General features: G+C 67.2%; 60 protein-coding genes and 1 tRNA gene (2 of these 61 running past the window's edge). 42 read left to right on the top strand and 19 right to left on the bottom strand.

The window, feature by feature from the left end; translation table 11 throughout:
- The 3 genes from ABQE93_RS25555 to ABQE93_RS25545 form a co-directional block, all read left to right on the top strand.
- Positions 1-560, top strand: partial view of a TetR/AcrR family transcriptional regulator gene (locus ABQE93_RS25555; RefSeq protein ID WP_448411622.1) — the 3' portion only. Its footprint begins 151 nt before the window's first position; 560 of the gene's 711 nt are visible here — the last part of the coding sequence; the start codon falls outside the window, past its left edge; the stop codon is at positions 558-560.
- Between the two features lie 22 nt (positions 561-582).
- A complete protein-coding gene (locus ABQE93_RS25550) occupies positions 583-1,302 on the top strand; it encodes an NUDIX hydrolase (protein WP_448411621.1) in 720 nt (239 codons plus the stop codon).
- Positions 1,303-1,387: 85 nt separating this feature from the next.
- Complete coding sequence (locus ABQE93_RS25545) at positions 1,388-1,903, top strand: hypothetical protein (RefSeq protein WP_448411619.1); 516 nt, start codon at positions 1,388-1,390, stop codon at positions 1,901-1,903.
- A 17-nt stretch (positions 1,904-1,920) separates the two neighbouring features.
- Here ABQE93_RS25545 and ABQE93_RS25540 read toward each other — a convergent pair whose 3' ends face one another.
- Entirely contained in the window at positions 1,921-3,732 is a 1,812-nt protein-coding gene (locus ABQE93_RS25540; protein ID WP_448411617.1) for a fatty acyl-AMP ligase, read from the bottom strand.
- A gap of 99 nt (positions 3,733-3,831) precedes the next feature.
- Here ABQE93_RS25540 and ABQE93_RS25535 point away from each other — a divergent pair, with 99 nt between their 5' ends.
- A complete protein-coding gene (locus ABQE93_RS25535; RefSeq protein WP_448411615.1) occupies positions 3,832-4,305 on the top strand; it encodes a nuclear transport factor 2 family protein in 474 nt (157 codons plus the stop codon).
- A 30-nt stretch (positions 4,306-4,335) separates the two neighbouring features.
- Entirely contained in the window at positions 4,336-5,634 is a 1,299-nt protein-coding gene (gene glsA / locus ABQE93_RS25530) for a glutaminase A (RefSeq protein WP_448411613.1), read from the top strand.
- On the opposite strand, the gene ABQE93_RS25525 is transcribed toward glsA, so the two are convergent.
- A complete protein-coding gene (locus ABQE93_RS25525) occupies positions 5,623-7,230 on the bottom strand; it encodes an adenylate/guanylate cyclase domain-containing protein (RefSeq protein ID WP_448411611.1) in 1,608 nt (535 codons plus the stop codon). The two genes, glsA and ABQE93_RS25525, sit on opposite strands and share 12 nt — an antisense overlap.
- A 46-nt stretch (positions 7,231-7,276) precedes the next feature.
- Here ABQE93_RS25525 and nucS point away from each other — a divergent pair, with 46 nt between their 5' ends.
- Together nucS and ABQE93_RS25515 are read left to right on the top strand one after the other, a co-directional pair.
- Positions 7,277-7,948 carry an endonuclease NucS gene (nucS, locus tag ABQE93_RS25520; protein WP_448411609.1) on the top strand — a complete coding sequence of 224 codons (672 nt, stop codon included), beginning with the start codon at positions 7,277-7,279 and terminating at the stop codon, positions 7,946-7,948.
- Positions 7,948-8,247 carry an Rv1322 family protein gene (locus ABQE93_RS25515; protein ID WP_448411607.1) on the top strand — a complete coding sequence of 100 codons (300 nt, stop codon included), beginning with the start codon at positions 7,948-7,950 and terminating at the stop codon, positions 8,245-8,247. Before nucS ends, ABQE93_RS25515 begins: the two co-directional genes overlap by 1 nt.
- Here the strand turns inward: ABQE93_RS25515 and mce are convergent.
- Positions 8,244-8,723 (bottom strand): methylmalonyl-CoA epimerase, encoded by a 480-nt coding sequence (mce, locus tag ABQE93_RS25510; protein ID WP_448411605.1) that lies wholly within the window; start codon positions 8,721-8,723, stop codon positions 8,244-8,246. The genes ABQE93_RS25515 and mce overlap by 4 nt on opposite strands.
- Before the next feature lie 83 nt (positions 8,724-8,806).
- Here mce and ABQE93_RS25505 point away from each other — a divergent pair, with 83 nt between their 5' ends.
- From ABQE93_RS25505 to ABQE93_RS25495, 3 genes are read left to right on the top strand one after another with little or no spacing between them, the layout of a single operon-like run.
- Positions 8,807-9,988 carry an acetyl-CoA C-acetyltransferase gene (locus tag ABQE93_RS25505; protein ID WP_448411603.1) on the top strand — a complete coding sequence of 394 codons (1,182 nt, stop codon included), beginning with the start codon at positions 8,807-8,809 and terminating at the stop codon, positions 9,986-9,988.
- A 43-nt stretch (positions 9,989-10,031) separates the two neighbouring features.
- A complete protein-coding gene (locus ABQE93_RS25500) occupies positions 10,032-10,415 on the top strand; it encodes a DUF3817 domain-containing protein (RefSeq protein WP_448411601.1) in 384 nt (127 codons plus the stop codon).
- Between the two features lie 12 nt (positions 10,416-10,427).
- Positions 10,428-11,324 (top strand): tetratricopeptide repeat protein, encoded by an 897-nt coding sequence (locus tag ABQE93_RS25495; RefSeq protein ID WP_448411599.1) that lies wholly within the window; start codon positions 10,428-10,430, stop codon positions 11,322-11,324.
- A gap of 16 nt (positions 11,325-11,340) precedes the next feature.
- On the opposite strand, the gene glgB is transcribed toward ABQE93_RS25495, so the two are convergent.
- Both glgB and ABQE93_RS25485 read right to left on the bottom strand, forming a co-directional pair.
- Positions 11,341-13,557: a 1,4-alpha-glucan branching protein GlgB gene (gene glgB / locus ABQE93_RS25490; protein WP_448411597.1), complete on the bottom strand. Its 2,217-nt coding sequence runs from the start codon at positions 13,555-13,557 to the stop codon at positions 11,341-11,343.
- A 5-nt stretch (positions 13,558-13,562) separates the two neighbouring features.
- Entirely contained in the window at positions 13,563-15,650 is a 2,088-nt protein-coding gene (locus ABQE93_RS25485; protein ID WP_448411595.1) for an alpha-1,4-glucan--maltose-1-phosphate maltosyltransferase, read from the bottom strand.
- 158 nt (positions 15,651-15,808) lie between these two features.
- Between ABQE93_RS25485 and glgP the strand changes: the two genes are divergently transcribed.
- The 3 genes from glgP (at position 15,809) to ABQE93_RS25470 (ending at position 20,166) form a co-directional block, all read left to right on the top strand.
- Positions 15,809-18,448: an alpha-glucan family phosphorylase gene (gene glgP / locus ABQE93_RS25480; RefSeq protein WP_448411594.1), complete on the top strand. Its 2,640-nt coding sequence runs from the start codon at positions 15,809-15,811 to the stop codon at positions 18,446-18,448.
- A complete protein-coding gene (locus ABQE93_RS25475; RefSeq protein ID WP_448411592.1) occupies positions 18,445-19,293 on the top strand; it encodes a Vgb family protein in 849 nt (282 codons plus the stop codon). The genes glgP and ABQE93_RS25475 overlap by 4 nt, the downstream gene beginning before the upstream one ends.
- Before the next feature lie 108 nt (positions 19,294-19,401).
- A complete protein-coding gene (locus ABQE93_RS25470) occupies positions 19,402-20,166 on the top strand; it encodes an MspA family porin (RefSeq protein ID WP_448411591.1) in 765 nt (254 codons plus the stop codon).
- A gap of 86 nt (positions 20,167-20,252) precedes the next feature.
- Here ABQE93_RS25470 and ABQE93_RS25465 read toward each other — a convergent pair whose 3' ends face one another.
- The 3 genes from ABQE93_RS25465 to ABQE93_RS25455 all read right to left on the bottom strand — a co-directional run bounded on the left by ABQE93_RS25465 (position 20,253) and on the right by ABQE93_RS25455 (position 25,132).
- The gene (locus ABQE93_RS25465) at positions 20,253-21,692 is read right to left on the bottom strand and encodes a neutral zinc metallopeptidase (protein ID WP_448411589.1); all 1,440 of its coding nucleotides are present in this window, start codon (positions 21,690-21,692) and stop codon (positions 20,253-20,255) included.
- A 96-nt stretch (positions 21,693-21,788) separates the two neighbouring features.
- Positions 21,789-23,765: an ATP-dependent DNA helicase gene (locus ABQE93_RS25460; protein WP_448411639.1), complete on the bottom strand. Its 1,977-nt coding sequence runs from the start codon at positions 23,763-23,765 to the stop codon at positions 21,789-21,791.
- Positions 23,766-23,791: 26 nt separating this feature from the next.
- Positions 23,792-25,132 carry a nicotinate phosphoribosyltransferase gene (locus ABQE93_RS25455; protein ID WP_448411587.1) on the bottom strand — a complete coding sequence of 447 codons (1,341 nt, stop codon included), beginning with the start codon at positions 25,130-25,132 and terminating at the stop codon, positions 23,792-23,794.
- 54 nt (positions 25,133-25,186) lie between these two features.
- On the opposite strand from ABQE93_RS25455, the gene clpS reads away from it, so the two are divergent.
- The 12 genes from clpS to ABQE93_RS25395 all read left to right on the top strand — a co-directional run bounded on the left by clpS (position 25,187) and on the right by ABQE93_RS25395 (position 34,346).
- Positions 25,187-25,489 carry an ATP-dependent Clp protease adapter ClpS gene (gene clpS / locus ABQE93_RS25450; protein ID WP_448394903.1) on the top strand — a complete coding sequence of 101 codons (303 nt, stop codon included), beginning with the start codon at positions 25,187-25,189 and terminating at the stop codon, positions 25,487-25,489.
- 7 nt (positions 25,490-25,496) lie between these two features.
- Positions 25,497-26,081 (top strand): oxidative stress transcriptional regulator AosR, encoded by a 585-nt coding sequence (gene aosR / locus ABQE93_RS25445; RefSeq protein ID WP_448411585.1) that lies wholly within the window; start codon positions 25,497-25,499, stop codon positions 26,079-26,081.
- A 28-nt stretch (positions 26,082-26,109) separates the two neighbouring features.
- Complete coding sequence (locus ABQE93_RS25440) at positions 26,110-27,132, top strand: P1 family peptidase (RefSeq protein ID WP_448411583.1); 1,023 nt, start codon at positions 26,110-26,112, stop codon at positions 27,130-27,132.
- A 37-nt stretch (positions 27,133-27,169) separates the two neighbouring features.
- Complete coding sequence (locus tag ABQE93_RS25435) at positions 27,170-27,595, top strand: M67 family metallopeptidase (protein ID WP_448411581.1); 426 nt, start codon at positions 27,170-27,172, stop codon at positions 27,593-27,595.
- Entirely contained in the window at positions 27,592-27,888 is a 297-nt protein-coding gene (locus tag ABQE93_RS25430; protein WP_448411579.1) for a MoaD/ThiS family protein, read from the top strand. The genes ABQE93_RS25435 and ABQE93_RS25430 overlap by 4 nt, the downstream gene beginning before the upstream one ends.
- A complete protein-coding gene (locus ABQE93_RS25425) occupies positions 27,885-28,859 on the top strand; it encodes a cysteine synthase (RefSeq protein WP_448411578.1) in 975 nt (324 codons plus the stop codon). Before ABQE93_RS25430 ends, ABQE93_RS25425 begins: the two co-directional genes overlap by 4 nt.
- Complete coding sequence (locus ABQE93_RS25420; RefSeq protein WP_448411576.1) at positions 28,856-29,533, top strand: rhomboid family intramembrane serine protease; 678 nt, start codon at positions 28,856-28,858, stop codon at positions 29,531-29,533. Before ABQE93_RS25425 ends, ABQE93_RS25420 begins: the two co-directional genes overlap by 4 nt.
- The gene (murI, locus tag ABQE93_RS25415) at positions 29,530-30,378 is read left to right on the top strand and encodes a glutamate racemase (protein ID WP_448411574.1); all 849 of its coding nucleotides are present in this window, start codon (positions 29,530-29,532) and stop codon (positions 30,376-30,378) included. Before ABQE93_RS25420 ends, murI begins: the two co-directional genes overlap by 4 nt.
- A 73-nt stretch (positions 30,379-30,451) precedes the next feature.
- Positions 30,452-31,219 carry a cyclic nucleotide-degrading phosphodiesterase gene (locus ABQE93_RS25410; protein WP_448411572.1) on the top strand — a complete coding sequence of 256 codons (768 nt, stop codon included), beginning with the start codon at positions 30,452-30,454 and terminating at the stop codon, positions 31,217-31,219.
- Between the two features lie 104 nt (positions 31,220-31,323).
- The gene (gene rph / locus ABQE93_RS25405; protein WP_448411570.1) at positions 31,324-32,106 is read left to right on the top strand and encodes a ribonuclease PH; all 783 of its coding nucleotides are present in this window, start codon (positions 31,324-31,326) and stop codon (positions 32,104-32,106) included.
- Positions 32,103-32,717, top strand: coding sequence for an RdgB/HAM1 family non-canonical purine NTP pyrophosphatase (gene rdgB / locus ABQE93_RS25400; RefSeq protein WP_448411638.1), 615 nt, complete (start codon positions 32,103-32,105; stop codon positions 32,715-32,717). Before rph ends, rdgB begins: the two co-directional genes overlap by 4 nt.
- 159 nt (positions 32,718-32,876) lie before the next feature.
- Positions 32,877-34,346 carry an MFS transporter gene (locus ABQE93_RS25395; RefSeq protein WP_448411568.1) on the top strand — a complete coding sequence of 490 codons (1,470 nt, stop codon included), beginning with the start codon at positions 32,877-32,879 and terminating at the stop codon, positions 34,344-34,346.
- Here the strand turns inward: ABQE93_RS25395 and ABQE93_RS25390 are convergent.
- From ABQE93_RS25390 to ABQE93_RS25380, 3 genes are read right to left on the bottom strand one after another with little or no spacing between them, the layout of a single operon-like run.
- Entirely contained in the window at positions 34,324-34,662 is a 339-nt protein-coding gene (locus ABQE93_RS25390) for a DUF3817 domain-containing protein (protein ID WP_448394894.1), read from the bottom strand. The two genes, ABQE93_RS25395 and ABQE93_RS25390, sit on opposite strands and share 23 nt — an antisense overlap.
- A complete protein-coding gene (locus ABQE93_RS25385; protein WP_448411566.1) occupies positions 34,659-35,030 on the bottom strand; it encodes a hypothetical protein in 372 nt (123 codons plus the stop codon). Before ABQE93_RS25385 ends, ABQE93_RS25390 begins: the two co-directional genes overlap by 4 nt.
- Positions 35,011-35,175 carry a hypothetical protein gene (locus ABQE93_RS25380; RefSeq protein ID WP_448411564.1) on the bottom strand — a complete coding sequence of 55 codons (165 nt, stop codon included), beginning with the start codon at positions 35,173-35,175 and terminating at the stop codon, positions 35,011-35,013. Before ABQE93_RS25380 ends, ABQE93_RS25385 begins: the two co-directional genes overlap by 20 nt.
- A gap of 72 nt (positions 35,176-35,247) precedes the next feature.
- Between ABQE93_RS25380 and ABQE93_RS25375 the strand changes: the two genes are divergently transcribed.
- Positions 35,248-35,329, top strand: a tRNA-Leu gene (locus ABQE93_RS25375).
- Between the two features lie 108 nt (positions 35,330-35,437).
- On the opposite strand, the gene ABQE93_RS25370 is transcribed toward ABQE93_RS25375, so the two are convergent.
- Both ABQE93_RS25370 and ABQE93_RS25365 read right to left on the bottom strand, forming a co-directional pair.
- The gene (locus ABQE93_RS25370) at positions 35,438-35,704 is read right to left on the bottom strand and encodes a hypothetical protein (RefSeq protein WP_448411562.1); all 267 of its coding nucleotides are present in this window, start codon (positions 35,702-35,704) and stop codon (positions 35,438-35,440) included.
- A 63-nt stretch (positions 35,705-35,767) separates the two neighbouring features.
- The gene (locus ABQE93_RS25365; protein ID WP_448411561.1) at positions 35,768-36,127 is read right to left on the bottom strand and encodes a WhiB family transcriptional regulator; all 360 of its coding nucleotides are present in this window, start codon (positions 36,125-36,127) and stop codon (positions 35,768-35,770) included.
- Positions 36,128-36,222: 95 nt separating this feature from the next.
- On the opposite strand from ABQE93_RS25365, the gene ABQE93_RS25360 reads away from it, so the two are divergent.
- Complete coding sequence (locus ABQE93_RS25360) at positions 36,223-36,828, top strand: TetR/AcrR family transcriptional regulator (protein WP_448411559.1); 606 nt, start codon at positions 36,223-36,225, stop codon at positions 36,826-36,828.
- Here the strand turns inward: ABQE93_RS25360 and ABQE93_RS25355 are convergent.
- On the bottom strand, positions 36,825-37,676 hold the full coding sequence (locus ABQE93_RS25355; RefSeq protein ID WP_448411557.1) for an AraC family transcriptional regulator: 852 nt from the start codon (positions 37,674-37,676) through the stop codon (positions 36,825-36,827). The genes ABQE93_RS25360 and ABQE93_RS25355 overlap by 4 nt on opposite strands.
- A 36-nt stretch (positions 37,677-37,712) precedes the next feature.
- Between ABQE93_RS25355 and ABQE93_RS25350 the strand changes: the two genes are divergently transcribed.
- Entirely contained in the window at positions 37,713-38,975 is a 1,263-nt protein-coding gene (locus ABQE93_RS25350; RefSeq protein WP_448411555.1) for an amidohydrolase family protein, read from the top strand.
- Positions 38,976-38,979: 4 nt separating this feature from the next.
- Here the strand turns inward: ABQE93_RS25350 and ABQE93_RS25345 are convergent, their stop codons facing one another.
- The 3 genes from ABQE93_RS25345 to ABQE93_RS25335 are packed head-to-tail and all read right to left on the bottom strand — an operon-like array spanning position 38,980 to position 41,081.
- Positions 38,980-39,210, bottom strand: a complete 231-nt coding sequence (locus ABQE93_RS25345) for a hypothetical protein (RefSeq protein ID WP_448411553.1) — start codon at positions 39,208-39,210, stop codon at positions 38,980-38,982.
- Positions 39,207-40,280 (bottom strand): NAD(P)H-dependent amine dehydrogenase family protein, encoded by a 1,074-nt coding sequence (locus ABQE93_RS25340; protein ID WP_448411552.1) that lies wholly within the window; start codon positions 40,278-40,280, stop codon positions 39,207-39,209. Before ABQE93_RS25340 ends, ABQE93_RS25345 begins: the two co-directional genes overlap by 4 nt.
- 12 nt (positions 40,281-40,292) lie before the next feature.
- Entirely contained in the window at positions 40,293-41,081 is a 789-nt protein-coding gene (locus ABQE93_RS25335) for an SDR family NAD(P)-dependent oxidoreductase (RefSeq protein ID WP_448411551.1), read from the bottom strand.
- Between the two features lie 74 nt (positions 41,082-41,155).
- Between ABQE93_RS25335 and ABQE93_RS25330 the strand changes: the two genes are divergently transcribed.
- The 14 genes from ABQE93_RS25330 (at position 41,156) to ABQE93_RS25265 (ending at position 53,147) form a co-directional block, all read left to right on the top strand.
- Positions 41,156-41,755: a TetR family transcriptional regulator gene (locus ABQE93_RS25330; RefSeq protein WP_448411549.1), complete on the top strand. Its 600-nt coding sequence runs from the start codon at positions 41,156-41,158 to the stop codon at positions 41,753-41,755.
- A 78-nt stretch (positions 41,756-41,833) separates the two neighbouring features.
- A complete protein-coding gene (locus ABQE93_RS25325) occupies positions 41,834-42,514 on the top strand; it encodes a hypothetical protein (RefSeq protein WP_448411547.1) in 681 nt (226 codons plus the stop codon).
- 57 nt (positions 42,515-42,571) lie between these two features.
- Positions 42,572-43,174 carry a TetR family transcriptional regulator gene (locus ABQE93_RS25320; RefSeq protein WP_448411545.1) on the top strand — a complete coding sequence of 201 codons (603 nt, stop codon included), beginning with the start codon at positions 42,572-42,574 and terminating at the stop codon, positions 43,172-43,174.
- 157 nt (positions 43,175-43,331) lie between these two features.
- Positions 43,332-44,867 (top strand): nitric oxide reductase activation protein NorD, encoded by a 1,536-nt coding sequence (locus ABQE93_RS25315; protein WP_448411543.1) that lies wholly within the window; start codon positions 43,332-43,334, stop codon positions 44,865-44,867.
- A gap of 34 nt (positions 44,868-44,901) precedes the next feature.
- Positions 44,902-45,705 (top strand): CbbQ/NirQ/NorQ/GpvN family protein, encoded by an 804-nt coding sequence (locus ABQE93_RS25310; protein ID WP_448411541.1) that lies wholly within the window; start codon positions 44,902-44,904, stop codon positions 45,703-45,705.
- Positions 45,706-45,718: 13 nt separating this feature from the next.
- Complete coding sequence (locus tag ABQE93_RS25305) at positions 45,719-45,847, top strand: hypothetical protein (RefSeq protein WP_268875954.1); 129 nt, start codon at positions 45,719-45,721, stop codon at positions 45,845-45,847.
- Positions 45,844-46,527: a hypothetical protein gene (locus ABQE93_RS25300; protein WP_448412475.1), complete on the top strand. Its 684-nt coding sequence runs from the start codon at positions 45,844-45,846 to the stop codon at positions 46,525-46,527. Before ABQE93_RS25305 ends, ABQE93_RS25300 begins: the two co-directional genes overlap by 4 nt.
- Before the next feature lie 19 nt (positions 46,528-46,546).
- A complete protein-coding gene (locus ABQE93_RS25295; protein ID WP_448411537.1) occupies positions 46,547-46,987 on the top strand; it encodes a hypothetical protein in 441 nt (146 codons plus the stop codon).
- Positions 46,984-48,207, top strand: a complete 1,224-nt coding sequence (locus ABQE93_RS25290) for a cytochrome P450 (RefSeq protein WP_448411535.1) — start codon at positions 46,984-46,986, stop codon at positions 48,205-48,207. The genes ABQE93_RS25295 and ABQE93_RS25290 overlap by 4 nt, the downstream gene beginning before the upstream one ends.
- Positions 48,204-49,253, top strand: coding sequence for an NAD(P)H-dependent amine dehydrogenase family protein (locus ABQE93_RS25285; protein WP_448411533.1), 1,050 nt, complete (start codon positions 48,204-48,206; stop codon positions 49,251-49,253). The genes ABQE93_RS25290 and ABQE93_RS25285 overlap by 4 nt, the downstream gene beginning before the upstream one ends.
- On the top strand, positions 49,246-50,298 hold the full coding sequence (locus tag ABQE93_RS25280) for an NAD(P)H-dependent amine dehydrogenase family protein (RefSeq protein WP_448411531.1): 1,053 nt from the start codon (positions 49,246-49,248) through the stop codon (positions 50,296-50,298). The genes ABQE93_RS25285 and ABQE93_RS25280 overlap by 8 nt, the downstream gene beginning before the upstream one ends.
- A complete protein-coding gene (locus tag ABQE93_RS25275; RefSeq protein ID WP_448411529.1) occupies positions 50,298-50,717 on the top strand; it encodes a VOC family protein in 420 nt (139 codons plus the stop codon). The genes ABQE93_RS25280 and ABQE93_RS25275 overlap by 1 nt, the downstream gene beginning before the upstream one ends.
- The gene (locus ABQE93_RS25270) at positions 50,714-51,889 is read left to right on the top strand and encodes a cytochrome P450 (protein ID WP_448411527.1); all 1,176 of its coding nucleotides are present in this window, start codon (positions 50,714-50,716) and stop codon (positions 51,887-51,889) included. The genes ABQE93_RS25275 and ABQE93_RS25270 overlap by 4 nt, the downstream gene beginning before the upstream one ends.
- A 22-nt stretch (positions 51,890-51,911) precedes the next feature.
- Positions 51,912-53,147: a cytochrome P450 gene (locus ABQE93_RS25265; RefSeq protein WP_448411525.1), complete on the top strand. Its 1,236-nt coding sequence runs from the start codon at positions 51,912-51,914 to the stop codon at positions 53,145-53,147.
- Here the strand turns inward: ABQE93_RS25265 and ABQE93_RS25260 are convergent.
- The gene (locus ABQE93_RS25260; RefSeq protein ID WP_448411523.1) at positions 53,091-54,446 is read right to left on the bottom strand and encodes an MFS transporter; all 1,356 of its coding nucleotides are present in this window, start codon (positions 54,444-54,446) and stop codon (positions 53,091-53,093) included. The genes ABQE93_RS25265 and ABQE93_RS25260 overlap by 57 nt on opposite strands.
- Positions 54,433-55,877, bottom strand: the 3' portion of a protein-coding gene (locus tag ABQE93_RS25255) for an adenylate/guanylate cyclase domain-containing protein (RefSeq protein ID WP_448411521.1). The gene runs 31 nt beyond the window's last position; only the last 1,445 of its 1,476 coding nucleotides appear in the window; its start codon lies off the right edge, out of view — the gene reads right to left on this strand; it ends in the stop codon at positions 54,433-54,435. Before ABQE93_RS25255 ends, ABQE93_RS25260 begins: the two co-directional genes overlap by 14 nt.

Below are 55,877 nucleotides of genomic sequence, written 5' to 3'. Positions count from 1 at the left end.
TCGGCGATATGCGCCAACTGATCGACGATGCGGCCAGCCTCGGCATGGCCGAGTATCTCGCCGTCAAACGCCGTCAGCCGCGGACCGACGATCCGGTCGAAGACCTGCGCGGGGGCTGGGACCGCCACGTCGAGTTCGGGCTCGCCAACCCCACCACGTATGCCGTGCTCTACGGCGATCCGCGGCCAGACGCCGTGCCTCGAGCGGTCGCCGAGGGCGACACCATCCTCACGGGGATGATGCAGCGGATCGCGCAAGCCGGCCGGCTGCGGGTGGGCGTCGAACGCGCCGCAGACATGGTCCATTCGGCCTGCCGCGGCGTCACGCTCACGCTCATCTCGCAGTCGCCGGAGGCTCGCGACCCCGAACTGTCCAACACCACCCGAGAAGCCATGCTGGCGGCCATCACGACCGATCGTCCGGACGGTCGGCTCGAAGACACCCGCACGGCGGAGCGCGCCATCGCGCTGAAATCGGTACTGGCGACAGGCGATGCGGCCGTGCTGACCGAAGCCGAGACGGCGCTGCTCGTCGAGTGGCTCGACCGACTGTCGCGATGAGCGGTTGGCTTACAGTCGAACGGTGACGATCAGCTACGACGACGGCCTGCGCGAGCAGATCCGGCAGCGGTTGGCAGGCCACCGCCGCCGCACCGCGAGCGATCCCGCCAAGCGCCGCGCCGCGGTCGCGGTGGTTCTCGTCGACTCTGCGCTGGGCGAGGATCGCGTGGACCCGGCGCCCGTCGACGACTGGATCGACGGACGGCCGATGCCGGAGGCCGGGCTCGACGGGCGCATGGTCGACGTCTCCGGTGGTGCCGCGTTTCTGTTGTGCCGCAGGGCCACTCGGTTGTCGACGCACGCCGCACAATGGGCGTTGCCCGGCGGCCGGTTGGACCCGGGGGAGACCGTGGTCGACGCCGCGTTGCGCGAACTCGACGAAGAGGTGGGGGTCCGGCTGGCCGACTCTTCGGTGCTCGGCATCCTCGACGACTACCCGACGCGGTCGGGTTACATCATCACCCCGGTGGTGATCTGGGGCGGCGGACGACTCGACCTTCGCCCGGCCCCCGATGAGGTGGTGGCGGTCTATCGCGTGGGCCTGCACCAGCTTCAGCGCGACGATTCCCCCCGGTTCATCCGCATCCCGGAGAGTCCGCGCCCCGTCGTGCAGATACCGCTGGGCAACGACCTGATCCACGCCCCCACCGGCGCGGTGCTATTGCAACTGCGGTGGCTGGGCCTGGAAGGCCGCAGCGACCCCGTCGACACGCTCGAACAGCCCGTCTTCGCGTGGTCATAGCCGGGACATATCGAAGTCCTAACGATCTCGTCAATTCCGCGGGTGTGCCTCGCCCCGGAGCCTCGGCCGTGGTCTGGTGGAGGCGATGTCAATCAATAAGCCGTCCGCACTGACCTTGTTGGCCGCCGCGACGGCGGGAGCCGCGCTGCTCGCTATCGGATTACCTATCGCGGCGGCCGCGCCCACATCGGACAGTCGCGGCTACGTCGACTCCACCGCGCGCTGCGCCTCGCCGAGCACCGCGGTGGTCTTCGGCAGCACCGGCAGTTCGCGGGTGGCGATCTGTAAGTCCGCCGACGGGGATTACGAGTACCGCGGTGTGCGGGTGCGCGACGGCGCCAAGCTGATCGCGCCGGCTTCGCCTGCTGACGACGGCGGCTTCAGCGCCGACAACGACGGGATCACCTACACGGTGACCGCGGACGCCTTGACCATCACGTCGGGCTCGAAGGTGATCCGGAAGGAGTCCATGGTCGACTTCCACGGTTCAGCGCCAGCACGCAGCCCGGGCGCCTCGCCCGAGGCGCCGAAGGCCACCGCGACCCCGACGACGCCGCTGCCGCCGCCGTTGCCGGCCGAGGTGGGCGGCACCAGCAGCTAAGTCCCTGTCGGCCAGCCTTATTCGCGTATCTCACCGCGAAGGTACTCGTCGCGGCAGGCCCGGCGGGCCAGCTTGCCGCTGGTGGTCCGGGGGATCGAACCGGCGGGCACGAAGCGCACGTCGGCGACCGAAAGGCCGTGCACCTGCGCCACCGCCGCGCGGATGGCTGCGATCGCCGGCAGCGGGTCGGCGCGGCGGGTGCCCGACGCGCGTTCGGCGATGACCACCACGTCGTCGTCGCCGACGGTGAACACCGCCACGTAACCCCGGCGCACCATCGCCGACGCCTGCGCCACCGTGTTCTCGATATCGTGCGGATAGTGCTGGCGCGCACTGACCGTCATCAGATCGGCCATGCGGCCGGTGACGTAAAGCTCCCCGTCCAGATACACCCCGAGGTCGCCGGTGCGCATCCAAACGGCGTCGCCCGGCGCCCCGTCGGCGTGACTAGCCGTCGTCAGCCGCGACCGCAGCACCGCGTCGAACGTCTGCTGGGACTCTTGGGGGCGGGCCCAGTATCGTCGCGCAATGTTGTCGCCGTGCAACCAGATCTCACCGACCCGGCCGTCGGCGACTTCCCCGTGGCCCTCGGGGTCGACGATCACCGCCCACTGGCTGCGCGCGACCTGACCGCAGGACACCTGCGCCAGTGCGCTTTTCGCGTCGGCGGGCACCCGCACCGCGCGCCCTTCGGCGAGTTGGGCGCGGTCGAGGTACACCACGGACGGCTCGGCGTCGGGCGCGATGGTCGACACGAACAGGGTGGCCTCCGCGATGCCGTAGGACGGTTTGATCGCCGTTGCAGGCAGCCCGTACGGCGTGAATGCATCGGTGAACGTCGTGATCGCGTCCATGCTGACCGGTTCGGATCCGACGATCATCACCACGTTGCGCAGGTCGATGCCCTCGCCCGCGGCGGGCACACCGCGCTGGGCGGTGTATTCGTAGGCGAAGTTCGGTGCGGCGGTGACCACCCGGCCGCGGCCCGACTCGTCGGAGAGCGCGCGGATCCAGCGCTCGGGCCGCCGAAGAAACGCGGTGGGCGCCAACAGCGTCGAATGGCCGCCGTAGACCGCGGGAAAGCCGATCATCGACAACCCCATGTCGTGGTAGAGCGGCAGCCAACTGAGCCCGTGGGTGTTTCGGTCGAGCAGGTCGATCGACAGGATCATCTGGATCAGGTTGGTGCCGACCGCCCGGTGCGTGATCTCCACGCCGACCGGGGGCCGCGTGGATCCGGAGGTGTATTGCAGGTGCGAGACGTCGTCGACGTCCAGGTCGACCGGCGAGAACGTCTCGCCCACGGAATCGGGTATCTCGTCGACGACGATGAGTTCGGGGCGGGGCCGCAATGTGCGTTGCGTCAGGAACGCCTCGACGGCGTCGGCGGCCGCGCGCGTCGTGAGAACCGCCGCGGGCCGGGCGTCGCTCAGGGCGGTGTCCAACCGTTCGGCGTGGCCTTGGAGTTCGGGGGCGAACAACGGAACCGCGATCATGCCCGCCTTGACCGCGCCGTAGAAGCCGGCGACGTAATCGAGGCCCTGCGGAGCCAGGATCGCCACCCGGTCGCCCCGCGAGGCGACGCGTTGTGCGGCCGCACCGATCGCCCTGATACGACGGCCCAGTTCGGTCCATGTCAGCTCGATGGCCCGACCGTCTGCCGATCCCGTGTAGTCCAGGTACCGGTAGGCGACCGTGTCGCCGACGTTGGCGATGTTGCGGTCGATGAGCGAAACCAGCGTGACGCCGGGCGGCAGAACGACGTTGCCCTCGGTATCCAGGCAGTCCTCGATCTGCAGCAGACCTCTATGGTCGGTAGAAGCGGCCATACCGTCGAGTCTAATTAATGTGACGCACGGTATCACCTATCTCTACCGGGATGTGACCAAAACGGGCTCGCAGGGTGCTTTGTCAGGAAGTGAGGGATCATGACGCCAAACACTCCGCTCGTGCCGCCGTTCACCCTCGATACCGCCACCGCGAAGGTGCGTGTCGCCGAAGATCTATGGAACACCAGGGATCCCGAACGCGTCGCCAACGGCTACACCCCCGACAGCTGGTGGCGCAACCGGTCCACCTTCGTGCAGGGGCGGGCACAGATCGTCGACTTCCTCACCACCAAGTGGGCGACCGAACTCGAATACCGGCTCATCAAGGAGATCTGGGCATACGGCGACAACCGCATCGCCGTGCGGTTCGCATACGAGTATCACGACGACTCCGGCCAGTGGCTTCGCGCATACGGCAACGAGAACTGGGAGTTTGACCCCGACGGCCTGATGAGGACACGCCACGCCAGCATCAACGACGTCGTTCTCACCGAGGCCGACCGCCTGTTTCACTGGGACCGAAGCGGGCCGCGACCGGCCGACCACGCCGGGCTCACCGAGTTGGGCCTGTGAACCCAACGCCTCGTCGATAGGACTTTCGCCATGGCGGAACTGGTGCAGGAGTACCTGGACCAAATCTGTGCCGAACACCTCCCCAACACCCAAGGCGCACTGGCCGACTACATTCCCGAGCTGACCCGCGTCAACCCCGACGCGCTTGGGCTGTCGTTGTCGCTGGCCGACGGATACGTCTATGAATGCGGCGACGCTGCAACGGAGTTCACGATCCAATCGGTGTCGAAGCCGTTCACGTACGCGCTCGCGCTCGACCGTATCGGCCAGCAGGCGGTGGATGCGAGGATCGGCGTGGAGCCGTCGGGGGAGGCGTTCAACGAGATCAGCGTCGACCGAACCACGAAGAAGCCGAAGAACCCGATGATCAACGCGGGTGCCATCGCCGCGGTTTCGTTGATCCCCGGCGTCAGCGCCGAGGACCGGTTCAACCAGATCCTGGAGTTCTATTCGGAGTTCGCGGGGCGAGAGCTTTCGGTCGATCACGACGTGTACGCGTCGGAGAAAGCCACCGGCAGCCGAAACCGTGCGATCGCCTACATGTTGCAGAGTTTCGGCGCCCTCGAGGGCGATCCCGACGAGATCCTCGACGTCTATTTCCGCCAGTGCGCCATCAACGTGACGAGCACCGATCTGGCCAGGATGGCGACGACGCTTGCCCGCGGCGGGGTCGAACCCCAATCGGGGCGGCGGGTGACCAGCGCCGCGGTGGTCACCCGCACGCTGAGCGTGATGGTCACCTGCGGGATGTACGACGCGGCGGGTGACTGGGTGAGCGCGGTGGGTATGCCGGCCAAAAGTGGTGTGGGCGGCGGCATTACCGCCGTGCTTCCCGGTCAGCTCGGCATCGGGGTGTACTCGCCGCGACTGGATGCCAAAGGTCACAGCGTGCGTGGCGTGGAGGTGTGCCGCAGCCTGTCCGCGAACCTGGGAATGCATTTCATGTCGGTCACCCGCGAGTCACTCTCGACGGTGCGGGCCGCCTACGACGCTCGTCCCGGCATCCGGATCTACGAACTGCACGGCGACCTGTTGTTCGCAGGAACCGAGCAGGTGTTGCGCAACATCGAGCGGGAGTACGACGACTTCGACGTGGCCATCCTGGAAGTGTCACGGGTGGACGACATCGACGCCACCTCCCGGCGCATGCTTGCCGGCATGCGCGAGTTCCTCACGGCGGCAGGCAAAGAAGGGTATCTGGTCGATCCCGACGATACGTTACGGGTGGCCAATGTGTCGGAGTCTCAAGCGAGGGTTTTCGGCACGTTCGATGAGGCGTTGCGCGCCGCGGAGAAAGCCGTCGCGGCACGGCGCACGTCAGACGGGTAACGCCAGCCGGGTCGGCTCGTCGTGCCCACGAAGCGTCACGGTGTCACCCAATACCCAATGCGCCCGCTCACTTTCGGATGCGTTGGAAACGGCCGCCGACGACGCCAGCACGTGACAGGGCTCGGTCTTGGCCAGTTCGCACAGCCGCGCCGCCTCATTGACGGGTTCGCCGATGACGGTGTATTCGAACCGCTCTCGGGCACCGACATTGCCGGCGACCGCTTCTCCGGAGGCGATCCCGATACCCGCCTCGAATTCTGGTGCCTCTTCACGGATCCGCCGTGCGATGGCGCGGCCAGCGGCAAGCGCCGCGTCCTCGGGGGACGGCAGGTGATTGGGTGCGCCGAAGACGGCCAATGCGCCGTCGCCCTCGAACTTGTTGACGAACCCGTGATGCCGGTCGACTTCCTCGACGACCACCGCGAAGAACCGATTCAACAGCTCGACGACTTCGGTGGCGCGAAGCGTCGTCACCAGCTGCGTGGAGCCGATGATGTCGACGAAGATCACCGCAACGTGACGTTCCTCGCCCCCGAGCTTGGTGTGCTCTTTCTCGGCGGCGGCTGCGACATCTCGGCCGACGTGGCGGCCGAACAGGTCGCGAAGCCGTTCCCGCTCGCGCAGCCCGCTGACCATTCGGTTGAAGCCGCGCTGCAACTCGCCGAGTTCGGTGCCGTCGAAAACCACCACTTCACAGTTCAGGTCGCCTTCTTCGACGCGATTGAGGGCCGCACGAACCACCCGCAGCGGCGTTGCGAACAGCCACGACAGCAGCCACATCAGCAGGAAACCGAACATCAACCCGAGAAGCGAGATGATCATCACTGCGACGGCGAACTGCGTCTCCGACAGGTTCTGCAACACCAGCGCGAACAGCGCGGTGATCACGATGCCGATCAGCGGTACGCCCGAGCCGAGCAGCCACACCGTCATCGTGCGGCCCATGAGTCCGCCGGACAGCCGCCGCGGCGGCGGGGCGTACTCCAGCGCCTGCGCGGCCACCGGCCGCAACGCGAACTCCGTTGTGAGATAGCCGGCCGTAGCGACCATGACACCGGGGAACGCCAACGAGAATAGGAACCGCGGGATAAAGACCGTATCGACGATGCCGTAGAGCGTGGTGAACAGCACCGTAGCCACACCCCACAAGGCGATCAGCGCCCACGCCACCCGCCACGGCGCCACGAACGCGTTGCGGTGATCCTCGGCGGTGGGCCGGCGTTCTTCGATGGCCCACCGCAGCGCGTTGACCGTGCGCCTGGTGATCCAGAAGACGCCGACCACCAACGCTCCGACGATGTAGGCCGGCACGGCTCCGAATGACAGCCACGCCGGAGCGTCGGTGAACACGCTGGGCACCGGGAACGCGACCGCCACCAACAGCGTCGACACCGCGATGCCGAGGAAGTTCCAGCACAAGACCAGCACCGTCAGGATGATCTGGATGCGCACCCGACGGCGTAGCTGGTTCTCCGTCGACTTGCCGAGCAGCCAGGACCCGTACTCCGGACTGTCGGGTAGCCGTCCGCTCTGCCGGGTGACGACTTCGGCGATACGGCCCAGTCGACGCGCGAGGGTGCTCTTCTTGGCGTTCATCTGGCCCTACCCTAAATCGCCCGGCCCGCCCCCTAATGTGGTTCGGGTGCGTCTCGTCATTGCCCAGTGCACGGTCGACTACATCGGACGGCTCACGGCACATCTACCGTCGGCGCGGCGGCTGCTGCTGATCAAGGCCGACGGGTCGGTGAGCGTGCACGCCGACGACCGGGCCTACAAGCCGCTGAACTGGATGACCCCGCCGTGCCGGCTGACCGAGAACCTCGACGGGCCGGTGCCGGTCTGGGTGGTGGAGAACAAGGCGGGCGAGCAGTTGCGCATCACGATCGAAGAGATCGAGCACGACTCCAGCCACGAACTCGGGGTGGACCCGGGGCTGGTGAAGGACGGGGTGGAGGCGCACCTGCAGGAACTGCTGGCCGAACACGTCGAGCTGCTGGGCCCCGGTTACACGCTGGTGCGCCGGGAGTACATGACCGCGATCGGGCCGGTGGACCTGTTGTGCCGTGACGAGAACGGCGGCTCGGTCGCCGTAGAGATCAAACGCCGTGGCGAGATCGACGGCGTCGAACAGCTCACCCGCTACCTCGAGTTGTTGAACCGGGACACGCTGCTGGCGCCGGTGGCCGGCATCTTCGCGGCCCAACAGATCAAACCGCAGGCGCGCACACTGGCCACTGACCGCGGAATTCGCTGCGTGACGTTGGATTACGACCAGATGCGCGGTATGGACAGCAACGAGTTCCGGCTGTTCTGATGGCCCGGCGCGGCAGGCCCTCGCGACGGCGACCGGCGCCGTCGGCGCCGTTGCCTGCCCCGCGTCGCATCGCGATCGGGCCGGACGGATACGAATACGACGTTCGACCGGTTCCGGCCTCGCGCGCCACCAAGACCTACCGGTGCCCGGGGTGCGACCACGAAATCCAAGCTGGCACAGCACATTTAGTGGTGTTTCCGGCCGACGGTGGCGAAGGGGCGGTCGAAGACCGTCGACACTGGCACACGCCGTGCTGGACGCACCGCAATACGCGCAGCCCGACGCGGAAGTGGTCTTAGTGCGCGGAGTCGTCTGAAGCGGGCTCGACCAACTCGATGAGCACTCCGCCGGCATCCTTGGGGTGGATGAAGTTGATCCGCGAATTGGCGGTGCCGCGCCGCGGTGCGTCGTAGATCAGCCGTACGCCGTCGGCGCGCAGCCGTTCGGAGAGCGCGTCGATGTCGCTGACGCGGTAGGCCAGTTGCTGAAGACCGGGGCCGCGTTTGTCGAGGAACTTCGCGATGGTGGAGGTCTCGTCGAGCGGAGCCATCAGCTGGATCTGCGCGCTGCCGACGGGTGCGCCGCGCACGGACAGCATGGCTTCACGAACGCCCTGGTCCTCGTTGATCTCTTCGTGCAGCACGATCATTCCGAGGTGGTCGTGGTACCACTTGATCGCTGCCTCCAGATCGGGCACCGCGAGTCCGACATGGTCGATTGCTGTGACCAACGCGCTCGCGAGGGCCGGACGGGCATCAACCTGTTCGGTGGTCATAACGTAACGGTAACCTTGAGACAACTGGTTGTGGAATGTGTCATGGGCCACATACGTGTATACCCATGGCCGAAAGGATTTAAATGACAACGTCGGTGATTGTTGCTGGAGCACGTACTCCGGTGGGCAAACTCATGGGTTCGCTCAAGGATTTTTCCGGCAGTGACCTGGGCGGCATCGCGATCGCCGGGGCACTGGAGAAAGCCAAGGTGCCGGCCTCGGCCGTCGAGTACGTGATCATGGGGCAGGTGCTGACTGCCGGCGCCGGGCAGATGCCGGCCCGCCAGGCCGCGATCGCGGCGGGTATCGGCTGGGACGTGCCCTCGCTGACCATCAACAAGATGTGTCTGTCCGGAATCGACGCGATCGCATTGGCCGATCAGTTGATCCGTGCCGGTGAGTTCGACGTGGTGGTCGCCGGGGGACAGGAGTCGATGACGCAGGCGCCCCATCTGTTGATGAACAGCCGCTCGGGCTACAAGTACGGCGACGTCACGGCGTTGGACCACCTGGCCTACGACGGCCTGCACGACGTGTTCACCGACCAGCCGATGGGCGCGCTCACCGAGCAGCGCAACGACGTCGACCAGTTCACCCGCGCCGAGCAGGACGAGTTCGCCGCGCGCTCGCACCAAAGGGCTGCTGCGGCATGGAAAGACGGCGTCTACGCCGACGAAGTGGTGCCGGTGCAGATACCGCAGCGCAAGGGTGACCCGATCGAGTTCGCCGAGGACGAGGGCATCCGGGCCAACACCACTACCGAGTCGCTGGCGGGTCTGAAGCCCGCCTTCCGCAAGGACGGCACCATCACCGCCGGGTCCGCGTCGCAGATCTCCGACGGCGCCGCCGCAGTCGTGGTGATGAACAAGGACAAGGCCGTCGAGATGGGTTTGACCTGGCTGGTCGAGATCGGCGCGCACGGCGTCGTCGCGGGCCCGGACTCCTCCCTGCAGTCACAGCCGGCCAACGCCATCAAGAAGGCCATCGCGCGCGAAGGCATCTCCGTTGATCAGCTCGATGTGATCGAGATCAACGAGGCGTTCTCCGCGGTGTCGTTGGCCTCGGCCAAGGAACTCGGCGTGGACCTGGACAAAGTCAACGTCAACGGCGGCGCGATCGCCATCGGCCATCCCATCGGGATGTCGGGGGCCCGGATCGCCCTGCACGCGGCCCTTGAGCTGGCGCGACGGGGTTCCGGCTATGGCGTGGCGGCCCTGTGCGGGGCCGGCGGCCAGGGCGACGCGCTGATTCTGCGCGCCGGGTAGCGCCTACGACGCTGCGTAGTAATCGGCTCGGGTTTCGGGCACAATGGCGGCCATGACCCGTGCCTTCGATCCTCGGTCCGTCGCTCGTTGGTTCCGCTTCGTGGCCCTGCTCGAGGCGATCAGCTGGGCCGGACTGCTGATCGGGATGTATTTCAAGTACCTGGGCACGCCTCGGACCGAGATCGGGGTCAAGGTGTTCGGCGCGGCGCACGGGGCGATCTTCGTGGCTTTCGTTGCGGTCGCCGTGCTGGCCGGACTGGTGTTCAAGTGGGCGTACGGCACCTGGTTGCTGGCGGGGCTGTCGAGCATTCTGCCGATGTGCAGTGTGATCTTCGTCATATGGGCCGACCGCACCGGCCGGATCGGCGTCGGGGCGGCCGCCCGGCCCCTTGCCCAGCCGGGCCTGACCGCACCCGAATCGACGTGACAAACTTGTAGCGTGACTCGTCCTCGACCTTCAATGGCGGCCTCGATGGCCGGTGCGGTTGACCTGTCAGCGCTCAAACAGCGGGCGTCCGCGGGTGACGGTGGTTCGGCGGCCCCATCGGGTGGGGTAGAGATCACCGAGGCCAACCTCGAAGCAGAAGTTCTGGTCCGCTCCGGGCAGGTGCCCGTCGTCGTGCTGTTGTGGTCGCCGCGCAGCGACGCCAGCATCCAGTTGGGTGATGCGCTGGCCAACCTCGCTTCGACTGACGGCGGTAAGTGGGCGCTGGCCACAGTCAACGTCGACACGGTTCCGCGTGTGGCGCAGATGTTCGGCGTGCAGGCCGTCCCGACGGTGGTGGCGTTTGGCGCCGGCCAACCGCTGTCGAGCTTTCAGGGCGTGCAACCGCCCGAGCAACTGCGGCAGTGGATCGATTCACTGCTGAACGCGGTCGCCGGCAAGCTCCCCGGCGGCGGTGAGGATCCCGACCAACCCGAACAGGTCGACCCAGAACTCGCGCAGGCGCGGGCCCATTTGGACGCCGGCGACTTCGACGCGGCGGGCAAGGCGTATCAGGCGATCCTGGACGCCAACCCCGGCCATGCCGAGGCCAAGGGCGCGGTGCGCCAGATCGGCTTTCTGCAGCGGGCGACCACGCGTGCCCCCGGCGCGATCGTCGCCGCCGACGCCCAGCCGGACGACATCGAGTTGGCGTTCGCGGCCGCCGACGTCGAGATCCTGCAGCAGAACGTCGGCGCGGCCTTCGACCGGTTGGTCGGGTTGGTCAAGCGCACCGCCGGTGACGACCGCGCCAAGGTGCGCACGCGGCTCGTCGAGCTGTTCGAGCTGTTCGACCCCGCCGACCCCGAGGTGATCGCGGGCCGACGCAAGCTCGCCAACGCGCTGTACTGACGGGCGGCGGCAGGAACTACGCGGCGACCTCGTATTCGAACCAGAGGGCGGCCAGCGGCGGTAGCACCATGACGGCCGAAGCGGGGCGGCCGTGCCACGGCTCGTCGGTCGCCTCGACCGCGCCGTAGTTGCCGATCCCAGCGCCGTTGTAGATGTCGGCGTCGGTGTTGAGCACCTCGCGCCACGTGCCCGTGTGCGGCAGGCCCAGCCGGTAGCGGGTGTGCTCGGCGCCGGAGAAGTTGAAGACGCACGCCATCACGGAGCCGTCGTCGCCGTAGCGCAAAAAGCTCAGCACGTTGTTGGCCGAGTCGTTGGCGTCGATCCAGGAGTAGCCCTCGGGGCTGGTGTCGCGCGACCACAGCGCCCGCCTGCTGCCGTAGATGGCGTTCATGTCTGCCACCATGCGCTGAATGCCCGTCGAGTAACTGTTCTCGTCGAGCTGATACCAGTCGACGCCGCGTTCCTCCGACCACTCGGCGCGCTGGCCGAAATCCTGTCCCATGAACAACAGTTGCTTGCCCGGATGCGCCCACTGGTAGGCCAGCAGGCCGCGCAGCCCGGCCGCCTTGACGTGGTCGTTGCCGGGCATCCGGCCCCACAGCGTGCCCTTGCCGTGCACCACCTCGTCGTGGCTGACCGGCAGCACGTAGTTCTCGCTGAACGCATACAGCATCGAGAACGTGATCTCGTGGTGGTGATAGCTGCGGTGGATCGGGTCGCGTTTGACGAACTCCAGGGTGTCGTTCATCCAGCCCATGTTCCACTTCATCGAAAAGCCCAGGCCGCCAAGGTTTGTCGCCCTGGTGACGCCCGGCCACGACGTCGACTCCTCGGCGACGGTGACGATACCGGGCGCCCCTTTGTGCAGGGTCGCGTTCATCTCCTGCAGGAACTGCACGGCTTCGAGGTTCTCTCGGCCGCCGTAGATGTTCGGCGTCCAGCCGCCCTCGGGACGCGAATAGTCCAGGTACAGCATGGAGGCGACCGCGTCGACGCGCAGACCGTCGATGTGGAACTCCTGGCACCAGTACAGCGCGTTAGCGACCAGGAAGTTACGCACCTCGGCGCGGCCGAAGTCGAATACGTAGGTGCCCCAGTCGAGTTGCTCGCCACGATGCGGATCGGAATGCTCGTAGAGCGCTGTCCCGTCGAAGCGGCCCAGCGCCCACGCGTCCTTGGGGAAGTGGGCGGGCACCCAGTCCATGATCACGCCGATGCCGGCCTGGTGCAGGGTGTCGACGAGGTAGCGGAACTCGTCGGGGGTACCCAGCCGTGACGTCGGCGCGTAATACGACGTCACCTGGTAGCCCCACGAGCCGCCGAACGGATGTTCGGCCACCGGCATCAGCTCCACATGGGTGAAGCCTTGTGCCACCACGTATTCCGTGAGCTGCTCGGCCAGCTCGCGATAGCTCAGGCCCGGCCGCCACGACATGAGGTGCACCTCGTAGGTGCTCATCGGCTCGAACACCGGGTTGAGATCGGCCCGCCGATCCATCCATTCATCGTCGCGCCAGCGGTACTCGCTGTGCGTCACCTTCGACGCCGTCTGCGGCGGCACCTCCGTGGCGAACGCCATCGGATCGGCGCGGTCGCTGACCGAGCCGTCGGCGCCGTGGATCCGGAACTTGTACAGGCCGCCGATTTCGAAACCGGGCCAGAACAACTCCCACACACCGGTGGAGCCCAGCACCCGCAGCTGAGCCTCCGTGCCGTCCCAGTGGTTGAAATCGCCAATCAGGCTGACGCCTTTGGCGTTCGGCGCCCACACCGCGAACGAGACGCCGTCGACCACACCGTCGGGCGTGGTGAAGCTGCGCGGGTGGGCGCCCAGCACCTCCCACAGCCGCTCGTGGCGGCCCTCGGCGAACAGGTGCAGGTCGACCTCGCCGAGCGTGGGCAGGAACCGGTAGGCGTCGGCGACGGTGTGGCGGTGGGTCTTGCCGTCCTGGCCGGCGTAGCTGACCTCGAGGCGGTAGTCGACCAGGTCGGTGAACGGCAGCGCGACCGCGAACAATCCGGCCTCGATATGGGTGAACGGGTACCGCTCACCGCCGATCAGCGCGACCACCTCCAGCGCGTGCGGCCGGTAGGCCCGGATGACGGTGTGGTCGTCGTACTCGTGGGCGCCGAGAACCGAATGCGGATCGTGATGGTCGCCGGACAGCAGCCGGTTGAGGTCGGCGGTGTGTGGCCTCAGATGGGGGCTGGTGAGTGGGTTGGTCTGCGTCATGTTGGTCACTCCCTACGCAGCAGGTTCAGTCGGTGTTCCGGCGCAACCTGTGGCATGTTGAGCACGTGCGCCACGGCCCTGGCCGGATCGATACGGACGTAATTCGCTTGGCCCCACTGGTATTCCTCGCCGGTGATCTCATCGCGCACCCAGAACCGGTCGTAGGGTTCCATACCTAGCGCGGCCATGTCGAGCCACAAGGTGGTCTCTTCGACGCCGAACGGGTTGAGTGTCACCACCACCAGCACCTGGTCACCGGTTGCGGGGTCGAACTTGCTGTACGCCAGCAGCGCATCGTTGTCGGGGTGGTGGAACTTGATGGTGCGCAGCTGGTGCAGCGCCGGGTGGACGCGACGAATCTCGTTGAGCTGGGTCAAAAACGGCTCCAGCGATTCGCCGTCGGCCACTGCGGCCTCGAAGTCACGCGGCCGAAGTTCGTACTTCTCGGAGTTCAGATACTCTTCGCTGCCCTCGCGCACGGCCCGATGCTCGAACAGCTCATAGCCCGAATACACCCCCCATGACGAACTCATCGTCGCCGCCAGCACCGCCCGGATCGCGAACATGCCGGGCCCGCCGTGTTGCAGGCTCTCATGCAGGATGTCGGGGGTGTTGACGAACAGGTTGGGCCGCGCATAGTCGGCGTGCTCGGCGATCTGCTCGCCGAATTCAGTCAGCTCCCACTTCGCCGTGCGCCAGGTGAAGTACGTATAAGACTGGGTGAAGCCGAGTTTGGCCAACCCGTACAACCGGGCCGGTCGGGTGAAGGCCTCGGACAAAAACAGCACGTCGGGATCGTCGTTCTTCACTTCGCCGATCAGCCAGGCCCAGAAGTCCGGCGGCTTGGTGTGCGGGTTGTCGACGCGGAACACCTTGACGCCGTGTGAAATCCAGTACCGCACGACGCGCAGCACTTCCTGATACAGCCCGGCGGGATCGTTGTCGAAGTTCAGCGGGTAGATGTCCTGGTACTTTTTCGGCGGGTTCTCCGCGTAGGCGATGGTCCCGTCGGGTAACACGGTGAACCACTCGGGATGCTCACGCGCCCAGGGATGATCGGGCGCGGTCTGCAACGCCAGGTCCAGCGCCACCTCCATACCCTCGTCACGGGCGGCGGCGACGAAATCGTCGAAATCCTCGATGGTGCCCAGCCGCGGGTGCACGGCGTCGTGGCCGCCCTCGTCGCTGCCGATCGCCCACGGTGAGCCGACGTCGTTGGGCGCCGCGGTGACGCTGTTGTTGCGGCCCTTGCGGTGCACCTTGCCGATCGGGTGGATCGGCGGCAGATACACCACGTCGAACCCCATCCGCGCGATGCGCGACAGCGCCTTGGTGGCGGTGGCGAACGTGCCGTGTACGGGGTTGCCGCTGGCGTCCCACCCGCCCGTCGACCGCGGAAAGATCTCGTACCAGGCGCTGAATTTTGCCAGCGGGCGGTCGACCCACACGCCGTACTGCTCGCCGCGGGTTACCAGTTCGCGCAGCGGATACTGCGAGAGCAACTCGGCCACCTCGGGGGACAGCGCCGCGCCCGCGCGGGTGAACGGGTCACCGGGCTCGCGCAGCCGGGCCGCGGCGTCGATCAGCGGAAACCGGTCCTGGCGGGGCACCCCGGCGGCGGCGCGCTCCAGCAGAGCGGCGCCGACCAGCAGGTCATTGGACAGTTCGGCCTCGCTCTGCCCGGCGTCCAGCTTCGCGGTCACGTTCTTGCGCCACGTCGCTATGGGGTCGCCCCACCCGTCGACCCGGAACGTCCACAGACCGACCGCGTCGGGGGTGAACTGACCGTGCAACACGTCCGGCGTCGTACCCGTCGACATGGGCAGCCGCTGGGGTTTGATCCGTGAGGCCGGGGTGACGACGTCCTCGATCGGCACGGCCTCGGCGGTGCGTACCAGACCGGGTGGGTCCTCGACCAGCTTCGGGTAGCCGCGGCCGTGGTAGCGCACGACCAGCGTGGCCGCGACGGCGTCGTGGCCCTCGCGCCACACCGTCGCCGTCACCGGCACGATTTCGCCGACGACGGCCTTGGCCGGGTACCGGCCCCCGGAGATGACAGGTGCGACGTCGTCGATTGCGATCCGACCGGCCACCCCACCACTCCTTAACGTTGTCGCGGCCCTGTGCGTAACAGCCTCGTGAGTACCCTCTGCCGCCCTATACCCACCGTAATGCGCAGCCCAACCCCCCGCGCCGAAGCGAGCAGGGTTCCAGACTGCGCCGCTGCGAAAGATCAGTAATGTCTACTCGCGTGAAAGCCCTGAGACGGTTCACCGTGCGCGCCCACCTTCCCGACCGAATGGCCGCGCTCGAACGGCTGTCCATCAACCTGCGCTGGACGTGGGACAAACCCACGCAGGACCTGTTCGCCACCATCGACGAGGACCTGTGGCGGCAGGTCGGCTGCGACCCGGTCGCGCTGCTGGGGCAGGTGAGCCCGAAGCGACTCGATGAGCTGGCGGTCGACGAGTCGTTTCTGGGTCGCCTCGACGGGCTCGTCGCCGATCTCGACGACTACCTGACCCGCCCGCTGTGGTACCAGCAGCAGCTCCAACACGGCGCCGAACTGCCCAACGGCATCGCGTACTTCTCGATGGAGTTCGGCGTGGCCGAGGTGCTGCCGAACTACTCCGGCGGCCTGGGCATCCTGGCCGGGGACCATCTCAAGTCGGCCTCCGATCTGGGCCTTCCGCTGATCGCGGTGGGGCTGTTGTACCGCTCGGGCTACTTCCGGCAGTCGTTGACCGCCGACGGCTGGCAGCACGAGAGCTATCCGTCGCTGGACCCGCAGGGCCTTCCGCTTCGACAGCTGACCGACCGCAGCGGCAAGCCCGTGCTCGTGGAGCTGGCGATGCCCGAAGACGCCCAGCTGCGCGCCCGGGTCTGGGTCGCTCAGGTTGGCCGGATTCCGTTGCTGCTCTTGGATTCCGACATCCCGGCCAACGAACACGGATTGCGCGCGGTGACCGACCGGCTCTATGGCGGAGACCAGGAACACCGCATCAAGCAGGAGATTCTGGCCGGCATCGGCGGAGTGCGGGCGATCCGGGCGTTCATCGAGCTGGAGGGTCGTCCCGCCCCCGAGGTGTTCCACATGAACGAGGGACATGCTGGGTTTCTCGGCGCTGAGCGGATCCGCGAGCTGATCGACGCCGGGCTGGACTTCGACACCGCGTTGACGGTGGTGCGTTCGTCGACGGTGTTCACCACCCACACACCGGTGCCCGCGGGCATCGACCGGTTCCCGGTGGAAATGGTCAGGCGCTACTTCGGCGGTGGCGCCGATGCGCCCGCGCACGACGGGCAGCCGGCCAGTGGGCCGCCCTCGCGGCTGCTGCCCGGAGTCCCGCTGGACCGCATCGTCGCGTTCGGCACCGAGGAGGACCCGGCGAAGTTCAACATGGCCCACATGGGTCTGCGGCTGGCCCAGCGGGCCAACGGCGTATCGCTGCTGCACGGCAAGGTCAGCCGCCACATGTTCAACGCGCTGTGGCCGGGGTTCGACCCTGCCGAGGTGCCGATCGGCTCGATCACCAACGGCGTGCACGCCCCGACGTGGGCGGCGCCTCAGTGGCTGGAGTTGGGTCGCGAACTGATCGGCGCCGGCTCGCGTGGTGAGCCCGCGGTGTGGGAGCCCGAGGTGTGGGAGCGGCTGCATCAGGTCGATCCCGGGCATATGTGGTGGATCCGCTCGCAACTGCGCAACCAGCTGGTCGAGGACGTGCGGGTGCGGCTGCGTCGGTCGTGGGCCGAACGCGGTGCGGCCGATGCCGAACTCGGTTGGATCGCAACGGCGTTCGACCCCGAAGTGCTGACCATCGGGTTCGCCCGGCGGGTTCCCACGTATAAGCGGCTGACGCTGATGCTGCGCGACCCCGAACGCCTGGAGCGGTTGCTGCTCGACGAGCAGCGCCCGATCCAGCTGATCGTGGCGGGCAAGTCGCACCCAGCCGACGAGGGCGGTAAGGCGCTGATCCAGCAGGTGGTCAAATTCGCCGACCGGCCCGAGGTGCGGCACCGCATCGCGTTTCTGCCCGACTACGACATGTCGATGGCCCGCCAGCTTTACTGGGGATGCGATGTGTGGCTGAACAATCCGCTGCGACCGCTGGAGGCGTGCGGCACCTCGGGAATGAAGAGCGCGCTCAACGGTGGGCTGAACCTGTCGATCCGCGACGGCTGGTGGGACGAGTGGTACGACGGCGAAAACGGTTGGGAGATCCCGACTGCCAACGGCCTCGCCGACGAAGAGCGACGCGACGACCTCGAGGCGGCCGCGCTCTACGATCTGCTCGAGAATGCGGTGGCGCCGAAGTTCTACGACCGCAACGAGCACAACGTCCCGATGCGGTGGGTGGAGATGGTGCGCCACACGCTGATCGCGCTCGGACCGAAGGTGTTGGCGTCGCGCATGGTTCGCGACTACACCGAGAAGTATTACGCGCCGGCAGCCCAATCCTTGCGTAAGACAGTGCAACCCAACTCCAACGGTGAACCGTTCGGTGCGGCCTGCGACCTGGCGGACTACCGGCGGCGCGCCCAGGACGCCTGGCCGAAAATCCAGATCACCGATGTCGACAGCTCCGGGCTGCCCGACACCCCGCTGCTCGGGTCTGAGCTCACGTTGACCGCAAAGGTGCAACTCGCCGACCTGCGACCCGATGAGGTGACCGTGCAGGCGGTGCTGGGTCGCGTCGATGCCAGCAACACCCTGGTGGATCCGGTGACAGTGCCGATGCAGCACACCGGCACGGCCGACGGTGGCAACGCGGTCTTTTCGACGACGACGCCGCTGCCGGTCGCCGGTCCGGTCGGATACACGGTGCGGGTGTTGCCCCACCACCCGCTGCTGGCCGGCGACAACGAACTCGGCCTCGTCACCTCCGCGTGACGGGCGCGCTGAAGGTCCCGCTCGACGGCGGGCCCTATGCACTGGCTCTCGGCGCCGACGGTGCGCTGTGGGTGACGCTGGTGCACGCGGGCGCGATCGCGCGGGTGACCACCACAGGTGAGGTCACGGTGTTCCCCGTCGACGTACAGAGTCGCCCGTCGCTCATCACCTCGGGCCCCGACGGCGCGTTGTGGTTCACCCGCGCCGGCGACGACCACATCGGCCGGATCACCACGGCGGGGGAGTTGAGCGCGTTTGCGCTCGGCGAGGGCCGCGGCCCGTACGGCATCACCGCGGGTCCCGACGAAGCGCTGTGGTTCACTGCGATGACCTCCGGTGAGGTCGGCTGGATTTCGGTCGACGGGCAGGTGACCGATTGGCATGCGGTCGGCGGCGCGCCGGCGATGATCACGACCGGACCCGACAGCGCGTTGTGGTTCACCCTCAACCAGGCCAACGCGATCGGTCGGCTGTCGCCGCATGACGGCCTGACCGTACGCGAACTGCCCTCTGCCGCGGCGGGTCCGGTGGGAATTGCCGCAACCCACGATGACGCCGTGTGGTTCACCGAGATCCGCGCCGAGAAACTCGGCCGCATCCCGCTTGACGACGCGGTCCAGGAGATCGACCTTCCCGGTAAACCGCATGCGGTGGTGGCCGATCCCGACGACGGCGTGTGGGTGAGCCTGCGGGGGTCGCATCAGATCGCCAGGGTCAGCGGCGACGGCGAGATCGTCGTCATCGACCTCCCGCAGGGCAGCGAGCCACACGGGCTGGCGATCGGCCCCGACGGCGCACCCTGGATCGCGCTGGAGGCCGGGTACGTGTTGCGGATGCCGACCTGAGACCGATGCCGCGCCGTTATCCGGACACCCGTACAGCAGCCGCGGCGGCCCAGGTAGGTTGCCCTCCAGTGCGTCAATTACCGCGACGCGTGGCGAAGGACTTCAGCAGTGACGGTTGGACATGGGTTGCGGGGTGCCATCACCTTCCTGGCGATCAGCGGGCTGCTCGGAGGGCTGGCGGCTGCCACGGCGTCGGCCGAACCGGCGATCGAGCCCGTCGTCGACGTGGCCCCCGCCGCACCGCCGCCAGAGGGCGCACTCGGGCCTGACGCGCCACCGCCGCCCGACGACGGTGCGGTCGCGTCCACGCCGCCGGTGGTGAAAGAAGCCCCCGACGGTTGGCGTCTGGAACTGGGCGCCAAAGATGAGACCCAGGCCCCGATTCCTCCGTTGACGACGGCGCTGTCGTCGCGCGAGTACGTGGTCGGCGGCACCTACACCGGCAAGCTGAGCGGTCCCGACGACGGCAGCACGCCGCAGGGCACCCTCGAGGTCGGCTACGAGATCGGCTGCGGCATCGACATGAGCACGTCCAACGGCGTCTCACTGACCGGCACCGCGGGCATCAACCCGTCGCTGGGCATCCTGGGTATCGACGCCGCCGGACCGCTGGAGCTCGGGGTCCTGCCCAGCGTCGGCGGCAATATCGGCGGCGGTATCACCGTCGGCCTCAAACCCGGTCTGATCAACGTGGTTCCGGTGACCAAAAAGGAGTTCACCGGCGCCGAGCCGTGGGTGATGGTGAGCGACTTCCGCGTCAAGATCGACGGCTGCGTAGGCGAGTCGTTCATCCGCTCGTATGCGTTCTTGACGCGCTCCACCGAGATGTCGGAGGCGATCGTCGCTTGGTACGGCGTGACCAAACACATCTAGAGATTCAGCCGCGCGAGCAGACGCAAAGGGCCCCGTTGGGCAGGAATCGGGGGCATTCCGCGTCTGCTCGCGGGCAAAGCCAACCGTCATGAGAAGCGTTTGAAGCAGCGGTCCTGATCGCCGAGTACCCCGACGCGGAACGCGTCGATCCGGGAAAACCCGGACGGCACCGACTCACCGTTGACGTCGCTGGCGACCAAGCCGTTGGTGAGGATGCCTGACACCGCCTCGTCGACGTCGCCCGCGGTCAGCGCGACGGTGTTGCCGTCGGGGGTGGTGACCGAATTCGACAGCATCGTGGTGGCCACACCGGTCAGACAGGCGGTGCGCAGCGCGGCCTCGGCGTCGTCGAGCGCGACGCCGCCGTGCTGGTGCTGGATCGCCTGCATGTAGCGCGACACCAGCACCGAGTAGGCGGTGTTGTCGCCGGTGGCCAACCCGTCGCCGCCGCTGGTGACGTCTATCGTGCCCATCCGCGCCAGCTCGTCGAGGTCGACGGCGATGGTGTTGGTGCTCGGGCAGTACGCCACCGGCGGGCTCGGCCGGGTGCCGGGACAGTCGGCGACCGCAAAGCTCAGCCGCGGCGGGTCGGCGGGCTCGAAGAGAATGTTCAGCGCGTCGATGATCGCACGCACCGAGGTCTCGCTGACTTCCCACTCACCGGTCTCGTTCTCGTCGAGTAGCACCGGCAGATCGCCTCGGCGCTGGCCGATCTCGCGCATGTCGATCGAGGCGCATGCGGCCGCGCCGTCGGTGAAGCCGAACTGGAACGCCGAGAGCCGTTCGAACGCCGAGCCGTGCTCGTCGACGCCTGCCTCGGCGTCGGTCTCGCTCATCAGCGGGTCGCGGAACGCGATCACCGCGGCCAGCACATTGTTGAGGCCCTCGCCGGTGGACAGGGTGAACCGCGGCGAGTGGTCCTCGGCCACCCAGCGCATGTAGACCCCGGCCAGGCAGTCGGCCTGCTGTTCGGCGACCAGGGTGGGGGTGGTGTCGTCGACCAACTCCGCCTGCCGCTGCACGGCGTGGCCGTACTCGTGGGCGAGGGTCATCGTGACGCCCATGTCGCCGTAGGCGTGCTGTAGGTCGGGCAGCAGTTCACCGCGGTCCCAGCCGATGGTCCGGTCGTCGTGGCAGAAGCCGGCGTTGACCAGGCCGTAGGTGTCGCCGCCGCAGAACTCGATGCTGTCAAATCCGTTGGCGTCCCAGGAGATCAGCGCCTTCACCCGGCGGAACGCGCCGCCGAGCGGCTCGCGGTAGGCGGCGGACCAGAACTCCTCGATGTCGCTGACGGCCTGGCGGGCCAGCTCGTCGACGTCGCCGCCGTCGGTGCCCTGGACCTTGCGGGTCGGTTCGGCGGCGTCGGGCCGCAGCCCGGTCGGCCCGTCGGTCGCCGGCATACCCGCGACGCGGAACGGATCGGCGAACACCGAGACGGGTTGGCCCTGCAAGGTCGCCGTACATGCCGCGACCAGCAGCGCCGAAGATGCCGCGACCACGGCGCGTGCCAGGTGTCCTCGGCCCATGCCGATATACCTAATACCTCGAATCCGCCCGAAGGGACATTTGGGCGCGAAAGTGCGAGTGAATTTCGCGATACGTCGATCTCGGCGCGAGAGGGGTCAGGCGCCGCGCAACCGTTGCAGCGCCTGGCGTACCCGGGTCGGATCGGTCGTCGCCCAGAACGGCGGCAGCGACGCGCGCAGGTAGCCGCTGTAGCGGGCGGTGGCCATCCGCGAGTCGAGCACCGCGACGACGCCGCGGTCCTCCACGGTGCGCAGCAGCCGGCCCGCGCCCTGGGCCAACAGCAACGCGGCGTGGCTGGCGGCGATGGCCATGAACCCGTTGCCGCCGCGGGCGGCCACCGCACGCTGGCGCGCGGTGAGCAACGGATCGTCGGGCCGCGGAAACGGGATCCGGTCGATGAGCACCAGCGACAGCGACGGGCCCGGCACGTCGACGCCCTGCCACAGCGACAACGTGCCGAACAGCGATGTCTCGGGATCCTCGGCGAACCGCTTCACCAGCGCCGACGTGGTGTCCTCACCCTGGCACAGCACCGGGGTGTCGAGGCGCTCGCGCATGATCTCGGCGGCGGCCTTGGCTGCCCGCATCGACGAGAACAACCCCAGCGTGCGCCCGCCGGCCGCGGTCACCAGCGCCGCGATCTCGTCGAGTTGCTCGGCGTTGGTGAATGTCGCCGACTCCGCGGCTCCGGCCCCGCTGCCGCGGTGCCCCGGCGGCGGCAGGTGCGCGGCGACGTAGAGGATGCCCGACTTGGCGTGCTCGAACGGCGAGCCGACGTCGATCCCGCGCCACTTGGTGTCCTCGCCGAGCCCCCAGGCCGCGGCCATCGCGTCGAACGTGCCGCCGATCGTCAGCGTCGCCGACGTCAACACGGTCGTCGAGTGCTCGAAAAGCCTGCCGCGCAACAACCCTGCCACCGACAGCGGCGCCACCCGCAGCACCGCGCGCACGTTGCCGCGGTTGTCCTCGTGGGCCAGCCACACCACGTCGGTGCGGTCGGGGATGGCCGGCACGAACGAGTCGAGGATGCGCGACGCGGTGTCGGCGACGTCGGTCAGCGCGGTGACCGCCTCCGCGCGCGCCGACGCGGCCTTCGGGTCGGCCGGGCTGGTGTCGATCGCCGCACGCACGCCGTGGGCGGCGTCGCGCAGCGCGGTCAGATAGGTCGCCAACTCGTCGTCGAGCGTGTCGATGCGCCCGGGCGTGGCGTCGTGGATCGCCGACGAGATCGTCGCGGTCGCCGCCTCCAGCCGTTGGGTGAGTTCGGCGTCGACGAGGCGCGCCGCGCGGCGCTGCGCCACCCCGAGCGACGTCGCCGACAATTCACCGGTGGCCACCGACGTCACCCGGTCGACCAGTTCGTGTGCCTCGTCGACGACGAGCAGGCGGTGCTCGGGCAGCACGGCCGCATCGGAGATCGCATCGATGGCCAGCAGCGCGTGGTTGGTGACGACGACATCGGCGTGTCCGGCCTTGGCGCGCGCCCGCTCGGAAAAGCAGTCGGTGCCGAACGGACACCGCGACACCCCGATGCACTCCCGCGCCGAAACGCTGACCTGCGACCACGACCGGTCCGGAACCCCCGGGGCCAGCTCGTCGCGATCACCGGTGTCGGTGTTCGACGACCACGCGATGAGCCGCTGCACATCGCGGCCCATAGCGCTGGCGGCCATCGGCTCGAACAGCTCCTCCTGCGGCCGGTCTTCGGGTTCGGCCGCAGCCGACCCGTTGTGAATCTTGTTCAGGCACAGGTAGTTTCCCCGGCCCTTCAGCAACGCGAACTCCGGGGCCCGTGGCAGCGCGTCGGCCAGCGACTGCGCCAGCCGGGGCAGGTCGCGGTCCACCAGTTGGCGTTGCAGCGCGATGGTCGCCGTCGACACCACGACCGGTTCCTCGATCTCGAGGGCACGCGCGATCGCGGGCACCAGATAGGCCAACGATTTGCCGGTGCCCGTTCCGGCCTGCACCGCCAGATGCTCACCGGTTTCGAAGGCGCGCGCCACCGCCTCGGCCATCTCGATCTGACCGCTGCGCTGGCTGCCGCCCAACGAGGACACGGCCGCGGCCAGCAGGTCGGTGACGTCTGCCGTGGTGCCTCCTAAGTTGTGCGCGGAACCATGCGGGTCGGGATCGCCGGTTCGCCGCGGGACAGCGCCAGACCGTGCCACGGCAAGCTTTCCAGGCCGCCGCGGACCCGCTCGCGCGCCGTCGCCAGCGCGAGGTCGCCGACCGGTTCGCCGTCGCGCACCAGCGCCTCGGTGAGCGACCGCACGACCAGCCCCCGCTCGTCTGCGGGCGGCTGTCCGTACAGGTGCACGACCTCCTCGACGACGGTGCCGGTGGTCTTGGCCAGCCGCGTCGCCTGTTTGCGTCCGCCGTGGGATTCCTTGTGGCTGCTGCGCTTCTCCACCGGCATGCCGTCGACCTCGACGAGCTTGTACACCATGCCTGCGGTCGGCGCGCCCGACCCGGTCACCAGCGAGGTGCCGACGCCGAACATGTCGACGGGTTCGGCGCGCAGCGCGGCGATACCGAACTCGTCGAGATCGCCGGAGACCACGATGCGGGTCCGGTGCGCGCCGAGTTCGTCAAGTTGCTCGCGGACCTGACGCGCCAGCACCCCGAGGTCGCCGGAGTCGATGCGGACCGCACCGAGTTCGGGGCCGGCCACCTCGACGGCGTTGGCCACCCCGGCGGTGATGTCGTAGGTGTCGACCAAAAGCGTGGTGCCCACCCCGAGCGCCTCGACCTGCGCCGCAAACGCCGCCTTCTCCCATTTGGACGTTCTTCGCCCGAGAGGCTCATCACCAGGCCCGGCGGCTTCCGTGTACAGCAACGTGAACGCGTGCGCGCTGGTGCCCGCGGCGGGGACCCCGTAGACGCGCTGCGCCTCCAGGTTCGACGACGCGGTGAACCCGGCGAGGTAGGCCGCCCGCGCGGCGGCGACGGCGGCTTGCTCATGCGTGCGCCGTGAGCCCATCTCGATCAGGGAACGGCCCTCGGCCGCCGACACCATGCGTGCGGCCGCCGACGCGATTGCGCTGTCGTGGTTGAAGATCGACAGCGCCAGGGTTTCCAGGACGACGCACTCGCCGAACGTGCCGTGCACCGAGAGCACCGGCGAACCCGGGAAGTACAGCTCGCCCTCGCCGTACCCGTCGATATCGCCGCTGAACCGGTAGTCGGCCAGGTAGGCCAGCGTCTCGGGGTCACAGAAGTCCGAAAGCGCGGCGAGCGCGTCGTCGTCGAACCTGAACTGCGCCAACGCCTGCACCAACCGGGCCGTGCCTGCGACCACGCCGTAGCGGCGGCCCTCGGGCAGGCGACGCGCGAACAGCTCGAACGTCGTGCGGCGGTGCGCGGTGCCGTCGCGCAGGGCGGCCGCGAGCATCGTCAGCTCGTACTTGTCGGTCAACAACGCCACAGCCGGCCGGGTCACACCGCAACCGTAGTAGTTAAAGGCCCTCGATATGCCCCGGCTATCCTGAAGAACATGGTTACGCCGGCCAAGGCTCGACCGGGAACCCGCGAGGAGCGTGACGTCGCCACGCACGAGGCGGCCGACGTCCCTTGGGTGACGATCGTCTGGGACGACCCGGTCAACCTGATGACTTATGTGACGTACGTTCTCCAGAAGCTGTTCGGCTACAGCGAGCCGCACGCGACCAAACTCATGCTGCAGGTGCACAACGAAGGTAAGGCCGTGGTGTCGGCGGGCAGCCGTGAGTCGATGGAGGTCGACGTCTCCAAACTCCATGCCGCCGGCTTGTGGGCGACCATGCAACAGGACCGCTGACAGAACAGTGCGTAAATGGAAGCGGGTCGAGACTCCCGACGGCCCGCGGTTCCGCTCGGCGTTGGCCGCGCATGAGGCCGCGTTGCTGCACAGCCTGGCCACCTCGATGATCGGCATGCTCGAAGAGCGCCAATCCACCGCTCCCGCAGATGAATTGGAGCAGATCACCGGTATCCGCACCGGAAACTCCACCCCGCCGCAGGACGAAACGATGAAACGCCTGCTGCCCGACTTCTACCGGTCCCAGACCGACCATCCCGCCGGTTCGGGGACGGCCGAATCCCTCAACAGCGCGTTGCGCAGCCTGCACGAGCCCGAGATCATCGACGCGAAACGTCAAGCCGCACAGCAACTTCTGGACACTGTTCCGCAGGCGGGCGGCAAGCTCGAGCTGACCGAGGACGACGCGCAGGCGTGGGTCGCCGCGGTCAACGACATGCGGCTGGCACTGGGCACGATGCTCGGGGTCGCGTCGGGCGGACCCGACGCGCTGCCCGACGACCATCCGATGGCAGGGCACCTCGACGTGTACCAGTGGCTGACCGTGCTGCAGGAATATCTGGTCCTCGGGCTCATGGGCAAGTCGCGTTGATGAGCGCCATTCGCGGAAAGAGAGAACAGTGACGGGTTCGATCACCGACGTCGCAGGCATCCTCGTCGGGCAGCACCATCAGATCGACGCCGACGCCACGCTCGGGTCCGGATGGGCCAGCGGCACCACGGTGGTGCTCGCACCGCCGGGCACCGTCGGCGCCGTCGACGGGCGCGGCGGTGCCCCCGGTACCCGCGAGACCGACCTGCTCGACCCGAGCAACTCGGTGCGCCACGTCGACGCCGTGGTGCTGTCGGGCGGCAGCGCGTTCGGACTGGCCAGCGCCGACGGCGTGATGCGGTTCCTGGAGGAACAGGGCCGCGGGGTGGCGATGGAGGGCGGGGTGGTGCCGATCGTGCCCGCCGCGGTGGTCTTCGACCTGCCCGTCGGCGGTTGGGCGTGCCGGCCGACGCCGGAGTTCGGCTACACCGCGGCCCAGAGCGCAGGCACCGAGGTCGTGCTCGGCACCGTCGGCGCGGGCACCGGAGCGCGCGCCGGTGTGCTCAAGGGCGGCGTCGGTACGGCGTCGACGACGCTGGAGTCCGGCGTGACCGTCGGGGCGGTGGTGATCGTCAACTCCGCCGGTGACGTGGTCGACCCGGCGACCGGGTTGCCGTGGCTGGCCGACCAGATCGACGAATTCGGTTTGGTGGCGCCGCCGGCCGACCAGATCGCCGCCTACGCCGGCCGGCACCAGGAGTTCAGCCCGCTCAACACCACGATCGCCGTCGTCGCCACCGACGCGGTCCTGAGCAAGGCGGGGTGCCGGCGCGTCGCGGTCGCCGCGCACGACGGCCTGGCCCGCACCATCCGCCCGTGTCACACCCCGCTCGATGGCGATACGGTGTTTGCACTGGCCACCGGTGCCGTCGAGGTACCGCTGGATCCCACCACCCCGGCATCGATGTCGCCGGAGACGCCGCTGATCACCGCGATCGGGGCGGCCGCCGCGGACTGTCTGGCCCGCGCGGTGCTGGCGGGTGTGCTCGCGGCGGAGTCGGTGGCCGGAATACCGACGTACCGGGACATGTTGCCCGGAGCGTTCCGGTGACCCGCCCACGAACAGGGCCCGCAGAAAGGGAACGGCAGTGCTGGTGATCCGCGCCGACCTGGTCGACGCCATGGTCGCGCATGCCCGCGCCGACCACCCCGACGAGGCGTGCGGGATCATCGCCGGACCGGAAGGTTCCGATCGTCCCGAGCGGTTCATCGCGATGGTCAACGCCGAACGCTCGCCGACGTTCTACCGCTTCGACTCGATGGAGCAGTTGCGCGTCCACCGCGCGATGGAAGAGGCCGACGAGGCCCCGATCGTCATCTATCACTCCCACACCGCCACCGAGGCCTATCCCAGTCGCACCGACATCTCGCTGGCCCAGGAACCCGACGCGCACTACGTGCTGGTGTCGACCCGTGACCCCGACGCGCACGAACTGCGCAGCTACCGCATCGTCGACGGCGTCGTCACCGAGGAACCCGTCAAGATCGTCGAGCAGTACGAGGAGAAACCATGAGCGTGAACGTCTCGATCCCGACCATCCTTCGCCCCCACACCGGCGGCGAAAAGCGGGTGACCGCATCCGGTGACACCCTGGCCGCCGTCATCAGCGACCTCGAGGCGAACTACTCCGGCATCGCCGAGCGGCTGGTCGACTCCAACAACCCGGGCAAACTGCACCGCTTCGTCAACATCTACGTCAACGACGAGGACGTGCGGTTCTCCGGCGGGCTGGACACCTCGATCTCCGACGGCGACTCGGTGACTATCCTTCCCGCCGTCGCAGGGGGCGCAGTGGGCGTCCGATGACCCGTTACGAGTCGCTGCTCGACGCGCTCGGTGACACCCCGCTGGTCGGGCTGCGCCGGCTGTCGCCGCGCTGGGACGACGAGCCCGACGGCGCACCGCACGTGCGGCTGTGGGCCAAGCTCGAGGACCGCAACCCCACCGGCTCCATCAAGGACCGCCCCGCGCTGCGGATGATCGAAGACGCCGAACGCGGCGGCCTGCTGCGGCCCGGCGCCACGATCCTGGAGCCCACCAGCGGCAACACCGGGATTTCGTTGGCGATGGCCGCGCTGCTCAAGGGCTACCGAATGATCTGCGTGATGCCCGAGAACACCTCGATCGAACGCCGTCAGCTGCTCGAGCTCTACGGCGCGCAGATCATCTTCTCCCCGGCCGAAGGCGGCTCCAACACCGCGGTGGCGCACGCGAAAGAGCTTGCCCGACAGAACCCGTCGTGGGTGATGCTCTACCAGTACGGCAATGCCTCCAACACCCTGTCGCACTATGAGGGCACCGCGCCCGAGCTGTTGGCCGACCTGCCCGAGATCACCCACTTCGTCGCGGGCCTCGGCACCACGGGCACGCTGATGGGCACCGGGCGCTATCTGCGTGAGCAGGTGCCCGGCGTGCAGATCGTGGCCGCCGAACCCCGCTACGGCGAGGGGGTGTACGCGCTGCGCAACATCGACGAGGGGTTCGTCCCCGAGCTCTACGACCCCGACGTGCTGACCACCCGCTTCTCCGTCGGCTCCTATGACGCCGTCAAGCGCACCCGCGAACTGGTGCAGGTCGAGGGAATCTTCGCCGGCATCTCGACCGGCGCGGTGCTGCACGCCGCGCTGGGCATGGCGGCCAAGGCGGTCAAGTCAGGTCAGCGCGCCGACATCGCGTTCGTGGTCGCCGACGCGGGTTGGAAGTATCTGTCGACCGGTGCCTACGCCGGTAGCCTGGATGAGGCCGAAGACGCGTTGGAAGGACAGCTGTGGGCATGACAGGCACGGGCGGATACCCCGGCGCGCCCGGACCCCCGCAGCCCAAGAAGCGCCCCGCCTGGCTGGTCGGCGGCCTGACCATCGTCAGCTTCGTGGTGCTGCTGTGGCTGATCGAGCTGTGGGACTCGCTGACCGGACATCGCCTGGACGACAACGGCATCCGGCCGCTGGAAGGCGACGGCCTGGTGGGCATCCTGTTCGCCCCGCTGCTGCATTCGGACTGGGATCACCTGATCGCCAACTCCATTCCTGCGCTGGTCCTTGGATTCCTGATGACGCTGGCGGGGATGTCACGGTTCATTTTCGCCACCGCGATCGTGTGGATTCTCGGCGGCTTCGGCACCTGGTTGATCGGCAACGTCGGCACCTACTGCCCGTACGTGCGCTGCGAGACCAACCACATCGGCGCGTCGGGGCTGATCTTCGGCTGGCTCGCTTTTCTGATCGTGTTCGGCTTCTTCACCCGCAAGATCTGGGAGATCGTCATCGGCGTCGTCGTGTTGCTGCTCTACGGCAGCATTTTGCTCGGCGTGCTGCCCGGCACCCCGGGCGTCTCCTGGCAGGGCCACCTGAGCGGGGCCGTCGCCGGCGTTATCGCCGCCTACGTGCTGTCCGGGCCCGAACGCAAGGCGCGGGCGCTGCGGCGGCCGGTCGAGCCGCCGCGGCTGACGTGACCGGACCTTCGGCGGACGCGGCCCTGCCCGTCGGCATCTTCGATTCGGGGGTCGGCGGGCTGACGGTGGCCCGCGCGATCATCGACCAGCTGCCCGACGAGGACGTCGTCTACGTCGGCGACACCGCCAACGGACCGTACGGGCCGCTGACCATTCCCCGGATCCGCGCGCACGCGCTGGCGATCGGCGACGACCTGGTGGCGCGCGGTGTGAAGGCGTTGGTGATCGCCTGCAACTCCGCGTCGGCGGCGTGCCTGCGCGACGCCAGGGAACGCTACGCGCCGGTGCCCGTCGTCGAGGTGATCCTGCCCGCGGTGCGCCGCGCGGTCGCCGCGACCCGCAACGGCCGCATCGGGGTCATCGGCACCGAGGCGACCATCGCGTCGGGGGCCTACCAGGACGCCTTCGGCGCCGCACGCGACACCGAGGTGACCGCGGTGGCGTGTCCGCGGTTCGTCGACTTCGTCGAGCGGGGCGTGACCAGTGGGCGCCAGGTATTAGGTCTGGCCGAGGGTTACCTCGAGCCGCTGCAACGCGCCGAGGTCGACACCTTGGTGCTGGGCTGCACCCACTATCCGATGCTGTCGGGGCTGATCCAGCTGGCGATGGGCGAGCATGTGACGCTGGTGTCCAGCGCGGAGGAGACCGCCAAGGACCTGCTGCGGGTGCTCACCGAACTGGATTTGCTGCGTCCTCACCGCGAGCATCCGGACGGCCGGGGTGCGCAGCGGATCTTCGAGGCGACCGGTGATCCCGAGTCGTTCACCGCACTTGCCGCCCGGTTCCTCGGTCCGTCACTGGACGGTGTTCGACCTGTTCAACGTCACGTCGGCGCCGCCAAGTGATCTACCGCAAGAAAGAACCGCAAACAGGCGATGTCTTCGTCAATTGCGTGACGGGCATGGCAAGCTAGAAGACGTGCGAATCACCGTACTCGGTTGCTCCGGCAGTGTCGTCGGACCTGATTCGCCCGCGTCTGGTTACTTGGTCACGGCTCCGGATACCCCGCCGCTGATCGTCGATTTCGGCGGCGGTGTGCTGGGTGCGCTGCAGCGTTACGCCGATCCCAACGATGTGCACGTGCTGCTGTCGCATCTGCACGCCGACCACTGCCTTGACCTTCCCGGGTTGTTCGTCTGGCGGCGCTACCACCCGGCCCCGGCCCAGGAGCGTGGCGTGCTGTACGGGCCGGCGAACACGTGGGCGCGGTTGGGCGCGGCGTCCTCGCCGGAGGGCGGTGAGATCGACGACTTCTCCGATGTCTTCGAGGTGCGCCACTGGATGCACGATCAGCCGGTGACGATCGGCTCGCTGACCGTGGTGCCCAAGCTGGTCTGCCACCCGACCGAGTCCTACGGTCTGCGCTTCACCAACCCGTCCGGTGCGACGTTCGTCTACAGCGGGGACACCGGCTACTGCGACGCGCTGATCGAGTTGGCCCGCGACGCCGATGTGTTCCTGTGCGAGGCGTCGTGGACGCATTCCCCGGACCGCCCACCCAACCTGCATCTGTCGGGCACCGACGCCGGGCGCGCGGCCGCCGAGGCCGGCGTCGGCGAGCTGTTGTTGACTCATATCCCGCCGTGGACGTCGCGCGAGGACGTCATCAGCGAGGCGAAGGCGGAGTTCAATGGCCCGGTGCACGCGGTGGTGTGCGGGGAGGCGTTCGACGTCCCCCGCAAGTGAGCCTGTTTTTCTCGCCCGAAGGGACGAACGGGCGCGAAAGTGCGAGAAGAACGCGACAAAACGTCGCTCTCGGCGATGACGGGGGCACCCGATAGGGTTGGCCCGTGTCCACACGAGAAGACGGCCGACGCGACGACGAACTGCGCCCGGTGCGCATCACCCGCGGCTTCACCACCCATCCCGCCGGGTCGGTGCTGGTGGAGTTCGGCGAAACCCGCGTCATGTGCACCGCCAGCGTCAACGAAGGTGTGCCGCGCTGGCGTAAGGGCACCGGGCAGGGCTGGCTGACCGCCGAATACGCGATGCTGCCCGCCGCCACCCACGAACGTTCCGACCGCGAATCGGTCAAGGGCCGCGTCGGCGGACGCACGCAGGAGATCAGCCGGCTGGTCGGCCGGTCGCTTCGCGCGTGCATCGACCTGGGTGCGCTGGGGGAGAACACCATCGCGATCGACTGCGACGTCCTGCAGGCCGACGGCGGCACCCGAACCGCCGCGATCACCGGCGCCTACGTGGCGCTGGCCGATGCGGTGACCTACCTGTCGGCGGCCGGCAAGCTGTCGGACCCGCGGCCGCTGTCGTGCGCGATCGCGGCGGTCAGCGTCGGCGTCGTCGACGGTCGCATCCGCGTCGACCTGCCCTACACCGAGGACTCCCGCGCCGAGGTCGACATGAACGTCGTCGCCACCGACACCGGAACGCTCGTGGAGATCCAGGGCACCGGCGAAGGCGCGACGTTCCCACGCTCGACGCTGGACAAGATGCTCGACGCCGCGATGGCGGCCTGCGAGCAGATCTTTGAAATCCAGCGCCAAGCACTGGAATTGCCTTATCCGGGGGAGCTGCCCGAAGCTGCGGAGCCGCCGAAGAAGGCGTTCGGAAGCTGACCTCGCTGCTGGTGGCCAGCCGCAACCGCAAGAAGCTGGCCGAACTGCACCGGGTGCTCGACGCCGCCGGGGTGTCCGGGTTGACCTTGCTGTCCCTGGACGACGTGGCGCCCTTCGACGAGGCGCCGGAGACCGGCGCGACGTTCGAAGAGAATGCACTGGCCAAGGCGCGCGACGCTTTTCGGGCCACCGGGCTGGCCACGGTCGCCGATGACTCCGGGCTGGAAGTCGACGCGTTGAACGGGATGCCGGGGGTGCTGTCGGCGCGGTGGTCGGGCGCGGCCGGCGATGCCGCCGAAAAGGACCGAGCCAACACCGCGTTGCTGCTGGCGCAGTTGCGCGACGTGCCCGACGGGCGGCGCGGTGCGGCGTTCGTATCGGCGTGCGCGCTGGTGCACGCCGCGGGGGAGACCGTCGTACGTGGGACCTGGCCCGGCAGCATCGCGCGCGAGCCCCGCGGCGACGGCGGCTTCGGCTACGACCCGGTGTTCCTACCCGCCGGCTCGACGCGCACCGCCGCCGAGCTGAGCCCGGCGGAGAAGGACGCCGCGTCGCATCGCGGCCGGGCGTTGACCGCGCTGCTGCCGGCGCTGCGCGGACTGGCCGGCTGAAGGGGTCGGGACGGACGTGCGAGCGTGCGGTTTCATCCGCAACACGCCGCGGTGCGCGGATCAAAATGCACATTCGCGGCCCGGATGAGGCCGGAGGCGCCTGACCCGGGCTGACCACGCAAATTTTGTATAGCCGACCTAATCGGTAGCATCCCCGAGATGCGCAGCCGTCTCGCTACCTCAGGCGTCGACGGCACACGCACCCGTCACCCGGCGATCGTCGTCGCCGTGCTCGCGGCCGCCGGCATCAGCGTGTCGCTGATGCAGACCCTGGTGATCCCGCTGATCCCCGAACTACCGGCGCTGCTGCACACCAACGCCGCGAACGCATCATGGGTGATCACCGCGACGCTGCTCACCGCGTCGGTGGCGACCCCGGTGTTCGGCCGGCTCGGCGACATGTACGGCCCCAGGCCGATCCTTCTGCTCTGCGCAGTCATCCTGACGGCCGGTTCGTTGATCGCGGCGACGACGAGCACGTTGCTTCCGGTGATCGTCGGCCGCGCACTGCAGGGTTTCGGCATCCCGATCATCCCGCTGGGCATCAGCGTGCTGCGCGCATCGGTGCCCCCACACCGGGTCGGAACCGCGATGGGGCTGATGAGCTCGTCGCTGGGCGTCGGCGGGGCGCTGGGCCTTCCGCTGTCGGCGATCATCGCCGACCGATTCGACTGGCACGCGTTGTTCTGGTTCGCCGCGGCGCTGGGCGTCGCGTCCGGGGTGCTGTTCGCGGCGCTGGTTCCGCGGATACCGCCGACGTCGAGCGACCGCTTCGACCCGCTCGGCACGCTCGGCCTCGGTGTCGGGCTCGTGACGTTGCTGCTCGGCATCTCCAAGGGCGGGGACTGGGGCTGGACGAGCGCGACGACGGTGGCGATGTTCGTCACGTCGATCGTCGTCTTCGGCCTGTTCGGGCTGTGGCAGTTCCGCACCGCCGCGCCGATCGTCGACCTGCGCACCACGTTGAAGCGCCCCGTGCTGAGCACCAACATGGCGTCGATCGCGGTGGGTTTCGCGTTGTTCGCGATGTCGTTGATCGGGCCGCAGGTCTTGGAGTTACCGCCGGCAACCGGTTATGGGTTGGGCCAGAGCATGTTTCAGGCGGGTCTGTGGCTGGCGCCGGGCGGCCTGGCGATGATGATCTCGGCGCCGATCGCGTCTCGGGTGGCCGCCGCGCGCGGGCCGAAGTTCACGCTGATCGCCGGCAGCCTCATCGTGTCCGCGTCGTATCTGGCCGGTTTGGTGTTGATCGGCAGCGCGTGGCAGGTGTCGCTGTTCAACGTGCTGGTCAGCATCGGCGTGGGGTTCGCGTTCGCGTCGATGCCCGCGCTGATCAACGCGGCGGTGCCGATCTCGGAAACCGCCGCGGCCAACGGCATCAACGCGCTGGCGCGGTCGCTGGGGACCTCGATCTCGAGCGCCGTGGTGGGCGCGGTCCTCGCGGGGATGACGATATCGGTCGCGGGCCACGCCTACCCGTCGCTGACCGCCCTGCGCATCGCGCTGGTCATCGCCGCCGCCATGGCCGCGCTCGCCGCGCTGCTTGCCGTGCTGATCCCCGCAGCCGTCGGCGGAGTGGGCGAACCCGCCGAGTTGCGGGAGCCGGTCACAAGCCGAAGCGGTCCTTGATCTCCTTGGTCTGCACCTGCTCGACGATGATGCCGACCAGCGGGATGGTGCCGGCCAGCAGCACGCCGATGGTCTTGGCGATCGGCCAGCGCACCTTCACCGCAAGGTTGGCGGTGAAGAGCAGATAGACGAAGTACACCCAGCCGTGCACGACAGCGATCCAGTTCAGGCCCTCGACGTGGTAGACGTACTTCATCACCATCTCGTAGCACAGCGCGATCAGCCAGATACCCGTCGTCCAGGCGAGGATGCGGTAGCCCAGCAACGCCTTGCGGATGGCGTCGATCGGCGTGGTGGGCGCGGGTGTTTCGGTCATGGCGTCGGCTGTTCCTTGTCTTTTTCTGCGAGCTCGGCGAGGTAGGCGTTGTACTCGCGCAACGCGGGATCGCCGTCGACGGCGGGTTCAGGCTTGCGTCGTTCGGGCAGCAATCCGGCGGGGATCTCGGTGACGGTATCGCGGCTGGCCGGTTCCGGCGGGGCCTCTTCGTAGCGGACGAACTTGAAGTAGGCGTAGACGAGGAACCCGGCGAACATCGGCCACTGCAGCGCATAGCCGAGGTTCTGGAAATCGCCCGCCGTGGACTCGAAGCGGGTCCACTGCCACCACGCCAAGCCCAGGCAGCCGGCGGCGCCGACGATCACCAATGCGATGAGCGCCGGTCTGCTACGCCGTGTAGTGGACACGGTTCAACGGTACCGCGACGGCCTTCGGACCGACGAACTCGTCGAGCCGCGCGGTAGCCGCCTTGCGATAAATGGACACGATGTACTTGCTTGACCGGGTCCAGGGGATGTCGAGCTTGTCGAGCGCGACGGTGAACCGCGTCATGATGTCTTCGGATCGGTTCGAAAAGTGGTACCGGATGCTGCGAAGGCGTAGAGGTACGATCGGCACCGCCCTGCGGGCGTGGCGGAATTGGGATACGCGATGGATTTAGGTTCCATTGTCTTCGGACATGGGGGTTCGAGTCCCCCCGCCCGCACAACTTTTCGTTCGTCGATTTCTGCAGGAGGGTCGTTTGAGCGGGGAATTCGCGACCATTGCGCAGATGTCGACGGTTTATAGTCCCGCCGATCCCGCCGAAGCCGAGTTAGCTGCTCGGTGACACGACCTCTGGCTCAGGGGCGGACTGCCTGACGAAACAGAAGATGCTGCCCGCGGTGCTCACCGCGGCGATCGAGCCGAACACCAGGGCCAACATTCCGTCTCCAACGGTCCAGCTGGCCAGCGCTATCGCGATCGCGATCACGCCTGCGATGTTGAGGAACAGTCCGGTCGTCGCGACGGCCTCCGTCCATGCCTCGGACTTTCTGTCGTCAGAAGGTGCGGAGGTGCGCCCGCGCATCGGTACTCCCATCGGCGATCCAACTCGGTTGCCGATGAATTGACCTAATGGGAAATTTCTAAACGCGTCGTGACGTCAGGCAGAGTGTTCGACCGCGTCCCGGCGGTGGCGCACCGGGTAGCCGTTGAGTTCGGCCAGCGAGCGTAGTTGCCTCAGCGCGAACCGCCGGGCGCGACCCGACTCCGGAATCAGGATGCCGGCCCATATCCCTTCCGCCGCCGGCGTCTCGCACGCCTCCTGCGCGCACCGCCAGCGTCGCGGGCACGCACGGCAGATGGCCTTGGCTCCCTCGTCGGCCGTCATCGTCCATCGATCCGGATCGCGGGTGCACAGGCCCAACGGGATGTCCTCGGTGGTCTTTCCACCGGTCAACGCGGTGCCCGGCAAAGAGACCACTCCCGGGGGTAGTGGGCCGAGCCGTTGGCGGTTCTGCATCCAGTTGGCCTTCCGATGTTGGGGCAGACGGCCGAGCAGCCGACAATACAAGCGTATCGGAATCGACGATACAGGCGTATTGCTAAGCTGTCACGGTGACGATCACCGCCGGCCCGAGCACACGGTCGAGCGTCGAGAAGATCCGTGACGCGGCGCTGCGCACCTTTGCCACGACCGGCACGGCGATGACGTCATTGCGCACGGTCGCCGCGGCCGCCGGGGTGTCCCTCGGCCTGGTGCAGCACCACTTCACGACGAAGGCCGGACTGATCCAGGCCGTCGACGACTACGTGATGTCGGTGGTGAACGCGACGCTGTCGGAGCCGGTCCCCGAACCGCCGGACGATTCGATCTCCGATATCGGGCAGCGGGTGACCCAGTTGGTCAACGAGCACCCAGACGTCGTCGACTACGTCGGGCGTGCCCTGACCGACGGCAGCGCGCTGGGCCGCAAGCTGTTCGACGCGTTGGCGGCCATGGGCGCCGCCCGGTGGCAGCAGCGCAGCGAGCTGGGGTTGACGCGGCCCGATCTCGACCCGACGTGGGCGATGCTGAACCCGCTCGTGCTGGCGCTGGGCACCTTCATCCTGCGTGCCCACATCGAGCGGCATCTGCCCGAGCCGTTCACCACGCCCACCCAGCTGCAGCGTTGGCAGAACGCCGTCGACGGCCTGCTGCGTGACGGACAGATCCGCGATTAAAGCCGTTCGCTACCAACTCTTTTGCGATATGTCGTCGGCGTCTCGCCGCAGAACTGAGTGAACGCGCGGGTGAACGCGCTCAGGCTGTCGAAGCCGACCGCCGACGACGTCGCTTGCACCGACTGACCCGGCGCGGCCAGCAACGCCATGGCGCGCAGCATCCGCGCGTGCAAAAGATATGTCCGCCAAGGAATTCCGAGGGTGTCCTGAAACAGTCGCCGCAAGGTGCGCTCGGATACGGCGACGGCGCGGCTGACGTCTTCGACGGTGGCGGTGTCGAGATGCTCCTTGGTGTAGGCCATGGCCGCCGCGACGATCGGATGCTCGGAGGTCGGCAAGCTCAACGGCGCCTCGTGGTCGAGCGCTTCGCTGACCAGATGGGCCAGGGTGCGGAAGAAGCCGTCGGAGACGTCGTCGCCATCCGGACGGTCGATGGGCCAGCGCAGCGCGTACAGCATCATCTCCCGGATCAGCGGCGAGACCGCGATGATCCGCGCCCGGTCACCGCCGTCGGGAATCAACCGCGGGTCGAACATCACCGCGACGGTCCGCACGTCGGGGTTCATCGTCGCCTGGTGGTCCAGGCCGACGGGGATCCATGCCGCCTGCTGCGGCGGCAGCAGGTAGTGCGCGCAGTCGGTTTCCACCTCGACGACGCCGCCGACGGCGTATTCGATCTGGTGCACGTCGTGAGAGTGCCACCCGGTGATCAGCGCGTCGCCGTGGTAGAGGTAGCTGCCGCCCAGCGCATGGCCGCCGCGGCGCAGGTCGATGACCCGACGCGCGGAGGTGGCGGCCTCGTTGGCCGATTCAGTCAATACTCTGTCCGATCGCGCAGAGACGGTCACACCAGAAGAAGGTACTACTGGGGTATGAGCGAAGGTATGCGACCTGACGACCTGATCCTGGTGAGCATTGACGACCACGTCGTGGAGCCCCCCGATATGTTCCTGCGGCACGTGCCAGCGAAGTACAAGGATGAGGCGCCGATCGTGGTGACCGACGACAAGGGCGTCGACCAGTGGATGTATCAGGGCCGCCCGCAGGGGGTCAGCGGGCTCAACGCGGTGGTGTCGTGGCCGGCTGAGGAGTGGGGCCGCGACCCCGCCGGGTTCGCCGAGATGCGCCCGGGGGTGTACGACGTGCACGAGCGGGTCCGCGACATGAACCGCAACGGCATCCTGGCCTCGATGTGCTTCCCGACGTTCACCGGGTTCTCGGCGCGCCACCTCAACATGACCCGCGAGGACGTCACCCTGGTGATGGTGTCGGCCTACAACGACTGGCACATCGACGAGTGGGCCGGGTCCTACCCGGACCGGTTCATCCCGATCGCCATCTTGCCGACGTGGACGCCCGAGGGCATGTGCAACGAGATCCGCCGCGTCGCCGCCAAGGGGTGCCGCGCGGTCACCATGCCGGAACTGCCGCATCTGGAGGGGCTGCCGAGCTACCACGACGAGGACTACTGGGGCCCGGTGTTCCGCACCTTGTCCGAGGAGAACGTGGTGATGTGTCTGCACATCGGCACCGGGTTCGGCGCGATCAGCATGGCGCCCAACGCGCCGATCGACAACCTGATCATCCTGGCCACCCAGGTGTCGGCGATGTGTGCGCAGGATCTGTTGTGGGGGCCGGCGATGCGCAACTACCCCGACCTGAAATTCGCGTTCTCCGAGGGCGGGATCGGTTGGATCCCGTTCTATCTGGACCGCAGCGACCGCCACTACACCAACCAGAAGTGGCTGCGCCGCGACTTCGGTGACAAGCTGCCCTCCGACGTGTTCCGCGAGCACTCGCTGGCCTGCTACGTCACCGACAAGACGTCGCTGAAGCTGCGTCACGAGATCGGTATCGACATCATCGCCTGGGAGTGCGACTACCCGCACTCGGACTGCTTCTGGCCCGATGCCCCCGAGCAGGTGCTGGCCGAGCTGAACGCCGCGGGTGCCGACGACTCCGACATCAACAAGATCACCTGGCAGAACTCGTGTCGGTTCTTCGGCTGGGACCCGTTCGCGCGCACCCCGCGCGAGCAGGCCACGGTTGGGGCGTTGCGTGCCAAGGCCACTGATGTCGACGTGTCGATCCGTCCGCGCAAGGAGTGGGCGCGCCTCTACCAGCAGAAGCAGCTCGCCAAGGCGTGATGGATCAGCGGCGGTCTGCCTCGCCGCGCGGTGGATCGCCGAGCCTGAGCCGCTGCATCGAGGCCAGAACCGACGCCACGCCGATGGCCAGGAATGCCACAGCCATCAGCAGGAACATCAGCCCGCCGTTGGTGAAGAAGGCGTAACCGCGTAGTGCGCCCATCGCGATGGCGAATATGCCGCCCAGTATCAGCCAGCGCGCCTGGCGCACGGTGGGCGGTACGAGGCTGTTCACCACATCAGCCCGCGGACCATCTCGGCCGGCGGGATGTCCTCGACGGCGATGATTCCCTGAGGGGCGCGGCACACCCAGTCGATCACGTTGACGGCACGCGCCGCCGTGGAGACGCAGCCGGCTTCGGTGACGTCGAGCGTCGGGTGTGACAGCAGGGTGCTCACCTCGACGCGCGGCTCGCCCTCCACGATCACCTTGTGTACGCCGGAGTGGCCCTCGGGCGGATACTCCCAGTCCGGTGCCGCGGCGGGGGTGAGCCGGGTGGTGTGCTCGACGGTGATCACGGGAACTCCGCCGCGCACACCTTCTGCGGCGAACCGGATCCCGGCCAACCCGCCGGGTTCGACGGTCATCAGCTTGCAGGTGATCTGTTTGTCGGTGTACCACGGCTCGTAGCGGTCGCGGACGTCGTCGAGTTCGACGCCGAGATGGCGGGCGAGGTTGCGCACCAGCCCGCCGAAGATCGACGTGATGACGCCGGGCTGAAACGCCATCGGCAGCTCGTCGCCGGGAGCGGCACCGAAACCCATTGCGGTGCCGGTGTACTCGTAGTCGTCGTAGTTGCCGTAGTCGAAGACCTCCGCCACGGTGACCGATTCCGCGCGGGTCACCAGGCTCAACGCGGCCAGTGGCGCGGTATCACCGGAAAAGCCGGGGTCGATGCCGTTGACGTAGAGCGACGAATCACCTGCTGCGCAGGCCTCTTCCAATGGTTTGCGCAGCCAGTCGTCGGCCTGATTCGGTGTCACCAACCACACCATCGACGTGCCGACGACGTTGATGCCCGCGGCGAGGAACTTCGCCATCTCCTCGATCGCCTCCATCGGCCGGGTCTCACCCAGCGCGGTGTAGACCACGCAATCGGGCTTGAGCGCGATGAGCGCGTCGATGTCGTCGGTCGCGATCACGCCGGTCGGTTCGCTGAGCCCGCACAGCTCGGCCGCGTCCTTGCCGATCTTGTCGGGGCTGGCGGCGTGCACACCGACGAGCTCGATATCGGGCCGCCCGATGAGCGCGGGCAACGAGTGCTGTCCGACGTTGCCGGTGGAAAACTGGACCACTCTTCGCATTTCAAGCCTCGATCAGTAGTCGGGGATGGGCAGCGGCAGGTTGTTCGAGTCTATTCCGCCGTCGACGTGGAAGATGGCGTTGGTCGCATAGCAGTCCTTGGTCGATAGGTAGACGCAGAGCCGACCGAGATCCTCGACGTCACCGAGCCGATGCAGCGGAGTGAGCGAGAGCATCGTGTCCAGTGCCCCCGGCATCATATCGAGGCCGCTTTGCAGTCCCTCGGTTGCGAATGAGCCGAGTGCGATGGCATTGACGCGGATCTTCGGCGCCAACTCCTGGGCCATCGCCCGGGTGAGCGCTTCGAGCCCACCCTTCGCGACGCAGTACGCGGTAAGCGCGCGGATGCCGAAACGTGCTGATCCCGAGGAGATGTTGACAATGTTGCCGTGTCCGGCCTCGATCATGTGACGGGCGGCGAGTTGACTCATGATGAACGCTGACGTGACACACCAGTCGAAGGTGTGCCGGAAGTCCTCGTCGGTGATGTCGAGAAACGAGCCGAACGTCGAACCACCCACATTGTTGATGAGGATGTCGATGCGCCCGAACTCATTCATCGCCGTGTTCACCACACGTTCGCCGTCTGGACGGCTGATCGCGTCGGCCACCAGGGCGAGTCCTTTACCGCCAGAATCCTCGATGCCTTTGATCGTGTTGACGATGTCGGACTCGGTGCGCGCTGTGCCGACCACCGTCGCGCCCGCTTCGGCCAGAACCGTGGCGATACCTTGACCCACACCCTTGCCCGCACCGGTGACGATCGCCACCTGCCCGTCGAGATTGAACTGCTCCAACGCCATCGGGCCTCCTCTGTGAAACTGACCGCAGTCAACCATAAATGTCAAGTCGAGGAAAGTGTTGATATCGTCGACGTATGGCAGTGGTGGACAAGCCATCGGCACGTGAGGCCAAGCGGCTACAGACGCGGGAGCGGCTGATGGGTGCGGCCATTGCCGAGTTCAAGCGGGCGGGGATGGCCGAGGCCGACGTGGGCGCGATCGTCGCCGCCGCCGGAGTTGCGCACGGCACGTTCTTCTTTCACTTCCCGACCAAGCAACATGTGTTGCTCGAGTTGGAGCGGCGCGAGGAGGAGCGCATCGCCAAACAACTCGGCCGGTTCGCGGAATCCAGGCGCACGCTGCCTGCGATCCTCAAAGAGGCTGTTCGGCTGGTACTGGGGCTGGAACGCCGCCTGGGCGCGGTACTGTTCAAAGACTTTCTCGCCCTGCACTTCTCGCAGAGCCGGCCTGCCGACGAGAGCCAGGAACACCCGGTGATCGTCAGGGTGGCCCAGGAGATCGAACGCGCCCAACAGGCCGGTCGGGTGGCCCCCGACGTCAATCCCATGAACAGCGCGGTGTTCTTCCTGCTCGGTCTGTACGCCTTGTTGACCACCACGTCCGAGTGGCCCACCCAGAGCGCGATGCTCGACGATTACATCGCCAGGACATTGCGTGGCATCGAGGTCCGCTGACTGGTTGACTTGAGTCAACCGCACTGACAAGCTCATGGCACTTACCGGTTTCAGGAGGTGCCTGTGAATCCGCCCGCGATGACCGCAACCGTAAGCGGGCTCGACGAACACGCCGAGGCCTCACGGCTGGCACAGCGCCAGGCCGACAAGTGGCTCATCTCCGGCAGCGTGCTCATCGGCACCGCAGCGCTCGGGATCTTCGGGCTACCCCTGTTCCTGCGCGGCGTGTGGCTGCTGCGCAGGGCGCATCGCAACGGGCTGTCGGTGCGGCCGATGTTGGTGACGCTGCTGGGATACTGCGTCATCGTCGACGCCGCGATCAACGTGTTCGGCTGGGCGCTGGACCTGGTGGCCCATCACACGATCCTGGCCCGAGTGTTGTTGAACGGCTGGGGTGCGATGTTCGACGCCGGATACTTCTGGCACTACAACGAACTGTGGATCGGCGGTGCGGCCGGGCCGGGGGAGAAGGCGCTCGAAGTCGGCCTGATCCTCACGGTGTTCTGCATGCGCATCGCGGCGGGCATCGGCTTCTTGCAGATGAAGCGCTGGGGTCATCAGTGGATGATCATCACCTGCTGGATGGGCGTGGTGATCTGGTGCGTGTACGTGTTCAACATGACGATGTACGCCGACGTCCGCTACGCCGGAGTGATACTGCCCGTCGTCGGCTGGTGGATCTACGACATCTTCTACATCACCCCCTTCCTCGCCATTCCGTATCTGCACTCGGTGAACAGAGAAATCTTCTCCGACTGATCTCGACTGACTGAACTCATTGACTTCAGTCAGCAGATGCGTTACAAAGAGCGAACCATGACCGCACAGGTGAAGGCGTCGGCGCGCAAAGCGCAACGGCTGCAGACGCGCGAACGCATCCTCGGCGCGGCGATCACCGAGTTCACGAAGTCCGGTATGGCCGGCGCGGACGTCAACGCGATCGCGGCGGCGGCCGGTGTTGCGCACGGCACGTTCTTCTTCCACTTCCCCAGCAAGGAGCATGTGCTCCTGGAGTTGGAGAGCCGCCAAGAGGCGCGCATCGCGACGGAGTTCGCCGAGTTCCTCGAGCACCGCCACGATCTCGTCACCACATTGACCGCGGTGGTGGATCTGGTCACCGACCTGGAACGCCGGTTCGGGCCGGTGCTTTTCAAGGAACTGCTGGCACTGCACTTTTCGCCGACACGGCCTCATAAGGACGAATGGACCGACCACCCGGTGATCGTCCTGCTGGTCCGAGAACTGGAACGCGGCCGCGGCGACGGCGAAGTCCATCCGGAGGTCGACGCCTTCTACAGCGCGACGTTCTTCCTGCTCGGTATCTACGGCGTGCTGACCACCACGGACAACCCGGACACCCGCGACACCATGCTGACCAAATTGGTCTCGACCGCCGTACGCGGCTTGGAAGTGCGATGACCGGTTCGCACTGCCGACGACACAACAACCGAGGAGATCGACGTGTGGGCTTGGATATGGGAGATATTGCGCTACGTAGGGGCGTGGGGTGGCGCCGCGCTGGTCATCTGGTTCTGGTACTGGATGTTCTCCAGCCTCGGCACGTTCTAGGCCAGCCATGACTGATCTGTCCGACGCTCACGCATTGGCGGTCGAACGCAGTTGCGCGGTCACCGCTGTCGCACTCAGCGGACAGCGCCGCGAGGGCGTGCGCCTGGTGACCGGTGAGCATCGCCAGTTCAGCCTGAACGCGGGGCTGGATCACGTGCTGGTGCCGTATCCGGTCCTGGCGCGCGACTGGACCCGCAGAACCCTGACATTCGGTGTTGCGCTGCAGTGTTCACCGTCGAAGGAGCGGCTCGCCCACTTCCGCCTCAACGAACTCACGGCGCGTGAACTTCGCGCGCTCACGCTGGTCGAAGCGGGCGTCGCGCTGGGTTGGGTCGCGGCCAACTGGCCCGGCCTGATGGTCGAGGCGCAGCGATTGCTGCCCGATCTCGAGGTACTGCCCGAGGATATGACGGCCGACGCGATGCTGGAACACGCGATCTCGTTGACGCGCAACGGCTATCCCGTCGGCGACGTCCCCGCCGTCGTGGGCAGGCTGCCCCTGGCCTACACGGTGCCGCAGGGCCTGTCGGACAAGCTGCGGCGCAGCTTCGGCCGGATGCCGTGGACCACGACCCAGAAGCGGCTGCCGCGGCCCTACTCCGTTCCGGTCGGCGGCGACGGCGGAGTCCGCAACCCCAACCTGCCTCCGCCCAGCCGCCCCCAGGACAACGACCTCGATCTCACCCCGGATCACCGGCCCGGCATTCCCTATCCGGAATGGAACGCCTGGACAAAGAGTTTCATGGCCGATCACGTCGCCGTGCTCGAACGCGCGCACGCCAGCCGCAACCGGCAACCCGGAACGGTGTCGGCCGATCTACGCAAGTGGTTCACCGAACACACCCACCGTGCCATGAAGAACCGCCTCGAAGACGGTTCGGACCTGGACGTCGAGCAGTATGTCAACCACTACATCGACCTCACGACCGGCGAGGCCATCGAACCCCGCATCTTTCGTGAGCTGCTGCCCAGCAGCCGCGACGTCACCACCGCGCTGCTGTTGGACGGCAGTTCGTCGCTGGGGGTACACGGCGGTCGGGTCTTCAAACTCGAACTGGCCTGTGCCGACGCACTGTCACGCGCGATGACACTGGCCCGCGAACGCCACGGCATCTTCGTGTTCACCGGCAACACCCGGCACCGGGTCGAAGTCAACTGCCTCAAGGACTTCGAGGACCGGCGCTTCGTTCCGCCCAGCCGGCTCGGCCTGTCGGCCGGTGGCTATACCCGGCTCGGGGCACCGTTGCGGCACCTGACGAACCGCCTGCTGGCGCAACCGTCGGAACGTCGGCTGCTGATCGTGATCGGTGACGGCCTGATCTCCGACGAAGGATACGAAGGCCGCTACGCATGGGCCGACGCGGCGCACGCGGTCGAGGAGGCCAACGACGCGGGCGTCTCGATGTACTACGTCGGTGTCGGGCCCACCCGCGTCGACCCACTTCCCGAGGTCTTCGGACCTCGCCGGTCCCAACGCATCCGGCGCGTGGAAGACCTGCCACGGGTGCTCGCCCACGTCCACCGCGAACTCGTCGCCGCCTGACCGCACCACCAACCCGAGGGAGCTTTAAGCACCGATGACCACCGACACCTACTACTCGAACGGCAACGAGGTCCAGTTGTTCGAGCAGGCCTACCACCAGCGCCTGCCCGTCATGCTCACCGGGCCGACGGGCTGTGGAAAAACGCGGTTGGTCGAACACATGGGGGTGCTGCTGCGCCGACCGGTCGTCACGATCAGCTGCCACGACGACCTGACCAGTTCGGATCTCGTCGGCCGGTTCATGGTCACCGGAGGTGACGTGGTGTGGACCGACGGACCGCTGACGCGGGCCGTCAAGGCCGGCGCGATCTGCTACCTCGACGAGGTGGTGGAGGCACGTCATGACTCACTGGCCGTGCTGCATTCGCTGACCGACCACCGACGCACGCTCTATCTCGACCGGGCCGACGAAGTCGTCCAGGCGCCGGAGACCTTCATGCTCGTGTGCTCGTACAACCCCGCATACCGAAGCTCGCTGAAGGAACTCAAGCCGTCGTTTCGGCAGCGGTTCGTCACCCTGCCGATGAGATACCTTCCGCCTGAACGTGAGGCCGAGGTCATCGTCGCCGAGACGGGCATCCCGCTGCAGACGGCGACGCGGCTCGTCGCGTGCGCCACCGCGATCCGCACCGCCGACGAGGCGTTTCACTTCGAGCCCCCGTCCACCCGCGTCCTGGTCACCGCCGCCTACCTGATCGCCGCGGGTGCAACGGAATTGGATGCCGCCGAAGCCTGCATCCTCGCGCCGTTGTCCAGTGACGGTGCGGTGACCGACGGTCTACGCGAAGTGGCCGTGGCCAGCTTGGCCGCCGCCGACAACTCGAGCAAGCCGCACTGAGAAGGGAGTTTCGATGGACCCCAAGGAGAAGCAGCGCAAGAAGGCGCTCATCATCCTGCAGATCGTCATCTACGGCTATCTGCTCGCGATGTTCCTCATCCAGCTCTACATGTCGTTTGAACGTGGTTGGTGGTCGCTGTGAGCGCTACGGCCACAGTCAGTCTCGAGGATCACCACGAAGAATCGCGCGTCGCGCAACGCCGAGCCGACAAATGGATGATCGTGGGCGCCGGGCTGATGGGTATGTGGGCGCCGGGCCTCATCGGGTTCCCGATCTTCATGCGCGGGGTCTGGCTGCAACGGCAGGCTGCCCGCGCCGGCCTGTCCGTGCGCCCGATGATCGTCACCCTCATCGGATACCTGGTGTTGATCGACGGCATGCTCAACAGCCTGGGCTGGGCGCTGGACCTGGTCGCCAACCACACGCTGATCAACCGGGTGTTGATGATCGGGTGGGGCCACATGTTCGACGCCGCGTACTTCTGGCACTACAACGAACCATGGGTGGGCGGTTCCGCGGTGCCCGGCGAAAAGGCCTACGTCGCCGGCCTGATCCTCACTGTCTTCGCGATGCGCTGTGCCGCAGCGATCGGCTTCTTACAGATGAAGCGCTGGGGCCACCAGTGGATGATCATCACCTGCTGGATGGGCGTGGTCATCTGGTGCGCGTACGTGTTCAACATGACGATGTACGCCGACGTGCGCTACGCAGGTGTTCTGTTCCCCGTCATCGGCTGGTGGATCTACGACATCTTCTACATCACGCCGTTCCTGGCTATCCCGTACCTACACACGGTCAACCGCGAAATCTTCTCCGACTGAACAGGTTAAGGAGCACCTCATGACGTCACCATCGGATTCGTCGGCCACCGACGAGAAGGACCCCGCCGAGGACCTGCCTCCCGGCACAACGCCCTACTACGCGCGGATGCACAAATACATCAAGCGCGCGGTGCTCGTCTGCCTGATCGCCCTCGTCATCGAGGGTGCGTTCACGTTGCCGTTCATGGCGGTGTGGTACGGGTACCCGACGCTGAGCCTGACCGAGATCTGCAGCGGCCTGCTCAAGGTCCGCTACTCCGACGACACCCTCGAGTGCAAGGTTCCGTATCCGCCGCTGGGTCCCCCGGAGGGGGCCGAGGGCAAGGACACCGCACAGGACGAGTGGGGGATCCAGCCGGTGCCCAAGTACGACCGGATCGGGTTCCGTGAGCTCGTGCGGATTCACGAAGAGAGCGAAGCGCGCAAGGCCGCTCAGCAGCAAGAAGATTCGGCTCAGTGAGTTCAAAGCGACCCGAAGAGCACGCGCGCAACTGGGACTTGCGCCACGAGGATTTCAACGACAACGACTTCCTCTACGACGTGTACTCGGTGATGCGGCGGACGTCACCGTTCGCCCACACCGACACGCCGTTTCTCAGCGCGACCCCCGGCGGAGCCTGGGTGGCCGTGCGCTACGAGGAGTGCTACCGGATCTTGCAGGACTGGCAACACTTCTCCAGCAATCCGACACCGGAGGCAAGTGAGCAGTTGGCGGGCGATCTGGTCATCACCCTGGATCCCCCGCGCCAGCAGAAGTTCCGCAAGGTGCTCAACCCGTATTTCTCGCCGGCGCGGATGAAGGCGCTGCGTCCGCAGATCCGCGAGGAGACCGATCGGCTGATCGACGGTTTCATCGAAGCAGGAAGCGGTGACCTTGCCGATGTGGCGTGGCGCCAGCCGGGAATCGTCTTCTTCAAGTATGTCCTGGGCATGCCGATCGAGGACGTCCCGTTGTGCGTCGAGCTCACCGACTCCGCGCTCAACGGTGACACCGAAGAGATCCGGATGGCCGCTTGGGGCGGGCTGTATCAACATCTGCACGACGGGGTGAGCGAGCGCGCCACCCAATCGCCGCGCGACGACATGATCGACGTGCTGCTGACGGCCGAGATCGACGGCGAGCGGCTTCCGTTCGGCGACGTGGTGGCCAATGCGATGCTGCTGGTGCAGGCCGGGCTCGAAACCACCGCCAGCGCTATGTCGTTCGCCTTCCACTATCTGGCGACCAACCCCGATGAGCGCGACCGTCTCATCGCCCAGCCCGACATCCTGGGCCGCGCCGTCGAGGAGATCATCCGCTTCGGCGGGTCGATCCACGGAATCCCGCGCACGGTCGCCAACGAGGTCGAACTGAACGGGCAGACGTTCTGCCCCGGGGAATCGGTCATCGTCAACTACGCGTCGGCCAACCGCGACGAACAGGTGTTCCCCGATGCGGACCGGTGCATCCTCGACCGCCGCGAAAACCGGCACCTTGGGTTCGGCGCCGGCGTGCACCGCTGCCTGGGGTCCAACCTCGCCCGCCTCGAACTGCAGGTCGGCCTCGAGCAGGTGTTGGCGCGCATGCCGGACTTCCGCCTCGACCCCGGCCGTCAACCGCATTTCCACGGAAGCTCGGTCACCCGGGGATTCCGCTCGGTGCCCGTGGTTTTCGCCCCGGCGCAGCGGTCTGTGGCATGACCTACCGCATCGTGCAGTGGACGACGGGCAACGTCGGCAAGCGATCCGTGCGTGCGGTCGCACTCAACCCGCAGTTGGAGCTCGTCGGCTGCTACGCGTGGTCGAAGGACAAGGTGGGCCGCGATGTCGGGGAGCTGTGCGGCATCGAGGCTTTGGGCGTAACCGCCACCGACGATGTCGAAGCCCTGCTCGCGCTCCAGCCCGACTGCGTGGTGTACAACCCGATGTTCGCCGACGTCGACGAGATGGTCCGAATCTTGAGCGCGGGCATCAATATCGTGTCCACCTCGGAGTTCATCACCGGCCATTTCCTCGGTGCGGGCCGTGACCGCATTCTCGACGCGTGCCGAGCGGGCGGATCGACCGTCTTCGGCAGCGGCATCAACCCCGGCTTCATCCAGCTCTTCGCGATCGTCTCGGCCGGCCTGTCGGAGCGCGTCGAAAAGGTCAGCGTCACCGAGGCCATCGACACCACGATCTACAACTCGCCGGCGACCGAAAAGCCGATGGGCTTCGGCTATCCCGTCGACCAGCCGGACCTGCCCGCGATCACCGAGAAAGGTTCAGCCATCTTCGGCGACGGTGTCCGCCTGGTCGCCGACGCACTCGGAGTCAAACTCGACGAGGTGCGTTGCGACGTCGCGTACGCCCAGACCACCGAGGATCTACATCTGCCCGGCGACTGGACGATCGCCAAGGGTTGTGTCGCCGGCGTCGACGTCGCCTGGTTGGGAATCGTCGCGGGCAAAGAGGTCATCGAGATCCGCGGCCGGTGGCGCAAGGGCCAGACACTGGACCCGGACTGGGAACTGGACATGGGCTACACCGTCGAGGTCCGCGGCACACCGACGATCAAGGCCACGCTGAGCTTTCTGCCACCTGCCGACTTCGTCGGCGAAACGTTGGATGACTACATCATGCTGGGGTTGTCGATCGTCGCGATGCCCGCGATCACGGCGATACCCGCCGTTGTGGCGGCCCCTGCAGGCATCGCCACGTATAACGATCTGCCACTACTACTTCCGCGGGGAGTCCTCCATGTCTGAGAAAACGTATCGGGTGATCCAGTGGATGACGGGTGACGTCGGACAGGTCGGGGTGCGGCATTTCGCGCAGTGCCCGGTCTTCGACCTGGCCGGGGTTCTGGTGCACGACAAGGACAAGGTCGGCAAGGACGCCGGAGAGATCGCCGGCATCCCACCGATCGGGGTGCTCGCCACCGACGACGTCGAATCGATGATCGCCTTGGACGCCGACTGCGTGTTCTACACACCGGTGATCATGGACGTGGACACCGTCTGCCGGCTCCTGCGCTCGGGCAAGAACGTCGTCACCACGAGCGGCCTGTTCTATCCCACAGATGATTTCCGCGAGCCGGGGGATAAGGTCCGTGCCGCCTGCCAGGACGGCGGCACATCGTTTTCCGCGGGCGGCATCCACCCCGGCTATGCGGGCGACATCCTGCCGCTCACCCTCGCCCGCGTCGTCAGCCGGATCGACAAGATCCAGGTCTACGAAGTCGTCAACGTCCTCACGGACGCGCCCCTGGACCACATCGACTGGATGGGGTTCGGCAAGGAGCGCGACAAGTTCCTCTCCGAGCCAACGATCCTCGGCCTGGGCGTGTCATTCTTCGCCCAATCCATGCACATGGTCGCCGACGGCCTCGGGATGGATATCGACGAGGTGAAAGCCGATCTGCGCGCGGCCGTTTCGACCGACGACATACCGCACGAACTCGGCGCCATCCCGCGCGGCACCGTGGCCGCCCAGCATCACGAGTGGACCGCCTGGGCCGATGGCAAGCCGCGGATCGTCTACCACGCCATCTATCTGACCGCGGGCCCCGACAAACTCGACCCGCCGTGGGACTGGGGGAAAACCCGCTACCGCATCGTGATCGAAGGTGACCCGCCGACCGAACTGACCCTGCAGGGTGTCGAGGGGCCGGACGGCACGATGGTCCACCCGGGCTACGACTGGACCGCGATGGGCGCCATCAACACGATCCCCGACGTCTGTGACGCCCCGCCGGGCTGGCTCACCCACCACGACCTCGGCCTGGTTCGACCGCGCGGTCTGGTGCGCTGATGAGCGACGGCGGTTCGCGGCTGCACCACGTGGTCTTCGCCGTCGCCACCGAACGCCAAGCCGACGTCGCCCGGATGTTCACCGAGCTCGGCTTCAGCTTCAACGCCGCCGATCTGACCGAGCTGGGCGTGACCGTGCAACTGGACTGGGACGGCGGGCTCGAACTGATCAGCCCCATCCCGGGGTCCACCGCGTCGGTGGCGTTGTCGGTCAACGACTTTCTGGCCGCAAACGGCGACGGCGTGTATACGGTGGTGCTGCGGGTGCCCGATGCCGCAGCAGCCGAGGCGGTGACCGACCGGTACGGCGCGGTCACCCGGTTTCGCCAAAGCTTCTCCGGCGACGGCTCCTATCTCGACGAAATCGACCTCTCTGTGTTCAACCTGCCAATCACCCTCCTAGCAACGGACGTGACATGACCGACATCTCTGCCAACCTGCCGCCCCCAGTCCGCTACGAAGACCTGCCGATGGCCCACGACCGCGGTGCGGGCTGGGCGAAACTTCGTGACCTCGGACCGGTGCTGTACGGCGACGACTCGTACTACTTCACCCGCCGCGAGGATGTCCTTGGCGCGCTGCGTGATTACGAGACCTTTTCGTCCCAAACCAGCTATGACGACATGATCAGCCCGGTGCCTATGGCGCCGCTGGGGTTCGACCCGCCCGAACACACGCGTTACCGCCGCATCCTGCATCCGTTCTTCAGCCCACAGAAACTGAGCACCGTCCTACCGTCGTTGCAGGCGCAGGCCATCAGCATCATCGACGACATCGCGCACCGAACCGAGTGCGAGATCATGGCCGACCTCGCCACGCCCTACCCCTCCCAGGTGTTCCTCACCCTGTTCGGGTTGCCGCTCGGGGACCGGGAGCGGCTGATCGCCTGGAAGGACGCCATCATCGCCGTCAGCCTGGCCAAGGACCCGACCAGCGTCGACCTGACCCCGGCGGCGGAGTTGTTCTCCTACCTCACCGAGGCCGTGCACCGGCAACGACGCGAACCACGGGACGGAATCCTGTCGCAGTTGCTGCACAGCGATGACCCGTTGACCGATGAGGAGGCGACCGGGCTTTCGCTGGTTTTCGTTCTCGCCGGGCTCGACACGGTCACCTCGGCCATCGGCTTCACCATCCTCGAGCTGGCCCGGCGTCCCGAACTGCGCGAGCAGCTTCGCGAAAAGCCCAGCGATATCGACGGCTTCGTCGAGGAGATGATCCGGCTGGAGCCGCCGGCGCCGACGATGGGCCGACGTACCACCCGACCGGTGACCGTCGCCGGCGTGACGCTGCCGGCCGGAGCGGAAGTCAGGTTGTGTCTGGGCGCGATCAACCGCGACGGCAGCGACGCCACCTCCGGCGACGACCTCGTCATGGACGGCAAGGTGCACAAGCACTGGGGGTTCGGCGGCGGACCGCACCGCTGCCTCGGTTCGCACCTGGCCCGGATGGAGCTGAAGATCGTCGTCAGCGAATGGCTGCGCCGGATACCGGATTTCGAACTGGCGCCCGGGTATACCCCCGAGATCACGTGGCCGTCGGCCACCTGCACGCTGCCGCAACTGCCGTTGCGGCTCGGTGCAGCAACTTAGCGCCAGCACAGAGGAGAAAGCCATGACGGTCGGGGCCGCGAAACCCAGTGTCTTCGAGGCCGGGCTTCCGACGCTGGACTACGACCTCACCGCCACGCCGCAACAGATCTATCCGCAGTTCCGGGCCGCCCAACAGGTCGCGCCGATCGCATTGGGGCCCATTGGCCCCGAGGTGATCTCGTATGAGCTGGCCAGGACGGTGCTTCGCGACCCGCGGTTCGGGATACCGCAAGGCATCCACCTGTCGGCCCACGGGATCAGGTCGGGGCCGCTGTGGGACAGGGTGACCCGCAGCATCTTGAACATGGATGGCGACGAGCACCGGCGACTGCGCGGCCTGGTGTCGAAGGCCTTCACACCGCGCGGCACCGCGCGCATCGACCCCACCATCCACGCCGTGATCAACGAGCTCATCGACCGAGTCGCCAACCATGGTGGATGCGAGTTCGTGGCCGACATCGCCAGGCCGTACCCGATTCCGGTGATCTGCGCGTTACTCGGTGCGCCACCCGAAGATTGGCAACACTTCTCGCGGTGGGCCGAGGACATCTTCAAGATCGTCAGCTTCGATTGTGACCTCGCCGCAGAAGAGCCGGTGATCTTGGCGGCGTGGGGTGAGTTCGACGACTACATCGACGAGATGATCGAACGCCGGCGGGACCGACTCACCGACGACCTGCTATCCGAACTCATCCGCGCCGAGCACGACGGCGACCGGCTCAACCAAGGTGAACTGCGTATGCTGGCGTTCAGCATCCTGGTCGCCGGTACCGACACCACCCGAAGTCAACTGGCCGCGTCGATGCAGGTGCTCTGCGACCACCCCGACCAGTGGGCGTTGCTTCAGGACCGCCCGGAACTGGCGATGCACGCCGTCGAGGAGACCATGCGCCACTCCCCGTCGATGTGCAGCACCGTGCGCAGTGCCATCGACGACGTCACGCTCGGCGAATACACCTTTCCCGCAGGCACGTTCATCATCGTGAACACCTATGCCGCCAACCGGGACCCGACGATCTACGACGATCCGACCCGCTTCGACATCACCCGAAGCGACCCTCCCGCCATTCTGACGTTCGGCGGCGGTGCGCACTACTGCCTCGGCGCCAACCTGGCCCGCCGCGAACTCGCCGAAGCGCTGACCATCCTGGCGCGCCGGATACCGAACGTGCGACGCGTCGGGCAGGCGCCGTGGAAGCCGCTACTCGGCATGAGCGGACCGACCGCCCTGCACGTCGAGTTCGACGCCGTTGTGTGAGTTGCGTGAGTGACGTGAGGCGCGCGACCATCCGCCGGGCAGAAAGCACGCCGACACCGCCGAGATCACCGACACCACCACGAGATAGGCGACGATCGCGTTGCTGGTGTGCGTCGCGGCGTACAGGGCGGTGGCGATCGTCGGCGCGAACGCCGAACCCACCACCTGCGACAGCGTATAGCCGATCGACACCCCGCTGTAGCGCACGTCGGCGTCGAACGAGAGGCTGAACAAGGACCCGGTGACACCGGCCGCCGGCGCCATCGCGAAGCCGAACACCAACAACAGCGCGGCCAGAAACATCGCCGGTCTGCCGGTGTTGATCAACGTGAACGCGGGCCAGATCGACAGCCCCATCGCGACCACCCCGGCGACGAAGACCGGTTTGCGGCCCACCCGATCCGACAGCGCACCGAACATCGGATACGTCACCACGGCCACGACTGCAGCGACCGAAACCCCGAAAAGTGCTGCGGTGCGGTCGATCCCGGCCACCCTCGTCGCATACGACACCAGGTAGGCCACGCAGATGTAGGCGAACACCCCCTGCGACAGATAGGCGCCGGCGACCAGCAGAATCTGCTTGGGATGCTTGCGGAACGCTTGGGCGATCGGCATCCGCACCACCTGTGAACGCTGCCTCAGGACATCGAAATCGGGGCTTTCGGTGATCGAAAGCCGGATCACCAGGCCGATCGCGATCAGCACGGCGCTGGCCAGAAACGGGATGCGCCAACCCCATGCGAGAAACTGCGGATCGGGCAGACCCGACACCGCGAAGAACGCCAGCGTCGCGGTCGCGGTGCCCGCCGGCGCGCCCATCTGCGGAAAGGCGCCGTAGAGACCCTTGCGGTCCGCGCTCGCGTGCTCGACGGCCATCAGCGTGGCGCCACCCCACTCCCCGCCAACCGCGAAGCCCTGCACCAGGCGCAGCAGCGTCAACAGGATGGGCGCGGCGATGCCGATCTGGGCGTAGGTCGGCAACAAGCCCATCAACACCGTCGTCGTGCCCATCAGCAGCAGCGAGTACACCAGCATCTTCTTGCGGCCCACCCGGTCACCGAAATGGCCGAACACCACGCCGCCGAGCGGACGGGCGACGAAGCCGACACCGAACGTCGCGAACGACAACAGCAGTCCCATCGCGGGAGACGCCTCCGGAAAGAACAGCTTCGGAAACACCAACGCGGCGGCCGTGCCGTAGATCAGGAAGTCGTAGAACTCCACGGTGGTGCCGATGAAACTGGCGAACGCCACCCGCATCGGGGAGGTTGTCGCAGGGGTATCAGTCGCAGACATCGTTCCCTTTCGGCGCCCATAGCTGTGTCGGAGACGTGCGGCCCCGCAACAGCACTTCTGAATGATCTGTCGCCCAATGCCTTTGCTCGACCTCACCTGCGCATTCGAGCGCCGCGGCCGAACACAACACCCGGCTCTGGTACTCCTTGGCGAGGTCGGCCAGCCGGGCTGCTTCGTTGACCGCGTCACCTACCACCGTGTACTCGTAGCGGTTCTGTCCACCGATGTTGCCGGCGAACACCGGTCCCGCCGAGACACCGATGCCGAAGTCCACTGGAAGACGGCGCAGTTGGCGCCGCAGGGAACGCGCGGTGGCCAGGCCGGCCGCCGCCGGATCGTCGATGCGCAGCGGCGCCCCGAACACCGCAAGCGCCGCATCACCTTGAAACTTGTTGATCAGACCGTGGTGGGCGTCGACTTCGTCGACGACGATCCGGAAGAAGTCGTTGAGCACTTCGGCCACCTCGTGCGGTTCACGCGTCGCCGCCAGTTGTGTCGACTCCACCAGGTCGACGAAAAGCACGGTGACCTCACGCTCATCACCCGAGAACGATTCGTCGGCGTCGATGGCACGGCGCGCGACTTCTTCCCCGACGTGACGGCCGAACAGATCCCGCAGCCGGTCGCGTTCGCGAAGTCCGGCGACCATGCTGTTGAAACCTCGCTGCAGTCGCCCGATCTCGGACCACTCATAGACGGCGACGGACCGGTCGATGTGGCCGCGTTCCACTTCGGCCATGGCTTGCACGACTTCCCCAACGGGATCCGAGATCGACATCGAGGTCAGGATCAACGAGCGCAGGCCCAGGACCACCGCGACGAGTGCCAACACCAGCAGCGCAAGGTCGATCGGGGTGGTCGCCTCGATGATCCAACCGCGTGACTGCATGACCACCAGCAGCGCGATGCCCAACCCCGGCAGGGCCGTACAGACCGTCCACATCAGCACCAGCCGGGCCCGCACGCCGGGCGCGGTCAGCCTCCGCGTCGTCGCATCCGGTGACACCCCGGCCAACACCGGACGCAGGGTGCGCAACGTGAACAGGAACCCGGTGCACAACGTGGCAAGCGCGCCGAACAGCATGGCCGATGCGATGACTACCTGAACCTCGGTGCCCGCGCGGAGGTTCAAGGGGATCAGCACAGCGGCGGTGAGCACCCACGGCGCGACGGTGATCGCCGACTGGCGGCGCAGCGTCTTGAGGGTCGCCTGGCGTTCGGTTTCGGTCGGTTGACGATTCTCGCGAAGCCAGCGCAGGGACGGTTTGATGATGAGCACCGCCCCGACGAGGACGGTCGCGGTGCCGATGCAGATGAGCAGCGCCGCGGTGACGACGTTGGCAACGGTGGCGGCGCGTCCACCGCTGAGGGCCAAGACGATCGCGATGACCTCGGCGACCGTCAGGAGATAGGCGAACGTAAGGCCTGCCG

This window comes from Mycolicibacterium sp. XJ662, assembly GCF_053484035.1.
This window is presented reverse-complemented; position numbering and strand designations above follow the sequence as displayed.

Excerpts from the sequence above, each read along its gene's own strand:
- ABQE93_RS25545 (WP_448411619.1), top strand. The coding sequence starts at position 1,388 with ATGTCAATCAATAAGCCGTCCGCACTGACCTTGTTGGCCGCCGCGACG.
- ABQE93_RS25540 (WP_448411617.1), bottom strand. The coding sequence starts at position 3,732 with ATGGCCGCTTCTACCGACCATAGAGGTCTGCTGCAGATCGAGGACTGC.
- ABQE93_RS25535 (WP_448411615.1), top strand. The coding sequence starts at position 3,832 with ATGACGCCAAACACTCCGCTCGTGCCGCCGTTCACCCTCGATACCGCC.
- glsA (WP_448411613.1), top strand. The coding sequence starts at position 4,336 with ATGGCGGAACTGGTGCAGGAGTACCTGGACCAAATCTGTGCCGAACAC.
- ABQE93_RS25525 (WP_448411611.1), bottom strand. The coding sequence starts at position 7,230 with ATGAACGCCAAGAAGAGCACCCTCGCGCGTCGACTGGGCCGTATCGCC.
- ABQE93_RS25515 (WP_448411607.1), top strand. The coding sequence starts at position 7,948 with ATGGCCCGGCGCGGCAGGCCCTCGCGACGGCGACCGGCGCCGTCGGCG.
- mce (WP_448411605.1), bottom strand. The coding sequence starts at position 8,723 with ATGACCACCGAACAGGTTGATGCCCGTCCGGCCCTCGCGAGCGCGTTG.
- ABQE93_RS25505 (WP_448411603.1), top strand. The coding sequence starts at position 8,807 with ATGACAACGTCGGTGATTGTTGCTGGAGCACGTACTCCGGTGGGCAAA.
- ABQE93_RS25500 (WP_448411601.1), top strand. The coding sequence starts at position 10,032 with ATGGCGGCCATGACCCGTGCCTTCGATCCTCGGTCCGTCGCTCGTTGG.
- glgB (WP_448411597.1), bottom strand. The coding sequence starts at position 13,557 with ATGACGCAGACCAACCCACTCACCAGCCCCCATCTGAGGCCACACACC.
- ABQE93_RS25465 (WP_448411589.1), bottom strand. The coding sequence starts at position 21,692 with ATGGGCCGAGGACACCTGGCACGCGCCGTGGTCGCGGCATCTTCGGCG.
- clpS (WP_448394903.1), top strand. The coding sequence starts at position 25,187 with ATGGTTACGCCGGCCAAGGCTCGACCGGGAACCCGCGAGGAGCGTGAC.
- ABQE93_RS25430 (WP_448411579.1), top strand. The coding sequence starts at position 27,592 with ATGAGCGTGAACGTCTCGATCCCGACCATCCTTCGCCCCCACACCGGC.
- ABQE93_RS25425 (WP_448411578.1), top strand. The coding sequence starts at position 27,885 with ATGACCCGTTACGAGTCGCTGCTCGACGCGCTCGGTGACACCCCGCTG.
- ABQE93_RS25420 (WP_448411576.1), top strand. The coding sequence starts at position 28,856 with ATGACAGGCACGGGCGGATACCCCGGCGCGCCCGGACCCCCGCAGCCC.
- ABQE93_RS25395 (WP_448411568.1), top strand. The coding sequence starts at position 32,877 with ATGCGCAGCCGTCTCGCTACCTCAGGCGTCGACGGCACACGCACCCGT.
- ABQE93_RS25390 (WP_448394894.1), bottom strand. The coding sequence starts at position 34,662 with ATGACCGAAACACCCGCGCCCACCACGCCGATCGACGCCATCCGCAAG.
- ABQE93_RS25380 (WP_448411564.1), bottom strand. The coding sequence starts at position 35,175 with ATGACGCGGTTCACCGTCGCGCTCGACAAGCTCGACATCCCCTGGACC.
- ABQE93_RS25370 (WP_448411562.1), bottom strand. The coding sequence starts at position 35,704 with ATGGGAGTACCGATGCGCGGGCGCACCTCCGCACCTTCTGACGACAGA.
- ABQE93_RS25365 (WP_448411561.1), bottom strand. The coding sequence starts at position 36,127 with ATGCAGAACCGCCAACGGCTCGGCCCACTACCCCCGGGAGTGGTCTCT.
- ABQE93_RS25350 (WP_448411555.1), top strand. The coding sequence starts at position 37,713 with ATGCGACCTGACGACCTGATCCTGGTGAGCATTGACGACCACGTCGTG.
- ABQE93_RS25340 (WP_448411552.1), bottom strand. The coding sequence starts at position 40,280 with ATGCGAAGAGTGGTCCAGTTTTCCACCGGCAACGTCGGACAGCACTCG.
- ABQE93_RS25335 (WP_448411551.1), bottom strand. The coding sequence starts at position 41,081 with ATGGCGTTGGAGCAGTTCAATCTCGACGGGCAGGTGGCGATCGTCACC.
- ABQE93_RS25330 (WP_448411549.1), top strand. The coding sequence starts at position 41,156 with ATGGCAGTGGTGGACAAGCCATCGGCACGTGAGGCCAAGCGGCTACAG.
- ABQE93_RS25325 (WP_448411547.1), top strand. The coding sequence starts at position 41,834 with ATGACCGCAACCGTAAGCGGGCTCGACGAACACGCCGAGGCCTCACGG.
- ABQE93_RS25320 (WP_448411545.1), top strand. The coding sequence starts at position 42,572 with ATGACCGCACAGGTGAAGGCGTCGGCGCGCAAAGCGCAACGGCTGCAG.
- ABQE93_RS25315 (WP_448411543.1), top strand. The coding sequence starts at position 43,332 with ATGACTGATCTGTCCGACGCTCACGCATTGGCGGTCGAACGCAGTTGC.
- ABQE93_RS25310 (WP_448411541.1), top strand. The coding sequence starts at position 44,902 with ATGACCACCGACACCTACTACTCGAACGGCAACGAGGTCCAGTTGTTC.
- ABQE93_RS25305 (WP_268875954.1), top strand. The coding sequence starts at position 45,719 with ATGGACCCCAAGGAGAAGCAGCGCAAGAAGGCGCTCATCATCCTGCAG.
- ABQE93_RS25295 (WP_448411537.1), top strand. The coding sequence starts at position 46,547 with ATGACGTCACCATCGGATTCGTCGGCCACCGACGAGAAGGACCCCGCC.
- ABQE93_RS25285 (WP_448411533.1), top strand. The coding sequence starts at position 48,204 with ATGACCTACCGCATCGTGCAGTGGACGACGGGCAACGTCGGCAAGCGA.
- ABQE93_RS25280 (WP_448411531.1), top strand. The coding sequence starts at position 49,246 with ATGTCTGAGAAAACGTATCGGGTGATCCAGTGGATGACGGGTGACGTC.
- ABQE93_RS25275 (WP_448411529.1), top strand. The coding sequence starts at position 50,298 with ATGAGCGACGGCGGTTCGCGGCTGCACCACGTGGTCTTCGCCGTCGCC.
- ABQE93_RS25270 (WP_448411527.1), top strand. The coding sequence starts at position 50,714 with ATGACCGACATCTCTGCCAACCTGCCGCCCCCAGTCCGCTACGAAGAC.
- ABQE93_RS25265 (WP_448411525.1), top strand. The coding sequence starts at position 51,912 with ATGACGGTCGGGGCCGCGAAACCCAGTGTCTTCGAGGCCGGGCTTCCG.
- ABQE93_RS25260 (WP_448411523.1), bottom strand. The coding sequence starts at position 54,446 with ATGTCTGCGACTGATACCCCTGCGACAACCTCCCCGATGCGGGTGGCG.